General features: G+C 67.1%; 58 protein-coding genes and 1 tRNA gene (1 of these 59 only partly in view). 25 read left to right on the top strand and 34 right to left on the bottom strand.

Going from position 1 to position 53659, the window contains the following annotated elements; translation table 11 throughout:
* Positions 1-250: the 3' portion of a cyclophilin-like fold protein gene (locus CSW59_RS15375; RefSeq protein ID WP_099444863.1), read on the top strand. The gene continues 113 nt to the left of window position 1, outside the view; 250 of the gene's 363 nt are visible here — the last part of the coding sequence; its start codon lies off the left edge, out of view; it ends in the stop codon at positions 248-250.
* Positions 251-259: 9 nt separating this feature from the next.
* On the opposite strand, the gene CSW59_RS15380 is transcribed toward CSW59_RS15375, so the two are convergent.
* From CSW59_RS15380 to CSW59_RS15395, 4 genes are all read right to left on the bottom strand, one after another.
* Complete coding sequence (locus CSW59_RS15380; protein ID WP_099445268.1) at positions 260-1462, bottom strand: MFS transporter; 1203 nt, start codon at positions 1460-1462, stop codon at positions 260-262.
* 122 nt (positions 1463-1584) lie between these two features.
* Entirely contained in the window at positions 1585-2490 is a 906-nt protein-coding gene (locus CSW59_RS15385) for a LysR family transcriptional regulator (protein ID WP_099444864.1), read from the bottom strand.
* 84 nt (positions 2491-2574) lie between these two features.
* Entirely contained in the window at positions 2575-2901 is a 327-nt protein-coding gene (locus CSW59_RS15390; RefSeq protein WP_099444865.1) for a carboxymuconolactone decarboxylase family protein, read from the bottom strand.
* Positions 2902-2984: 83 nt separating this feature from the next.
* A complete protein-coding gene (locus CSW59_RS15395) occupies positions 2985-3410 on the bottom strand; it encodes a cupin domain-containing protein (protein ID WP_099444866.1) in 426 nt (141 codons plus the stop codon).
* Positions 3411-3769: 359 nt separating this feature from the next.
* Here CSW59_RS15395 and CSW59_RS15400 point away from each other — a divergent pair, with 359 nt between their 5' ends.
* Entirely contained in the window at positions 3770-4729 is a 960-nt protein-coding gene (locus tag CSW59_RS15400) for an alpha/beta hydrolase (RefSeq protein ID WP_236632240.1), read from the top strand.
* Positions 4730-5548: 819 nt separating this feature from the next.
* Here CSW59_RS15400 and CSW59_RS15410 read toward each other — a convergent pair.
* The 5 genes from CSW59_RS15410 to CSW59_RS15430 form a co-directional block, all read right to left on the bottom strand.
* A tRNA-Ser gene (locus CSW59_RS15410) sits at positions 5549-5638 on the bottom strand.
* Positions 5639-5742: 104 nt separating this feature from the next.
* Positions 5743-6162 (bottom strand): PaaI family thioesterase, encoded by a 420-nt coding sequence (locus CSW59_RS15415; RefSeq protein WP_099444869.1) that lies wholly within the window; start codon positions 6160-6162, stop codon positions 5743-5745.
* Between the two features lie 78 nt (positions 6163-6240).
* Positions 6241-7083: an MBL fold metallo-hydrolase gene (locus CSW59_RS15420; RefSeq protein WP_099444870.1), complete on the bottom strand. Its 843-nt coding sequence runs from the start codon at positions 7081-7083 to the stop codon at positions 6241-6243.
* A gap of 154 nt (positions 7084-7237) precedes the next feature.
* Positions 7238-7897 (bottom strand): hypothetical protein, encoded by a 660-nt coding sequence (locus CSW59_RS15425; RefSeq protein WP_099444871.1) that lies wholly within the window; start codon positions 7895-7897, stop codon positions 7238-7240.
* A gap of 99 nt (positions 7898-7996) precedes the next feature.
* Positions 7997-9019 carry an RluA family pseudouridine synthase gene (locus tag CSW59_RS15430; RefSeq protein WP_099444872.1) on the bottom strand — a complete coding sequence of 341 codons (1023 nt, stop codon included), beginning with the start codon at positions 9017-9019 and terminating at the stop codon, positions 7997-7999.
* Positions 9020-9111: 92 nt separating this feature from the next.
* Between CSW59_RS15430 and CSW59_RS15435 the strand changes: the two genes are divergently transcribed.
* The gene (locus CSW59_RS15435) at positions 9112-11601 is read left to right on the top strand and encodes a TonB-dependent receptor (RefSeq protein ID WP_099444873.1); all 2490 of its coding nucleotides are present in this window, start codon (positions 9112-9114) and stop codon (positions 11599-11601) included.
* Between the two features lie 205 nt (positions 11602-11806).
* The gene (locus CSW59_RS15440; RefSeq protein WP_099444874.1) at positions 11807-13510 is read left to right on the top strand and encodes an alkaline phosphatase; all 1704 of its coding nucleotides are present in this window, start codon (positions 11807-11809) and stop codon (positions 13508-13510) included.
* 79 nt (positions 13511-13589) lie between these two features.
* Here CSW59_RS15440 and CSW59_RS15445 read toward each other — a convergent pair whose 3' ends face one another.
* Positions 13590-14216 carry a LysE family translocator gene (locus CSW59_RS15445; RefSeq protein WP_099444875.1) on the bottom strand — a complete coding sequence of 209 codons (627 nt, stop codon included), beginning with the start codon at positions 14214-14216 and terminating at the stop codon, positions 13590-13592.
* Positions 14203-14622 (bottom strand): phosphoribosyl-AMP cyclohydrolase, encoded by a 420-nt coding sequence (hisI, locus tag CSW59_RS15450; protein ID WP_099444876.1) that lies wholly within the window; start codon positions 14620-14622, stop codon positions 14203-14205. The genes CSW59_RS15445 and hisI overlap by 14 nt, the downstream gene beginning before the upstream one ends.
* Positions 14623-14684: 62 nt before the next feature.
* Here hisI and CSW59_RS15455 point away from each other — a divergent pair, with 62 nt between their 5' ends.
* Complete coding sequence (locus CSW59_RS15455) at positions 14685-15569, top strand: DUF817 domain-containing protein (RefSeq protein ID WP_099444877.1); 885 nt, start codon at positions 14685-14687, stop codon at positions 15567-15569.
* A 136-nt stretch (positions 15570-15705) separates the two neighbouring features.
* Here CSW59_RS15455 and folE read toward each other — a convergent pair whose 3' ends face one another.
* Positions 15706-16335, bottom strand: a complete 630-nt coding sequence (gene folE / locus CSW59_RS15460; protein WP_099444878.1) for a GTP cyclohydrolase I FolE — start codon at positions 16333-16335, stop codon at positions 15706-15708.
* 199 nt (positions 16336-16534) lie between these two features.
* Here folE and cysS point away from each other — a divergent pair, with 199 nt between their 5' ends.
* The 7 genes from cysS to CSW59_RS15495 are packed head-to-tail and all read left to right on the top strand — an operon-like array spanning position 16535 to position 22838.
* Entirely contained in the window at positions 16535-17926 is a 1392-nt protein-coding gene (cysS, locus tag CSW59_RS15465) for a cysteine--tRNA ligase (RefSeq protein WP_099444879.1), read from the top strand.
* Positions 17927-17931: 5 nt separating this feature from the next.
* A complete protein-coding gene (locus tag CSW59_RS15470) occupies positions 17932-18693 on the top strand; it encodes a 3-oxoacyl-ACP reductase (protein ID WP_099444880.1) in 762 nt (253 codons plus the stop codon).
* 9 nt (positions 18694-18702) lie between these two features.
* Complete coding sequence (locus CSW59_RS15475; protein ID WP_099444881.1) at positions 18703-19164, top strand: SRPBCC domain-containing protein; 462 nt, start codon at positions 18703-18705, stop codon at positions 19162-19164.
* An 8-nt stretch (positions 19165-19172) separates the two neighbouring features.
* Positions 19173-19634 (top strand): iron-sulfur cluster assembly scaffold protein, encoded by a 462-nt coding sequence (locus CSW59_RS15480; protein WP_099444882.1) that lies wholly within the window; start codon positions 19173-19175, stop codon positions 19632-19634.
* 52 nt (positions 19635-19686) lie between these two features.
* Entirely contained in the window at positions 19687-19932 is a 246-nt protein-coding gene (gene yidD / locus CSW59_RS15485) for a membrane protein insertion efficiency factor YidD (protein WP_099444883.1), read from the top strand.
* Positions 19933-19935: 3 nt separating this feature from the next.
* The gene (gene thrS / locus CSW59_RS15490) at positions 19936-21912 is read left to right on the top strand and encodes a threonine--tRNA ligase (protein WP_099444884.1); all 1977 of its coding nucleotides are present in this window, start codon (positions 19936-19938) and stop codon (positions 21910-21912) included.
* On the top strand, positions 21912-22838 hold the full coding sequence (locus tag CSW59_RS15495) for a glycosyltransferase family 2 protein (RefSeq protein ID WP_099444885.1): 927 nt from the start codon (positions 21912-21914) through the stop codon (positions 22836-22838). Before thrS ends, CSW59_RS15495 begins: the two co-directional genes overlap by 1 nt.
* On the opposite strand, the gene CSW59_RS15500 is transcribed toward CSW59_RS15495, so the two are convergent.
* From CSW59_RS15500 to CSW59_RS15515, 4 genes are all read right to left on the bottom strand, one after another.
* The gene (locus CSW59_RS15500; RefSeq protein ID WP_099444886.1) at positions 22835-24049 is read right to left on the bottom strand and encodes an FAD-binding oxidoreductase; all 1215 of its coding nucleotides are present in this window, start codon (positions 24047-24049) and stop codon (positions 22835-22837) included. The genes CSW59_RS15495 and CSW59_RS15500 overlap by 4 nt on opposite strands.
* A 100-nt stretch (positions 24050-24149) precedes the next feature.
* A complete protein-coding gene (locus CSW59_RS15505; RefSeq protein WP_099445269.1) occupies positions 24150-24509 on the bottom strand; it encodes a hypothetical protein in 360 nt (119 codons plus the stop codon).
* Positions 24509-25408, bottom strand: a complete 900-nt coding sequence (locus CSW59_RS15510; protein WP_099444887.1) for a hydroxymethylglutaryl-CoA lyase — start codon at positions 25406-25408, stop codon at positions 24509-24511. Before CSW59_RS15510 ends, CSW59_RS15505 begins: the two co-directional genes overlap by 1 nt.
* Positions 25383-27146, bottom strand: a complete 1764-nt coding sequence (locus CSW59_RS15515) for a glycosyltransferase family 39 protein (protein ID WP_236632241.1) — start codon at positions 27144-27146, stop codon at positions 25383-25385. Before CSW59_RS15515 ends, CSW59_RS15510 begins: the two co-directional genes overlap by 26 nt.
* A gap of 55 nt (positions 27147-27201) precedes the next feature.
* Between CSW59_RS15515 and CSW59_RS15520 the strand changes: the two genes are divergently transcribed.
* Together CSW59_RS15520 and CSW59_RS15525 are read left to right on the top strand one after the other, a co-directional pair.
* A complete protein-coding gene (locus CSW59_RS15520) occupies positions 27202-27939 on the top strand; it encodes a glycosyltransferase family 2 protein (RefSeq protein ID WP_099445270.1) in 738 nt (245 codons plus the stop codon).
* A gap of 104 nt (positions 27940-28043) precedes the next feature.
* A complete protein-coding gene (locus CSW59_RS15525) occupies positions 28044-28463 on the top strand; it encodes a hypothetical protein (RefSeq protein WP_099444888.1) in 420 nt (139 codons plus the stop codon).
* Positions 28464-28467: 4 nt separating this feature from the next.
* Here the strand turns inward: CSW59_RS15525 and CSW59_RS15530 are convergent, their stop codons facing one another.
* Entirely contained in the window at positions 28468-28926 is a 459-nt protein-coding gene (locus tag CSW59_RS15530) for a tRNA (cytidine(34)-2'-O)-methyltransferase (protein ID WP_099444889.1), read from the bottom strand.
* Positions 28927-29126: 200 nt separating this feature from the next.
* Here CSW59_RS15530 and petA point away from each other — a divergent pair, with 200 nt between their 5' ends.
* From petA to CSW59_RS15545, 3 genes are read left to right on the top strand one after another with little or no spacing between them, the layout of a single operon-like run.
* A complete protein-coding gene (petA, locus tag CSW59_RS15535) occupies positions 29127-29678 on the top strand; it encodes a ubiquinol-cytochrome c reductase iron-sulfur subunit (protein ID WP_099444890.1) in 552 nt (183 codons plus the stop codon).
* 5 nt (positions 29679-29683) lie between these two features.
* Positions 29684-30970, top strand: coding sequence for a cytochrome b N-terminal domain-containing protein (locus CSW59_RS15540; protein ID WP_099444891.1), 1287 nt, complete (start codon positions 29684-29686; stop codon positions 30968-30970).
* A gap of 5 nt (positions 30971-30975) precedes the next feature.
* Positions 30976-31830 (top strand): cytochrome c1, encoded by an 855-nt coding sequence (locus CSW59_RS15545; RefSeq protein WP_099444892.1) that lies wholly within the window; start codon positions 30976-30978, stop codon positions 31828-31830.
* 66 nt (positions 31831-31896) lie between these two features.
* Here the strand turns inward: CSW59_RS15545 and CSW59_RS15550 are convergent, their stop codons facing one another.
* The 5 genes from CSW59_RS15550 to ychF form a co-directional block, all read right to left on the bottom strand.
* Positions 31897-32367: a GNAT family N-acetyltransferase gene (locus CSW59_RS15550; protein WP_099444893.1), complete on the bottom strand. Its 471-nt coding sequence runs from the start codon at positions 32365-32367 to the stop codon at positions 31897-31899.
* A 7-nt stretch (positions 32368-32374) separates the two neighbouring features.
* Entirely contained in the window at positions 32375-33142 is a 768-nt protein-coding gene (locus tag CSW59_RS15555; protein ID WP_099444894.1) for a hypothetical protein, read from the bottom strand.
* A 48-nt stretch (positions 33143-33190) separates the two neighbouring features.
* Positions 33191-33868 carry a dienelactone hydrolase family protein gene (locus CSW59_RS15560; RefSeq protein WP_099444895.1) on the bottom strand — a complete coding sequence of 226 codons (678 nt, stop codon included), beginning with the start codon at positions 33866-33868 and terminating at the stop codon, positions 33191-33193.
* Positions 33868-34548, bottom strand: coding sequence for a dienelactone hydrolase family protein (locus tag CSW59_RS15565; protein WP_099444896.1), 681 nt, complete (start codon positions 34546-34548; stop codon positions 33868-33870). The genes CSW59_RS15560 and CSW59_RS15565 overlap by 1 nt, the downstream gene beginning before the upstream one ends.
* 123 nt (positions 34549-34671) lie before the next feature.
* Positions 34672-35772, bottom strand: a complete 1101-nt coding sequence (ychF, locus tag CSW59_RS15570) for a redox-regulated ATPase YchF (RefSeq protein WP_099444897.1) — start codon at positions 35770-35772, stop codon at positions 34672-34674.
* A 119-nt stretch (positions 35773-35891) separates the two neighbouring features.
* On the opposite strand from ychF, the gene CSW59_RS15575 reads away from it, so the two are divergent.
* Positions 35892-36722 (top strand): pirin family protein, encoded by an 831-nt coding sequence (locus tag CSW59_RS15575; RefSeq protein ID WP_099445271.1) that lies wholly within the window; start codon positions 35892-35894, stop codon positions 36720-36722.
* 22 nt (positions 36723-36744) lie between these two features.
* Here CSW59_RS15575 and CSW59_RS15580 read toward each other — a convergent pair whose 3' ends face one another.
* The 9 genes from CSW59_RS15580 to lgt all read right to left on the bottom strand — a co-directional run bounded on the left by CSW59_RS15580 (position 36745) and on the right by lgt (position 45606).
* Positions 36745-37923, bottom strand: a complete 1179-nt coding sequence (locus CSW59_RS15580; protein WP_099444898.1) for an AAA family ATPase — start codon at positions 37921-37923, stop codon at positions 36745-36747.
* Positions 37924-38063: 140 nt separating this feature from the next.
* The gene (locus CSW59_RS15585; protein WP_099444899.1) at positions 38064-38816 is read right to left on the bottom strand and encodes a tetratricopeptide repeat protein; all 753 of its coding nucleotides are present in this window, start codon (positions 38814-38816) and stop codon (positions 38064-38066) included.
* Between the two features lie 31 nt (positions 38817-38847).
* On the bottom strand, positions 38848-39468 hold the full coding sequence (gene pth, locus CSW59_RS15590) for an aminoacyl-tRNA hydrolase (RefSeq protein WP_099444900.1): 621 nt from the start codon (positions 39466-39468) through the stop codon (positions 38848-38850).
* Positions 39469-39556: 88 nt separating this feature from the next.
* Positions 39557-40156 (bottom strand): 50S ribosomal protein L25/general stress protein Ctc, encoded by a 600-nt coding sequence (locus tag CSW59_RS15595; protein WP_099444901.1) that lies wholly within the window; start codon positions 40154-40156, stop codon positions 39557-39559.
* A 156-nt stretch (positions 40157-40312) separates the two neighbouring features.
* Positions 40313-41365, bottom strand: coding sequence for a hypothetical protein (locus CSW59_RS15600; protein WP_099444902.1), 1053 nt, complete (start codon positions 41363-41365; stop codon positions 40313-40315).
* Positions 41366-41696: 331 nt separating this feature from the next.
* Entirely contained in the window at positions 41697-42635 is a 939-nt protein-coding gene (locus CSW59_RS15605) for a ribose-phosphate pyrophosphokinase (protein ID WP_099444903.1), read from the bottom strand.
* Between the two features lie 127 nt (positions 42636-42762).
* Complete coding sequence (gene pgeF / locus CSW59_RS15610; protein ID WP_099444904.1) at positions 42763-43551, bottom strand: peptidoglycan editing factor PgeF; 789 nt, start codon at positions 43549-43551, stop codon at positions 42763-42765.
* The gene (locus tag CSW59_RS15615) at positions 43548-44711 is read right to left on the bottom strand and encodes a class I SAM-dependent methyltransferase (protein WP_099444905.1); all 1164 of its coding nucleotides are present in this window, start codon (positions 44709-44711) and stop codon (positions 43548-43550) included. Before CSW59_RS15615 ends, pgeF begins: the two co-directional genes overlap by 4 nt.
* 4 nt (positions 44712-44715) lie before the next feature.
* Positions 44716-45606 (bottom strand): prolipoprotein diacylglyceryl transferase, encoded by an 891-nt coding sequence (gene lgt, locus CSW59_RS15620; RefSeq protein WP_099444906.1) that lies wholly within the window; start codon positions 45604-45606, stop codon positions 44716-44718.
* A 116-nt stretch (positions 45607-45722) separates the two neighbouring features.
* Between lgt and CSW59_RS15625 the strand changes: the two genes are divergently transcribed.
* From CSW59_RS15625 to CSW59_RS15640, 4 genes are all read left to right on the top strand, one after another.
* The gene (locus CSW59_RS15625) at positions 45723-45992 is read left to right on the top strand and encodes an accessory factor UbiK family protein (protein WP_099444907.1); all 270 of its coding nucleotides are present in this window, start codon (positions 45723-45725) and stop codon (positions 45990-45992) included.
* Between the two features lie 132 nt (positions 45993-46124).
* Entirely contained in the window at positions 46125-46631 is a 507-nt protein-coding gene (locus tag CSW59_RS15630) for a YbjN domain-containing protein (RefSeq protein ID WP_099444908.1), read from the top strand.
* Between the two features lie 175 nt (positions 46632-46806).
* A complete protein-coding gene (proC, locus tag CSW59_RS15635; RefSeq protein ID WP_099444909.1) occupies positions 46807-47589 on the top strand; it encodes a pyrroline-5-carboxylate reductase in 783 nt (260 codons plus the stop codon).
* Positions 47590-47706: 117 nt separating this feature from the next.
* Positions 47707-48243 (top strand): TetR family transcriptional regulator, encoded by a 537-nt coding sequence (locus CSW59_RS15640; RefSeq protein ID WP_099444910.1) that lies wholly within the window; start codon positions 47707-47709, stop codon positions 48241-48243.
* A 136-nt stretch (positions 48244-48379) separates the two neighbouring features.
* Here the strand turns inward: CSW59_RS15640 and CSW59_RS15645 are convergent, their stop codons facing one another.
* From CSW59_RS15645 to CSW59_RS15655, 3 genes are all read right to left on the bottom strand, one after another.
* Positions 48380-49720 (bottom strand): ATP-binding protein, encoded by a 1341-nt coding sequence (locus CSW59_RS15645; protein WP_099444911.1) that lies wholly within the window; start codon positions 49718-49720, stop codon positions 48380-48382.
* Positions 49721-49853: 133 nt separating this feature from the next.
* A complete protein-coding gene (locus CSW59_RS15650; protein ID WP_099444912.1) occupies positions 49854-50561 on the bottom strand; it encodes a response regulator in 708 nt (235 codons plus the stop codon).
* 10 nt (positions 50562-50571) lie between these two features.
* Positions 50572-51078 carry a MarR family winged helix-turn-helix transcriptional regulator gene (locus CSW59_RS15655; protein ID WP_099444913.1) on the bottom strand — a complete coding sequence of 169 codons (507 nt, stop codon included), beginning with the start codon at positions 51076-51078 and terminating at the stop codon, positions 50572-50574.
* Between the two features lie 80 nt (positions 51079-51158).
* On the opposite strand from CSW59_RS15655, the gene CSW59_RS15660 reads away from it, so the two are divergent.
* The 3 genes from CSW59_RS15660 (at position 51159) to CSW59_RS15665 (ending at position 53489) form a co-directional block, all read left to right on the top strand.
* The gene (locus CSW59_RS15660; protein ID WP_099444914.1) at positions 51159-52049 is read left to right on the top strand and encodes a branched-chain amino acid aminotransferase; all 891 of its coding nucleotides are present in this window, start codon (positions 51159-51161) and stop codon (positions 52047-52049) included.
* A 163-nt stretch (positions 52050-52212) separates the two neighbouring features.
* The gene (locus tag CSW59_RS21910; RefSeq protein WP_106907040.1) at positions 52213-52296 is read left to right on the top strand and encodes a hypothetical protein; all 84 of its coding nucleotides are present in this window, start codon (positions 52213-52215) and stop codon (positions 52294-52296) included.
* Positions 52297-52397: 101 nt separating this feature from the next.
* Positions 52398-53489, top strand: coding sequence for a 3-deoxy-7-phosphoheptulonate synthase (locus CSW59_RS15665; protein ID WP_099444915.1), 1092 nt, complete (start codon positions 52398-52400; stop codon positions 53487-53489).
* Positions 53490-53659: the final 170 nt, after the last annotated feature.

Raw genomic sequence — 53659 nt, forward strand, 5'->3', positions numbered from 1 at the left:
GGATTATGCCGCCACCGAAAAGATCGCGGACCTTCCGTCCAAGCTGCCGGCCAGGGACGCCGCGACCGGGCACACGCCGAGCGTGGGCGACATCGCCTACTACGCGCCCTGGGGCAACCTCGCGATCTTCCACAAGCCTTTCCGCCATTCTCCCGGCCTGGTGAAGCTGGGCCGCTTGACGGAGGAGGGCGATGTGGCGCGCCTCGCGAAGCCGGGATCGGTTCGTGTGGAGATCGCCAAGGCGCCCTAGGAACGCTCCCTAGGGTCTCCGCCCAAGAGCGCGTCGAGCGCCAACCGTGGCAAGGACGCCCGCGCCGCAGAGGATCGCCCCCGCGGCGCCGAAGGCGACCGCATAGCCCCGCGAGTCAACCAGAAAGCCTCCGAGCGCCGCGCCCAGGGTGATGGCCAGCTGGATCACCGCCACCATCAGGCCGCCGCCCGCTTCGGCGTCGTCCGGCAGCGTCTTGCTCACCCAGGTCCACCAGGCCACGGGCGCGGCGGTGCTGATCAGGCCCCATACAGCCAGGAGGCCCGCAGCGGCGAGCGGCGAGGCGCCGAACGCGATCAGGGAGAAGGCCATCAGCGCCAGCAGGAACGAAGGGGCCGCCAACAGCACGTGCAGCCGCCGTCGCAAAAGAAGACCCATCACCCAGGTTCCCGCGACGCCGGCCAGGCCCATGGCCAGCAGGATTAGCGACAGGCTCGCGACATCGACTCGTGTCACGGTCTCGAGAAAGGGGCGCGTATAGGTGAAGAGCGCGAACTGCCCCGCGAAAAGCACGGTCACGGAGGCCATGCCGATGGGAACGCCGGGGCGACGCAGCACCCGAAAGACGCCGCCCGAGGTCTTGGGAGCTATCGGTGGCAGGCGTGGCAGGGTCAGAGCCTGCCCGGCGAGCGTCAGCAGGCCCAACGGCACGACGCAGAGGAACGCCCCGCGCCAGCCTATGTACTGGCCCAAGAAGCTCCCCAGGGGCGCGGCGATCGTGGTTGCCAGGGCGTTGCCGCCGTTCAGCAGGCCGAGCGCGCGCGGCACGTCATGCGAGGGAACCAGCCTCATCACGGTGGCGGCCGACATCGACCAGAAGCCGCCGATGACGACGCCGATCAGCGCTCGCCCGGCCATGAAAACCCCGGCGTTGGGGGCTAGAGCCACCATTAAGCCGGACACGATCATCACCCCGGTCAGGGCCAACAGCACGGCCTTGCGATCCAGGCGGCGTGTTGTCGTCGAGATGCAGAGGCTGGTGATCACCGCGAAAAAGCCCGAGACGGCGATGGCCTGACCAGCGCGGCCTTCGGATACCTGCAGATCTGTCGCGATCGGGGTCAGCAGGCTGACCGGCATGAACTCGGACGCGATCAGCGTACCGACACACAGGCTCAAGGCGCCAACGGCCGCCCAATTGGCGGTCGCGCGCTTCGGAGCGCTCGTATTCGCCGTCGTGATTGAACTGGTCATGACTTCCACCGCTCGGCTTCCGGGCCGTCGTCCGTGGCGTCACATAGCGTTTGAGGTCAGCGCGTATCAGCCAAGGCGCATGCGATGGCGCGTTGCGGAAAATTCAACGATCCGTGGGGCGGCTAGCCGAGGGGGCGGAGCTCTCGCACCAGATCGATGAAAAGGCGGAGCGCGGCCGGCACCTGTCGACGCGACGAGTAGTAGATATGGAATCCGGGGCCGACGGGCGCCCAATCCTGGAGCACCGCTTGCAGCGCGCCGTCGGCTAGGGCGTCGCGCACGGCCGGCTCGGCGACGTAGAAGAGGCCCGCGCCCTGCCGCACGGCCGCGAGGCCCACCTCGATCTGATCAACGATCAAGGCGCCGGGGGCGTTGATCTCAGCGCGTTCTTCGCCTCGCTCGAACTCCCAGCGGTAGATGCTGTCGTCACCGATCCGGATACGGACGCACTGGTGCGCCAAGAGATCCTCGGGGCTCTGCGGAACGCCATGCCGCTCGAAATAGTCTGAGGATCCCACCACGAGCCAGCGAACGTCCGGCGAGACGCGTTGCGCGACCATGTCCTCAGGAACCGTACCGCCGTACCGGATGCCGGCGTCGAAGCCGCTGTCGATGACGTCGATCATGCGGTTGCTGACCGAGATCTCGATCTCGACATCGGGATAGCGCTTGAGGAACTCGGCCATGACCGGGCCGACCAGATAGATGGCGGCCTCCGTGGGGATGTTGATACGGACCCGCCCCATCGGCGCATCGCGGAAGCGGTTGATCACATCCAGGCCTTGGGCGATCTCGTCGAACGGCGCCTGGATCGCCTGCTGCAGCGCTTCGCCGGCGGCGGTCAAGGTGACGCTTCGGCTTGTCCGATTGAGCAGCCGCACGCCCAGGCGCTCTTCCAGGCCGCGCAGCGCATGGCTCAGCGCCGACGCGCTGATCCCTAACTCCACGCCCGCCTTGCGGAAGCTGCGCCGCCGCGCGATCTCCAGGAAGGCCGAGAGGTCGGCGAGGTCCGATCGGCGAAACTGCATGTTCGCGGGTCTCCAGATCTTTCGCTCTTGTAGCTCATGATCCGCGCAGACGCAGCGCGACCAAGTCGCCCGCGTCACGAGCGCCTAGGCGCCGGCGTCCTCGAAAACCTTGCGGGCGATGGGCAACGCTGTGTTGGCGACCGGCCAGCCGCCGTAGAACGCCAGGTGCGTGATCGTCTCGATGATCTCGTCCTTGGTGACGCCATTGTCGAGCGCCCGCTTCAGGTGGAACGGAAGCTCGTTGTGGCGATACAGGGAGATCAGGCTGGCGATGGTCACCAGGCTGCGGTCGCGCGGCGAGAGATTGGGGCGTTTCCAGACATCGCCGAACAGAACCGCGTCGGTGTAGTCGGCGAGCGCTGGCGCGATATCGCCGAAAGCCTGGCGAGCGGGGGAGGGCGTTTGGGCCATGGCGAGGCCTCCTGAGTTGACCACCAGGGCGACGGCGGCGGTGTTGGCGAGAAATGACCGGCGATCTCCTGAAGGTGTCGAGATCACGTTGCGCGGCCGGCGAGATACTGCTCGTCCGTAACCGGCTCCATCCATTCGACCGACTTGCCATCCAACGCCTCGGTGACGGCGATGTGGCTCATGGGCAGGGTCGTGGTCGCACCGTGCCAGTGACGGCGTTTGCACGGACACCAGATGGTATCGCCGGCCCTGATCTCCTCAATCGGGCCCCCTTCGCACTGCGTCCAGCCGACACCCGAGGTGACGATCAAGGTCTGTCCCAGCGGATGGGCGTGCCAGTGCGTGCGCGCACCAGGCGCGAAGCTGACATGGGCTGTCGTCACACGCGATGGAGCGGGCGCCTGATGCAAGGCGTCTATGCGCACATCGCCTGTGAAGGCGCTGGCGGGCCCCTGCTGTGTGGGGATCGACCCATTGCGCTGGATCGTCGGTTCGGCATTGTCGGACATGCGCGCTCCTGCGGTGCGACCGTCTGATGGCGGCGAGCCTATTCTGCGGCCGCTCGAAGCCATCCGCGACACGCGCTGAATTCACTGGATGCGTGAATTCCACTCAACGAAGCCGAAGTGGCGCTATGGCAAGGCTGAGCCGCGCTCATCGCGCTGTTAAAGGACGGACCTCTTATGCCGTGGGACGGCGCCCTCCACCTTGGCTCGGTCGGGTCGCGTCATGCGACCAAGCCCAAGGAGCCGCAATGCTATCGCGCCAGTCCTTTGTCCGAAGCGCCGCCTTATCGGTCCTGGCCCTCATATCATTGCCCGCCCTGGCCCAGGCCGGGGGCGCCCGCCAAGCCAACAGGAAACCGCCCATGCCGACCAGCGACTGGGACAAGACCTTCCCCAAGAGCGCCGCCGTCGATCACCGCAAGGTGACGTTCAAGAACCGCTATGGCCTGACCCTCGTCGGCGATCTCTACACGCCCAAGGCCGCCCCGGCGGGCCGCTTGGCGGCGCTTGTGGTCAGCGGTCCCTTTGGAGCCGTCAAGGAGCAGTCGTCGGGCCTCTACGCCCAGACCATGGCCGAGCGCGGCTTCGTGACCCTGGCGTTCGATCCGTCGTTCACTGGGGAAAGTAGCGGCGAGCCGCGCGATGTCGCCTCGCCGGACATCAACACCGAGGACTTCAGCGCCGCCGTCGATTTCATCGGCCTGCTGCCGAACGTCGATCGCGAGCGGATCGGCATGATCGGCATCTGCGGCTGGGGCGGCATGGCGCTGAACGCCGTCGCGGTCGACAAGCGCGTGAAGGCCGTCGTCGCCAGCACCATGTACGACATGACCCGCGTGATGTCGAAGGGCTACAACGACAGCCTCACGCCCGCGCAGCGGACCCAGATGCTAGAGCAACTGAGCCGCCAGCGCTGGATCGATGCCGAGAAAGGCGAGCCGGCCTACCAGCCGCCCTATAACGCCGAGTTGCGCGGCGGCGAGCCTCAGTTCGTGGTCGACTATCACGACTACTACGCCACGCCGCGTGGCTATCATCCGCGGGCGGTCAACTCGAAGAACGCCTGGACGGTGACGACGCCGCTGTCGTTCATGAACATGCCGATCCTGACCTACATCGCCGAGATCTCACCGCGCCCGATCCTGTTTATCCACGGCGAGAAGGCGCACTCCCGCTACTTCGCCGAGACCGCCTACGCCGCTGCGGCCGAACCCAAGGAACTGATGATCATCCCCGGCGCCGTTCACACCGATCTCTATGATCGCGTGGACATCATCCCCTTCGACAAGATGGAGGGCTTCTTCAGGCAAGCGCTTGGCTGAGTTGGGGCTGGAATAGACGTCCACCAGCACGCTCGCACGGCCTCAATGGCGAACGCTGCTGGCTCCCGCATAGTGTTGCGCGCCAGGCCCATCTCTCGCGCGATCGTCTTCACGCCCTTGCCCCGCGCGAAGTGCTCGCGCCGGATCTTCGCCACCGTCTCCAATACCAACATCCCCGTCTCGATCCGCGACTACACAAGCCGCCGATCTGGCCATCAAAGCCTCAAGGACAGGGGGTCATTTTTGGACGCCGATATCCCCGAGAAGGGGGGCACTTTTGCAAGCCGAAACACACGTCGGTTTTCTGCAAGTGGGCCAATATCCGCACTTGGCGCGAAACGGTCTCCGCTTCCTTGAACAGACTAGCCAGCTTGGACGACGCCGAACGCGGTAGGCAGTTATCGCCTTGGTTGCAGAAAATTCCAACTTGGGCGCCGAATCTCTCGGCCGTCAGCTGGTCTAGCTTGGCTTGGGCCTCACCGGGCGACATCGTCCCGACGTTCGCGGTGCGTGGGTCTCGCGCCTGGGCATAGGCTTGGGCGATCTTGGCAAAACGAGCCGAGATTGGTTCTAAATCCGCTAGATGGCGGCAGGTCTTTCACGCCCAGCGAGATCATAAACTCGACGCGAGGCTTGCTGCTTTTGGCCCGGAAATACGGCCGCAGATCCGCCGGGATCACGCGACGGAAGTAGCAAGTGGAACCGACCTGCGAAAGCTTGCTTGGCACGGTGAAATCACCTGTTACGTTTGTAACGAGCGACCGTGAAAAGCCTTTTGTTTTCAGGGTCTTGTAGTCACTTCAGTGACTTAAGACGGGGTGGCGGAGAGGGTGGGATTCGAACCCACGGTGCCCTTCCAGGCACGCCGCATTTCGAGTGCGGTACATTCGACCACTCTGCCACCTCTCCACAGGTGTAATTTCGGGAGCTTTTAGGGGCGCCCGAGGTCGAGGGCGCGATAACTAGCGGCGTCGCCGTCGGGACGCAACCCCCTCTTTCCGGCTTTTTTCGCCTCAGGCTTTCGGTCGTAAAATCATCTGGGTGCAGCGGAAAAGGGCGATGGTCTTGCCCGTGGCTTCGTGGGTCACGACGGCGTCCCAGACCTGGGTGTTGCGGCCGCCATGGATCAGTTTGGCGTCGACCGCCACGCCGCCCTCCCGGGCCGTGCCGAGGAAGTTCGACTTCAGCTCGATGGTCGTGAAGCTGGTCCCGTCTTCGGGCAACGAGGTCATGCAGCCATAGCCACAGGCTGAGTCGGCCAGGGCGATGACGCTGGCCGCGTGCAGGAAGCCGTTGGGGGCCATGTGCCGCTTATCGACGTCGAAGCGGCCCTTCACGTGGCCATGCGACGCCTCCAGCCATTGCAGGCCTAGAAGGTCGGGCAGGCTGCCCGCCTGGGCGGCGGTCAGGGCGGCGCTGAAATCCTCGGCCATGGGCGAACTCCGCTAGGGTCGTGCAGACCCTATGCGTCCACGGCGAGGCGCAAGTCAATTGCGAAAGAAAACTAACTTCTAGAGCTTGGCGAGGTCGACCGGGGCGAAGCGGCCGCCCGATCCCAGGTCCGGCGGCAGGCGTCCGGCCCGCACGGCTACGCGGAGGGCTGGGCCCGCGACCGTCGACTCCGGCAGGAGGGCGTCGGCGGTGGTGCGCATGGCGATGAAGTTCAGCCGGTCGACTGTGTCGTTCAACTGGATGTTGGAGGTCTTCTGCTGGGTCACGGTCGACTCGCAGGGCAGGGCCGCGCAGGCGCCAGGCATGACGCGGGTCTGGGGCGGCAGGCTGAGGATCTTGCGGGCGTCATCGAAGGCCTTACCCGCATCGGCGCCGGGCACGTCGCAGCGGCCTGAGCCTTCCGAGGGCGCCAGTAAGACGTCGCCGGTGAAGATGGCGTCGGCGACGCGGTAGGCCACCGCGCCCGGCAGACGGCCTTCCAGCGCCAGGGCGGTGATCTTAAGGCCGCCCATCGGCAGAGACTCGCCGTGCTTGGCCAGCTTGTCGAAATCCCAGCCTTCGAGGTCGACGCCTTCCTCGCCCAGCGCGGGGGCCAGGCGCTTCAGGCTTTCGACGGCGCGCGCGCCGATGCAGATCGAGGCGCCGGTCTCGTACTTCACATGGCCGGCCGCCGACAGGTGGCCGGTATGCATGCCCGTCTCGAGAATCCAGGTCGGACCCAGGTCGCGCGCGCGGATGTCGGCGATGATCTTGTCCACGAAACCCGTCTCGACGGCCTCGGTTTCGGGATCGAAATCCAGGACGGGATCGACGATGGCGCAGAGGAATGTCGCGGGGTCGATGATAAGATAGGTCACCGTCCCGGTGGCGGGATGGCGATAAGCGATGATTTCCGGCTGCATTCCGTAAGCCCTAGCCCCGAGGCGGACACCTTGACCGCCAAGCCGTTAAACATCAGCGAACGGCAACCCTTGAAAAAGCGTATCCGAGACGGCGGAGACGCTTTCGAGAACGGACAAATACTGGCGCTTGGGGCAGGAGGACCCAAATTGGGTCTTAGCGCGACGTCGCGTCGCAGGGGTGGGCGCCGTCTCGCATGCCCTGGACCCAGAGGGGTTCGACATAGCGGCCGCCGGCGCGGAAGCCGGGCGCGCAGCCTTCGGGGGTGTCATCGGCCCTGCCCGAAAGCCCGGTCATCACCGACAGGGCGACTGACTGTTGCGAGCCGCCGCGCATACGGCCGTAGCCGTATCCGCCGTAACCGTAGCCGCCGCCATAGTAGGGGTCGGCGTAGAAGCCACCGTGCTTGCCGAAGTCGGTCTGCGAGACGGCGACGCCGACCGTGGTGTTCTCGCCCACCGGGAACAGGGCCGAGGCGTAGGCGCTGCGATAGCCGCCCGTGCCCACCGAAACGCCCATTGACCCGTGGACCTTGCGCTTGCCGTTCTCGTCGCGATCCGCCGGCAGCAGGCCGCGCTGGCCATCGTCATAGCGCGAGGTGCTGGTCTCGCTGAGAAACGCCGCGATCTGCTCCTGGGTCGTCAGCGGCCTTGATGTCGTGGGCGTGGCTGGAGTCGCCGACGCCATCGCTTTCAGCGCCTCTGGGCTGGGCTTGGCCTGGGCGGTGGCGATCACCTCGTCATCGCCGGTCGGCGCGGCGAAAGCCGGCGCGGCGACGGAGAGGCTGACAGCGATGACCGCGATAAAACGCCGCATGGCGAAGCTCCAGAATGACACGCTACGACACTAGAGCGCCAAGCCAGCGCAATTAGGGCGTTTTTGTTGCGTTGACGCAAGCTTAGGCCCGGGGGGGCCTCAAAGCGCCTCGAGGTCCTTCTGGAGCGCCGCCATGTCCGCTGGGAGCGGAGTTTCAAAACGCAGGGTCTCGCCCGTGATCGGATGGACGAACCCCAGGACCGCCGCATGCAGCGCCTGACGCCTCAAGTCCGCAGCCTGGATCGCCTCGCGGACCGCCGTCGCCGGTTGGCCCGCGCCGTAGACGGGATCACCCAGGCAAGGACTGCCCTTGCTGGCCATGTGGACGCGGATTTGGTGGGTGCGGCCGGTCTCAAGCCGGCAGGCGACGCGGGCGGCCAGGGGCTTGTCCTGCGGGCCGAACGCGGCCTCGACGCGGTAGTGGGTGATGGCCTCCCGCCCGCCGGAGCGCAGCACCGCCATCTTCTTGCGATCGCCGGGCGAGCGGCCCAGCTGCGTGGCGATTGTCCCCGAGGGCGGCGAAGGCGCGCCTCGGGTCAGGGCGATGTAGAGCCGGTCGATGTCGTGGGTGGCGAACAGGGCCGACAGCCCCTTGTGCGCGGCGTCGCTTTTGGCCGCGACCATGACGCCCGAAGTGTCCTTGTCCAAGCGATGGACGATGCCGGGCCGCGCCACGCCGCCGACGCCCGACAGGCTATCGCCGCAGTGATGCAGCAGGGCGTTGACCAGGGTGCCGGTCAGGCTGCCCGGCGCGGGGTGCGCGGCCATGCCGGCGGGCTTGTCGACCACGATCAGGTGCGCGTCCTCGTAGAGAACGCTCAGCGCGATGGCCTCCGGCTCGGGATCGGCGGGGATCGGCGGGGGCACGAGCAAGACGTAGGTCCCCGCCTTGGCCTTGCGGGACGCATCCGTGACCGGCTGGCCGTCCAGCGCCAGGCGGCCTTCGGCGATCAGCGCCTGCAGCCGCGCACGCGACAGGTCCGGGAACAGCGGCGCGAGCGCCTTGTCCAGTCGCTGGCCGGCGAGCTCCGGCGGCAGGACGGCCGTCAGCGCCTCGCCATCCTCCTCGGATGTCGCCTCGTCGAGGGCGTCGTCGTCCAGCCTGCCTTCCGCGTGGGTCACTGGGGTTTCATTGCTCCTTCACAGGTCTGTCGCACCGACGACACGCACCATGCCTACGGGCCAGATCGAGTTTTGCATCAGGGGGATAGTCGATGCGCGCATTCCGCACCACCACGCTGTTGACCGCTAGCCTCTTGGCCCTGGTCGCCGCCGCGCCGGCCTTCGCCGCCGACGCACCTACGGCGCCGGCCGCCGAGGATCAGGATACGCGCTTGGGCGAGGTCGTCATCACGGCCCAGAAGCGCGCCCAGGACCCGGTCGAGGTGCCCATGGCGATCACGGCCTATTCGGGCAAGTTCCTTGAGGCGATCGGCGTCAAGGCGTTCGACGAGCTGTCGGCCTTCACGCCCGGCTTCCTGGTCCAGAACCAGTCGAACAACAACTCCGGCTTCGTGATGCGCGGCATCACCTCCGACTCCGGTTCGGCCACCGACGAGACGCGGGTCTCGATCTACCAGGACGGCGTGCCGATCTCGCGCTCGCGCGGCTCGTACGTCGAGCTGTTCGACATGGAGCGGGTCGAGATCGCCAAGGGCCCGCAGTCGACCCTGTTCGGGCGCGGCGCGCTGATCGGGGCGGTGAACCTCGTCCAGAACAAGGCCAATCCAGGTAAGAACGACTGGCTGCTGAAGGCCGAGGGCGGCACAAACGGCTATTTCGTCGGCGAGGGCATGGTCAACTTCGCGTTCGGCGACGGCAGCGCCCTGCGCATCGCCGCCCGCGCGCGGCAGAACGACGGCTATGTCGACGACGCGGCCGGCGGCGACGCCTACAACTCGACCAACACCAAGGCCGTGCGCGCGGCCTATCACCTGGAGCCCGGTCCGCTGACTCTGGACCTGATCGGCAACTACCAGGAAGATTCCACCAGCGGCACCTCGTTCAAGAGCCACACCTTCAACCCGACCAACCCGGTGACCGGCGCGGTGCTGGGCGACACTGGCGTCTCGTCGGGCGCCACCTTGGCGCCGGGCGCGGGCTTCGAGGGCGGTACGCCGCTGGGCCTGGAACGCAAGGTTTACGGTGTCACGCTGCTGGCCGAGTACAAGATCAGCGACAGCCTGACCCTGTCGTCGATCACCGCCAGCCGCGCCTTCCATTCGGTCGAAGTGTTCGATCCGGACGGCTCGTCGCTGCCGATCCTGACCTTCGCCGAGGACGCGCAAGGCCGCCAGCAAAGCCAGGAACTGCGCCTGCGTTATGATGACGGCGGCCGCTTCACCGGTTTCGTCGGCGCCAACTACTTCCACGAGACGGGCTCCTGGCGCATTCCTGGCCAGTATGACGAGCGTCTGGTGCTGGCCCTGCTGGCCGGCAATACGCCGCTAGGCATCAGCCGCCCGAACCCGCAGCCGCTGGCCGTGCTGACCAACCCCGCCTATCTGGCGCAGGTTCTGCAGCTAGGCTTTGGCATACCGGCGTCGATCGCGCCGGGCATCGTCTCGAACCTAAAGCCCGTGCATCGCGAGGAATTCGCCAACTATAGCGAGAACACCGCCTACGACGTCTATGCCGACGGCACGTTCAAGCTGACCGACAAGCTCGAGATCACCGCCGGTCTTCGCTACACCAGCGAGGATCGCTGGGCCGCCTATCGCTCGAACGTCCAGAACGGCCGCTCGATCCTGGGCATCCTGCTGGCCGCGCCGACGGCGACCAATCTGTTCCTGGCCGCCCAGCCGAACGCGGTGAACAACCCGCTGCTGCCGACCGTGGGCCTGATCACCCAGCCCACCAGCAACAATGGCGACACCTATTCGAAGTCGATCGACGACAGCGGCCTGACCTGGCGGCTGGTCGGCCGTTACGAGCCGGCCGACAACCTCAGCCTTTACGCCTCCTATGCTCGCGGTCGTCGCCCCGATGTAATCTCGACCAGCGGGCCCTCGACGCCGCTGGGCGCGGCGCGCTTCAACGTGGTCGCCTCCGAGACGGTCGATAGCTACGAGGCCGGCGCCAAGGGCAAGGTCCTGGATGGTCGCCTGTACCTGTCGGGCGCGGTCTTCCGCTACGACTACGACAACTTCGCCACAAGCTTCCGGCAAGGCGCGCAGGTCGTGACTCTGAACGCCGGCAAGGCCAGGGCCTACGGCTTCGAGGGCGAAGCCCGACTGCAGGCCGGCGACTACTGGACCCTGTTTGGAACCTACGCCTACAACCACGCCCGCCTGAAGACGGGCCTGCGCGACGGCAACCGCTTCCGTCTGTCGCCTGACCAGACATTCTCGGTCGGGGCCGCGTTCAGCCGAGAGGCCCTGGGCGGCAAGCTGACCTTTACGCCCACCTACACCTGGCGCTCGAAGATGTTCTTCGACGACGACAACGACCGCAGCGACCTGCAGTCGTCAGGCCTGTTCCCCGACAGCAAGGTCGACGAATTCCAGAAGGCCTATGGCCTGCTGAACCTCCGCGTTGGCTTCGGCGCTGTCGACGACCGCTGGAAGGTCGAGGCCTTCGTCGAGAACCTCGGCGATGTCAGCTATTTGAAGGACGCGGGCAACACTGGCGACAGCTTCGGCATCCCGACCTTCATCGCCGGCAAGCCGCGCTTCATGGGCGTGGGCGTCACGTTCCGTCACTAGGTCCCAAACGGCCGATCTCCCCGGCGAATGCCGGGGCCCAGATGGGAAAACTCCGAGGTGGGCTCCAGGAGCGCGGCGCGTTTCCAGCCCACCTGGCTTCTAGGGATCTGGGTCCCGGCATTCGCCGGGAAGGTCGGATTTTAAGGCTGCTCGACAGCATCCTCTTTCCGTTGTCTCGTTCCGCTTATCTGGGGGAGAGCGCATCATGACCATCGACCGCCGCAAGGTGTTGGGCCTTCTTGGTCTCTCGGGCGCCGCCGCCGGCGAAGCCGCCGCCGCCACCGTCAAAGGCCTGCACGAGGGGCCTGTCCGCTTCGAGCACGGGGTCGCCTCGGGCGATCCGCTCCAGGACCGCGTGATCCTTTGGACGCGCGTCACCGCGCCGGGCGCCAAGCTGCCGGTGGGGGTGCGCTGGGACGTGGCCACCGATCCGGACTTCAAGGCCATCATCCGCCAGGGCCACGCCACCACCGACGCCGGCCGCGACCATACGGTCAAGATCGACGTCACGGGCCTGAAGCCGGGGAGCGAGTATCACTACCGTTTCCGCGCCAGCCGCGCGGGCGAGGCGGCGGGTGAGGCCGTGATGGGGCGCACCCGCACCCTGCCGGCCGGTCCCACCAAGGATGTCGTCCTGGCGGTGGCCTCGTGTAGCCTCTATCCGAACGGCTACTTCAACGCCTACGACGCCATCGCCAAGCTGCCGCGCGTCGACGCCGTGTTGCACCTGGGCGACTATATCTATGAGTACGGCGCCGCAGCCGGCGACTACGGCATGAACGCGCCGACGGCCAAGGCGCGCAGTCCGCTGCCGCCGCACGAGATTGTCACCCTCGCCGACTACCGCCAGCGCCACGCTCAGTACAAGTCCGACCCGATGCTGCAGGCGGCCCACGCCCGCGCACCCTGGATCGTGGTCTGGGACGATCACGAGACCGCCAACGACAGCTGGATCGGCGGGGCCGAGAACCACCAGGCCAGCGAAGGCGATTGGGCCACGCGCAAGGCCGCCGCGCTCAAGGCCTATTATGAGTGGATGCCGATCCGCGAGGCCGCGCCCGGGACCTTGCCGGAAGCCGCGTGGCGGGGCTTCCAGTTCGGCGACGTGGCGACGTTGCTGATGACCGAGACCCGGCTGACGGGACGCACCGAGGCTCTGGACTATGGGACCGACATGCCCGTCGTCGACGGTAAGCCCGATGTCGCGGGCTTCGTCGCCAAGTGGAAGGATCCTTCGCGCCGCATGATGGGCGCGGACCAGGAGCGGTGGCTGGCTGGCCAGGTCCAGACCTCGGTCAAGGCGGGCGTGGCCTGGCAGGTGCTGGGCAATCAGGTGGTCATGGCGCGGGTCAGTCCGCCGAACCTGAAGACCACCATGGGCGACGAGAAGTTCGCCGCGATGTTCGCCCAGCTGCCCGACTACGCCAAGGAGCCGGTGGCCCGGTCGGTGACGATGTCGGCGTATGACATTCCTTCGAACCTCGATGCGTGGGACGGCTATCCGGCTGATCGGCAGCGGGTCTATGACATCTTCAGCGCCGCCAAGGCTCGGCCGATCGTGCTGGCTGGCGACAGCCACATGTTCTGGGCCAACGAGTTGTGGAACGACGCGGGCGACAGGCGCGTGGCGGCCGAGTTCGGCGCGACCTCGATCACCTCGCCGGGCTATGGCGACATCCTGCCGGGCGCCCCGATTGGCGAGGCCTTCGTCCAGCGCAACAAGGAAGTCCGCTACAGCCACGCCAGCGCCAAGGGCTTCGTGCTGCTGACCTTGGAACACGGCAAGGTCACCGGCGAGCTGATGATGGTCTCGACGATCCTGGACCACAAGTACGAGACCAGCGTGCTCAAGCGTTTCGTGGTTACCCCGGCGACGGACGGCGGGGTGGAGGCGTTGAAGGAGGGGTAGGGGGCTAATTGCCCCCACCTTGACCGCAGACCTTCTTCCCCCTCCGGGGGAGGAGGGCCGAAGGCCCGGAGGGAGCAAGTCACCGCCGCTCCAGCGCCAACCTCAGTCCGAACGCCACGAACACGCCGCCGGTCACCCGGTCCAGCCACCGGACCACGACCGGCACGCGTAGCAGCCCCGCGATCGGCACGGTCGCGGCGATCAAGGCCGCGAACCACAGCAGGCCCTCGACCACGTGGATCGAGGTTAGCAGCAGGCCAAAGCGGGCCGGATCGACGTCCGCCGGCATGAACTGCGGCAGGAATGAAACGTAGAAGACCCCGACCTTGGGGTTGAGCAGATTGGTCAGCAGGCCCCGACGCAAGGCGGCCAGCGGCCCGGCGTCGACAGGCTTCATCTCGCCGGGCTCGAAGCGATCGCGGGGTTTCAGGATCATCTTGATCCCGGTCCAGGCCAGGTAAGCCGCGCCGATCCATTTCAGCGCGGTGTAGGCCATCTCCGAAGCCGTCAGCAGCGCGCCCACCCCGAACGAGGCCGCCGCGCCCCAGACCAGACACCCCAGGCCGATGCCGATCGCCGCTCCGGCCGCGCGGCGCGGGCCCTCGGCGGCGGCCGTGCGGATGACGAGCGCGGTGTCCAGGCCCGGCGTCAGGGTCAGAAGGCCCGCCGCCAGGGCGAAGGCGACGAGGGCTTCAGTCGTGGTCATGCAGGGGGACGTCCCGCTCGACCAGCTTGCCGTCCTCCAGCACGCGGTAGAAGCACGAGCGGAAGCCGACGTGGCAGGCGCCGCCGTCGCCGCGCGGACGCACCTTCAAGAGCACCGCGTCCTGGTCGCAGTCGACGCGCAGTTCGACGACGTCCTGCAGCTGGCCGCTGGTCTCGCCCTTCTTCCAGAGTTCGTTGCGCGAGCGGCTGAAATAGTGGGCGATGCTGGTCTCGACGGTGAGCTTCAAGGCTTCGTCGTTCATCCAGGCCAACATCAGGATTTCGCCGGTGTCGGCGTGCTGGGCCACCGCCACGACCAGGCCGTCGGCGTTGAAGCGCGGCGCGAGATCGGCGCCGCGTTCCAGGGCGTGCTTGTCGGGGGCGTGCGGAAACAGGGGCGTGCTCATGGGCCGACATATGGCGCAGGACTAGAGGGCGCGCTAGCGTCCCGGCGCTTGCGGGGAGCCGGATGAACCTGAAGGATCGCATCAAGAGTGGGGTGGCGGCCCTGGACGTCTGGGCCAGGCCCTGGGCGCGGCGTTCGCGCCGGCGCGGCTACGCCTACGAGTTCCTGCTGTTCGGGCTCAAGCAGGCCTGGGCGTGCCTGTTCGGCGGCCTGATGTTGGCGCTACTGGTCGGCACCAAGCTGTTCTGGCCCGAGCACGCGCCACTGGCCCGCTACGATTTCCTCGTGATCGCCTCGGTCGCCATCCAGGGCCTGCTGCTGGCGTTGAAGCTGGAGCGGTGGGATGAGGCGCTGGTTATCTTCATCTTTCACGTCGTCGGCACGGTCATGGAGCTGTTCAAGACCGCTCAGGGCTCATGGATCTATCCCGAGCCCAGCCTGCTGCGGATCGGCGGCGTACCACTGTTCACCGGCTTCATGTACGCCTGCGTCGGCAGCTACATCGCCCGGATCTGGCGGCTCTTCGACGTCACCTTCGTGCGCTATCCGCCCTTATGGACCACCCACGTCCTGGCCGTGCTGATCTACGTGAACTTCTTCACGCACCACTACGTGACCGACATCCGCCTGGGCCTGTTCGCCCTGTCGGCGCTGCTGTTCGGCAGGACCTGGTTCCTGTTCACGCCGGACGAGACGCCGCGCCGCATGCCCATGCTGATGGGCGCGCTCCTGGTGTCGCTGTTCATCTGGTTCGCCGAGAACCTTGGCACCTTCGCCGGCGCCTGGATCTATCCCAGCCAGGCGGCGGGCTGGCGCATGGTGCCGATCGAGAAGATGGGGGCCTGGTATCTGCTGATGTTGATCAGCTTCGTGCTGGTGACCCTGGTTCACCGGCCGGTGGAGGCCCGCGTCGCGGGTATCCGCGAGAGAGCTCGGGCGGCGGCTTAGCTAGATCCTGATCCTCCCCCGCGATGCGGGGGAGGTGTCGGCGGAGCCGACGGAGGGGGCAAGCTGGAGGTCGGCCGCGATGGCCCCCTCCGGCCCTCTGGGCCACCTCCCCTGTACTACGGGGGGGAGCTTTCACCTACTTCCGCGTCACCAGGTCCATGAAGCGCTGCTGCAGGACCTTGTCGGTCTTGAACACGCCGCGGAACTGGGTGGTGATGGTCGAGACGTCGTGGTGATGGACGCCGCGGGTCGACATGCATTGATGCTCGGCGTCGATCAGCACGGCGACGCCGGCGGCCGAGAGGTGGTCCTCGATGGCGTCGGCGATCTGCATGGTCATCGTCTCCTGGGTCTGGAGACGCTTGGCGAAAATCTCGACCAGGCGCGCCAGCTTGGACAGGCCCACGACCTTGCCGGTCGGCATGTAGGCGACCCAGGCCTTGCCCAGGAACGGCGCCATGTGGTGCTCGCAGTGGCTCTGCACGTCGATGCCGCGCAGCATGACCATGTCGTCATAGCCCTGCACGTCCTCGAAGGTGCGCGACAGCTCCTTGGCCGGATCGCCGCTGTAGCCGGCAAACCATTCTTCAAAGGCGTCGACCACGCGCTTGGGCGTGTCGAGCAGGCCCTCGCGCTCCGGATTGTCGCCGGCCCAGGCCAGCAGGGTCCGGACGGCGGCCATGGCTTCCTCGCGGGAAGGGCGCTCGGCGGGTTCAAGATCAAGATCGCTGCCGATCAGGGTTCGCTCGCGGGCAAGTGCGTCCATGTCAGGGGGGTCTTTCCACGGGCTGAGTTGCGCCAGGACGCCGGTCGTCCTGGAATGACGCGTGCCACCCGTTTCACAGCTACGGTCGATGCGTCGCGATGGACGTATCGTTGGGCGTGGCCCAATCCGTATCCGAAGGATATATGGAGCCGGCTCCGCCTCGGAGCAACCTCTCCTTACGTCATAGCACTGCGACCCAATGACCCTGAAGATCCACGACACCCTGGCGCGCGAGAAGCGCGACTTCGTCCCCGCCGATCCCAAGCGGGTGACGATGTATGTCTGCGGACCCACGGTCTACAACTACGCCCACATCGGCAATTTCCGGCCGGTGGTGGTGTTCGACGTGCTCTATCGCGTGCTGCGCCACCTCTATGGCGAGGACGCGGTGGTCTACGCCCGCAACGTCACGGACGTCGACGACAAGATCAACAAGAAGGCCGCCGACGAGGGCGTGCCGATCAGCGTGATCACCGAACGCTACCTGGCGGCCTATCACGAGGACGCCGACGCCCTGGGCGCGCTGCGCCCGGACCTCGAGCCCAAGGCCACCGAGCACATCGACGCCATCCTCGAGATGATCGGCCAACTGGTCGACAACGGCAGCGCCTACGCCGCCGAGGGCCATGTGCTGTTCGACACCCAGAGCTTCGCCGACTACGGCCAGCTGTCTGGCCGGCCGCTGGACGAGATGATCGCCGGCGCCCGCGTCGAGGTCGCGCCCTATAAGCGCCACCCGGCCGACTTCGTGCTTTGGAAGCCTTCGAAGGAAAACGAGCCCGAGTGGGAAAGCCCCTGGGGCGCGGGCCGTCCGGGCTGGCACATCGAGTGCTCGGCCATGATCGACAAGGCGCTGGGCAAGACGATCGACATCCACGCCGGCGGCATCGACCTGACCTTCCCGCACCACGAGAACGAGGTCGCCCAGAGCCGCTGCGCCCACAAGACCGCCGTGCTGGCCAACTACTGGATGCACAACGGCTTCCTCGACATGGGCGGGGAAAAAATGTCCAAGAGCCTGGGCAATGTGATCATCCCGCACGAACTCTTGAAGTCGGTTCCGGGCGAGGTGATCCGCTGGGCGCTGCTGTCGGCCCACTACCGCCAGCCGCTGGACTGGACGCCGGAGCTGCTGGAGCAGAGCAAGAAGTCGCTGGACCGCCTGTACGGCGCCCTGCGCCGCGCCAAGGACGTGCCGATGGACCAGGCCATGGAGGCTCCGGCCGAAGTGATCTCCGCCCTGATGGACGACCTCAACACGCCGCTGGCGACCTCGGCGTTCTTCGAGGTGTCGAGCCTGATCGAAAAGGCCGTGACGGCCGGCGACACCGTAGCCATCGCCGCCAACAAGGCCCGTCTGCTCGAAGCCGGCGCTCTGCTGGGCTTCCTGCAGGCCGATCCGGATATCTGGTTCGAAGGCGACGCCTCCGACGAGCTGAAGGCCAAGGTCGAGGACCTGCTTGCCCAGCGCGTCGCCGCACGCGCCGCCAAGGACTGGGCCGCCGCCGACGCCATCCGCGCCGAACTGGACGCCCTGGGCGTGGTGGTCATGGACGGTCCGTCGGGCGCGACCTGGCGGATGAAGGACTAAGCGCCATGACGTTCGAGAAGCAGGTCGTCCTGGTCTCCGGCGCAGGCCGGGGGCTAGGCGCGGCCATTGCCCGGGCCTTTGTCGAGAACGGCGCCCAGGTGGTGGTCAACTATCGCCGCAGCGAGGCCCAGGCCAAGGCGCTGGTCGCCGAGCTTGGCCAGCGCGCCGTCGCCATCCAGGCTGACGTCTCCGATCCGCTGCAGGCGCGACGCCTGGTCAATGACGCCGCAGAGGCGTTCGGCCATCACGTCACCACGGTGGTCAACAACGCCCTGGGCGATTTCAGCTTCAACGGCGACGCGCGCGAGAAAATCCAGACCATCGGCTGGGACGACTTCCTGGGGCAGATGGATGTCGCCCTGCGCGGGTCGCTGAACCTGATCCAGGCCGCCGCTCCGGCGATGGAAGCTGCGGGCTTTGGCCGGATCATCAATATCGGCACCAACCTCTTCCAGAACCCGGTGGTGCCCTATCATGACTATACTGCGGCCAAGGCGGCGCTGCTGTCGCTGACCCGCACCGCGGCGGGAGACCTTGGTCCCAGCGGGATCACCGTCAACATGGTCTCCGGCGGCCTGCTGCGCGTCACCGACGCCAGCGCCGCGACGCCCGACGCGATTTTCGACCTGATCGCCCAGAGCACGCCCCTGCGCCGTGTCACCACCCCGGCCGAGTTCGCCGACGCGGTCTTGTTCTTCGCCTCCCCCTGGAGCCGCGCCGTCACCGGTCAGAACCTGGTGGTGGATGGCGGCTTGGTCAGAGATTAGGAGGGCCCCATGCAGCGCGCCGTCGAACATCGCATCGGAGTCCAGGCTCCCGCCGAGATCGTCTGGGAGGTCGTCTCCGAATTCGAGAGCTGGACGCACTGGAACCCGCTTTACCGCCGCGCGGAGGGCGAGTTGAAGATCGGTACGGCTCTCGTTGTGGAGCAGCATCTGCCCGGCGAGGCGCCGCGCGTGATCCAGCCGATCGTTCAGGACTGGGTGCCTTACGAGCAGCTTCACTGGCGCTCGACACGGATCGGCGGCTTCGTCACGGCGATCCGCTATCTCGAGATCGAGAACATGGGCCCGTCCAGTTCGACCTTCTCCAATGGTGAGCTGTTCATGGGCCTACTGGTGCGCTGGGTCAGCCGCGAGGAGCGCCGCAAGCTGAAGTCCGCCTTCACCGCCATGGGCGAGGCCGTCCGCGACCGCGCCGAGGCCCTCTGGTCCGAGCGCGGCGGCTCTCCCATCTAAGGCGCGCGATGATCGACGACCTCTACAGCGCCAAGATCCTTAACCTCGTGGCCAATATGCCGCGCGCCGGACGCTTGCCCGCGCCCGACGCCAGCAGCGAGAAGGTCGCCAAGCTGTGCGGCAGCAAGATCACCGTCGACGTGGTGGTCGAGGGCGGCAAGGTCGTTGACTTCGCTCAGGACGTCACCGCCTGCGCGCTGGGCCAGGCGGCCGCCGCGATCCTGGGTCAGAACGTCATCGGCGCCGATCTTTCGGACATCGAGTTGGCGCGTGACTCGCTAGCGGCTATGCTGAAGGGGAACGGTTCGCCTCCCGCGGGCCGATTTGCGGAGCTCGCCGTGCTAGAGCCGGTCAAGGACTATCCCGCTCGTCACGCCTCGACACTTCTGGCGTTCGAGGCGACGGTCGAGGCTATCCGCCAGGCCACAGGCGCCGTCGAAAAGCGAACTAGCACCGCCGGCGCGGTTTGATCGCCCCGAATCGGGGGTTAGAACTCCATTAGACTAACAGTCGCGCGCTGGCATGAGCCTCTACGAACGCACCGTCGATTTGGGCCTTAGGGCTTATAAGTTGACGCTCTCGCCTCTCATCGGGCGTCAGTGCCGTTTTACGCCGAGCTGTTCGGAGTATACGGCCACCGCCCTCAAGGATCATGGCCCGTTCAAAGGGTCTTGGCTGGGCGTGCGACGGATTTGCCGATGCAATCCGTTAGGTGGATCAGGTTATGACCCGCCGCCGCCGCGCCAGCCACGTAAAGTGGATAAGTGAAGAATGATTGATCTGGTTTTCCCTGACGGCTCGTCGCGACAGTATCCGGACGGCTCGACGGGGCGCGACGTCGCCGCCGCCATCTCCAAGTCTTTGGAAAAGAAGGCCCTGCTGATCAAGCTGGACGGCCAGGTGCTGGACCTCGACCGTCCGCTGACGCCTGACCTGCTGGCTGGTGAGCGCAAGTTCGAGATCCTGACGCGCGAGGCGCCCGAGGCCCTCGACACGATCCGTCACGACACGGCCCACGTGCTGGCCGAGGCCGTCCAGGAGCTGTTCCCCGGCACCCAGGTGACGATCGGCCCGAACGTCGAGGACGGCTTCTATTACGACTTCGCCCGCGACGAGCCGTTCAGCCTGGACGATCTGGAAAAGATCGAAAAGCGCATGAAGGAGATCGTCGACCGCGACGAGAAGATCACGCGCGAGGTCTGGGATCGCAACGAAGCGATCGCCCACTTCGACGGGATCGGCGAGCAGTACAAGGCGCAGATCATTCGTGATCTGCCCGCGACGGACACCATCACGGTCTATCGCCAGGGGAACTGGAAGGACCTGTGCCGGGGGCCGCACCTGCCCTCGACCAAGCACGTCGGCAAGGCCTTCAAGCTGACCAAGCTGGCGGGCGCCTACTGGCGCGGCGACCAGAACAACGCCCAGCTGCAGCGCATCTACGGCACGGCCTGGGCGTCGGAAGCCGATCTCGAAGCCCATCTGAAGCGCGTCGAGGAAGCTGAGAAGCGCGATCACCGCAAGCTGGGCAAGACGATGGACCTCTTCCACATCCAGGAAGAGGGCAAGGGCATGGTGTTCTGGCACCCGAAGGGCTGGGCGCTTTATCGCGTGCTTGAGGACTACATGCGCCGTCGCCTCGACGCGGCCGGCTACAAGGAAGTGAAGACCCCGCAGATCCTGGATCGCAGCCTGTGGGAAAAGTCGGGCCACGCCGAGAAGTTCGGCCACGCCATGTTCATGTGCGAAAGCGCTGAGGGCGAGGTCCTGGCGGTCAAGCCGATGAACTGCCCCGGCCACATCCAGATCTTCAATGTCGGCCAGAAGTCCTATCGCGAGCTGCCGCTGCGCATGGCCGAGTTCGGCGCCTGCCACCGCTACGAGCCCTCGGGCGCCATGCATGGCATCATGCGGGTGCGCGCCTTCACCCAGGACGACGCCCACATCTTCTGCCGCGAAGAGCAGGTGACGGAGGAGAGCGCGCGATTCATCGAGCTGCTGCGCTCGGTCTATAACGACCTGGGCATGACGCTGGCGGACACCAAGTTCTCGACGCGTCCCGAGCTGCGCGCCGGTACGGACCAGGTCTGGGACAAGGCCGAAGCCGCCCTGGCCGCCGCCGCAGAGGCGGCGGGTGAGACCTTGACACTGCAGCCGGGCGAGGGCGCCTTCTATGGCCCGAAGCTAGAGTTCTCGCTGAAAGACGCCATCGGCCGCGTCTGGCAGTGCGGCACTTTGCAACTTGATTTCGTTTTGCCGGAACGATTAGACGCCGAGTACGTTTCGGAGGACGGTTCAAAGAAGCGTCCTGTTATGCTTCACCGTGCAATTCTGGGGTCTTTCGAACGTTTCATCGGCATTCTGTTGGAGAACTTTGCGGGCGCATTGCCCGTATGGCTTGCACCGACTCAGGTCGTTGTGGCCACCATCACCTCCGACGCCGATGACTATGCTCGCGAGGTCGTGGGGGCCTTGACGAAACTAGGTATGCGCGCGGAGCTGGACCTGCGAAATGAGAAGATCAACTATAAGATTCGCGAGCATAGCCTCGCCAAGGTGCCAGTGATCGCGGTGGTCGGACGTAAGGAAGCGGAGACGAGGCAGCTAGCCCTGCGCCGCCTGGGCGGCGAAGGACAGAGCGTGCTGTCGCTCGAAGACGCTCTCGCCGTTCTGACCGTTGACGCTACCCCGCCCGACGTGGCGCGCGCGCGCGCCGCCAAGGCCGTTCCGGAGGCGGTGACCGCCTGATGAACAGCATTCTCCCGTCCGTTTCGACCCTGACCGCCGGTGCTCGCCCGGCTAGACCGCACGTGTCGGTGGTCATGGTCGTTTACCGGACGGGAGATGCGCTGGACGAGAGCATCAAGCATGTTCTGGCCGAGCCTTTGGTCGATGAGTTCGTGATTGTCGACAACGGCTCGTGTCCGAACGAGCGGGATATGCTGCGCTCCTTGGCCCTGACCGAACCGCGCGTGATCCTCAAGCAGGGTCACGGCAATATCGGTTTTGCCCGCGGCGCCAACCTGGGCGCTCAGACGTCAGGGGGCGAGCACATTGTTTTCCTCAATCCCGACGCCAATCTGCAGCCGGGTTGCGTGGCCGCCCTGGTCACGGCCTTCAAGGGTCAGCCGACCCCGACCATCGTCGGGGCGCGTGTCCTCAATGTCGATGGCTCCGAGCAGCGCGGCGGTCGTCGCGGCGAGGTCACGCCGATCAGCACGGTGCTGAGCTTTGGCCAGCTGACGCGCCGCTACAGCAAGCTGGCGGCGTTCGAGATTCATCGCGAGAACGAGCCGCTGCCGCGCGCGCCCGTCCCGATGCCGACCATTTCTGGCGCCTGCTTCGCCATGCGCCGCCGGGATTTCGAAGCCCTGAGGGGCTTTGACGAGGGCTATTTCCTGCACGTGGAGGATATCGACCTGTGCTGGCGCGCGCGCCGCGCTGGCGGCCAGGTGCTGTTCCAGCCCCAGGCCCGGGTTGTACACCTTGGCCACACCAGCCTGGAGCACCCGGTCAAGGTGGAGTTCCACAAGGGCGTGGGCCTGACCCGCTACTTCATCAAGCGCGCCGACAGCCTGCAGCTGTTTGCGGCCGCCGTCCTGCTGGCCCCCGCGATCATGCTGATGAGCGTGTTCCGCCCGCTGCTGTGGAAGATGACCGGCCGGCCGATTTAGGGGCGATAGAGGTCCGCGTCCGGATCGCGTCCGCCCCGCACCTCGGTCGCGACGATCTGCGAAGCAATGACCGAATAGGTTATGCCGTTGCCGCCGAAGCCCATCACGGCCCAGGTATGGTCCATGGCCTCGACCGGCCCGATGTTGGGCAGGCCGGTGGCGCTGGACCCGAACGCTCCGGCCCAGCCGTAGTCCATCTCGAAGCCGACGCCCGGTATCAGCGCCTCTAACTTGGCGGCCAAGGTGGAGCACTTTCGTTTGAGCTTTTCGCGGTCCTGAAGGGCGTCGGCGGAGTCCTCGTCCTCGCCCCCGACGATGAGCCGTCCATCGCCGGTCATGCGCAGGTAGAGGTAGGGGTCCGAGGCCTCCCAGACCAGCATGTCGCGGAGCCATGCCGGACAAGGCTGGCGTGGCTTGGAGGCCATGGCCCAGGTCGAGAGGATGCGCGCGCCTGGCGTGGGAACGGCCTTGGGAAACTCGTAGCCGCAGCAGAACACGACTGATCGAGCCCGGACGGCGTGGCCGGCGTCGGTCAGCAGCGTCACCCCGTCCGGATCGCTGGCGGCCTGGGTCACCTCCACCGGTGACAGGATCCGCGCCCCGCGCGCGTGGGCCCGTCGCAAGAGGCCCGCCGCCAGCCGCGCGGGGTCGCTGCTCGCCGAGCCGGTGGAAACGATGGCCCCTGTCCGCTCGATCCCGAAACGGTCTCGAAGCTCGGCCGGACCAAGGTAGCGGCTGTCGAGGCCGATCGCCGCCCGCGCCTCGGCCTCGGCTTCCAAGGCGCGATGGCCGTGGTCGTCGCCGGCCAGATAGAGCGAGGACTTCGTCTTGAACTGGCACGAAATGCGCTCCCGCGCGACCAGCTGGGCCAGATCGTCGACCGCGCGTCTCGATCGAATGTAGGCTCGCCTGGCCTTGGCCGCCCCGATCTGCTTGGCCAGGGTGGTCAGCGGCAGGTCGATCTCCCATTGCAGCAGGGCGGTCGAGGCCATGGTCGATCCCGTCAGGGGCGGACGCCGATCGAGGACGGCGACGGAGTGATCCTGGGAGAGCTCATGGGCCATCAGCGCGCCGCTGATTCCCGCGCCGACGATCGCGATATCGACGCTCAGCGAGCGTGTCAGAGGCCGCACCGGCACGCCGAGACCGGGGCTGTCGGTCCAAAGCGGTCGGCCGGTTCTGAGGTCTCGGGTCTTCGTCGCGCCGGTCATGGGAACTCCGCCTTGGCGAAGCTTAGCTCCTCAAGCGCCCGATCGGTTCCGCGCGATGTGCGATGCGGGCGCTCGAAAGATGCTCGCCGCGCTTTTCCGCCTAGATCGGCGCGATCGTCTCGAACCGCAGTCCGTCCGGTCCCTCGATCGAGATCGGCGCCTGTAGGTTCCGCGCGGGGAGCATCGCCCGATAGCGTTCGTACATCGCCTTGACGTCGCGGCCGGGCTTGGCCGTCAGGCAGAGGTCGTATTCGCCCTCGCGTCCCCAGGGCTTGCGCTGCGAGCGCGCGATGTCACGGTCGGCCTTCACCGCGGCGGCCACCTTGTCCGCCAGAGGCCGGTCGATACCCATGCCGTAGCTGCCGAACTTGATCGTCACGTCGCAGCGCGCCGCAGGAGCGGGCGCGGCCGCGCAGGCGGCGAGGGCCAGGATCGGCAGCAGGGCGGCGAGGCGGAGCATCATGCGGGGAACCCTCCGGCGCGAGCCAGGGACGAGGCGGGCGCCTTGCCGAGGCGCTCGCTGATCTCGCGGCCGATAGCGATCAGGGCCGCCAGGTCATAGCCGGTCTCGAAGCCCGCCCGTTCCAGCATGTAGACGAGGTCTTCGGTCCCGATGTTGCCCGTGGCGTTGGGCGCGAACGGACAGCCGCCTAGGCCGCCGACCGAGGCGTCCAGCACATCCACCCCCGCCTCGACGCTGGCGAAGGCGTTGGCCAGGCCTGTGTTGCGGGTGTCGTGGAAATGCAGGCGCAGGCGCGCGTCCGGCGCGGCGGCGCGGACGGCCTCGATGCGCTTGCGTACGGTCCAGGGATCGGCCACGCCGATGGTGTCGGCGATGGCGATCTCCGGCACGCCCAGGGCGGCGGCCTCGCGGGCGATGGCGACGATCTGGTCCTGGCTGACCTCGCCGTCGAACGGACAGCCGAAAGCGACCGAGATGGTGGCGGTGATCGGCGGGCCGCCGTCGATCGCCTGCCGCTCGGCGATGGCGGCCAGGGTGTCTAGCTGCTGGGACACCGTGGCGCCCTGGTTGCGGACGCCAAAGCCGTCCGAGGCGCAGACCACGACATTGGCCTCGTCGCAACCCGTCGAGACGCAGCGCTCCCAGCCGCGCAGGTTCAGCACAAGACCGATGCGCGAACGGTTGGGATTGAGCGGCAGGGCAGCCATGATGTCCTCGGCGCCCGCCATCTGCGGCACGCGCGCGGGGTTGACGAACGAGACCACCTCGGTGCGCCGCGCGCCGGCGGCTTCCAGCTTGGCGATCAGGTCCAGCTTCTCGGCGACCGACAGCGAGAGCTTTTCGTTTTGCAGGCCGTCGCGCGGCCCGACCTCAACGATCTGGATGAAGCGGCTCATCGCTGCGGCTCCTTGGCGGGTTCGTTGGGGCGGGTTCGTTGAGGGCGGGTTCATTGGGCTCCATGGCATCCTCGGCGGGCGCCAGGGGCTCGCCCCGATAGATGGTGAGCCGCTCTTGATCGCCGTCGGAATAGTTCAAGCCCTCGACGGTGGTGACCGGACGCGGGGCCAGGCCCAGCTGGCCCATGGCGGCGCGGAACGGCTTTTCCTCGCGGTCCTCGACAATGGCGGGGCGGCCTTCGGCGATGGCGTTGGCCGCACCTTCGCCGTCGGTTAGCTGGGTGGTCGTGCCCAGCTGGAAGATCAGGCTGGGCTCGGCGTAGCCGGTCACGGCCACGGGGCCCGGCGCGCCGGAGCGGGGCGAGAGCCTGGCCTGGTCCAGCGCCTGGGCCAGGTCGCGCGACAGGAACAGCGGCTCCAGGCGCGGGATCAGGCCGGCGGTCAGGGCGATATGGGCGCTGATCCCAAGGGAGCCGGCCACGAAAAGCGCCCGCGCCGCATGGCGGCGAACCACCAGGACCGCGCCGGCGATCCCCGCCGCCAGGGCGAAGCCGGCCGCGACGATGGTCCAGCCCAGGTCGTTGGTGGTTCCGAATTCTTTCTGGCCATAGATGGCGACGGCGGCCAGCAGCGCGCCCATCAGCACCGACAGACCCCCGCCCAGCCACCGGACGAGCCGGCCCAGCGGCTCGCGCAACGCCGCAGCCATCAGCATCGCCAGGGCGCCATAGGCGGGCAGGGCGTAGTGGACCAGCTTGGTGGGCAAGAGCTCGAACATCAGCCAGGTGGGAACCAGCCAGCAGACGGCGAAGCGGACGCCGGGATCCTTGCGACGGGTCCAGGCCACGACGAGGCCGGCGGGCAGCAGGATGGTGGCCGGGAACGACAGCAGCGGCGAGAGCAGGGCGTGATAGCCGAATGGTCCGGCGTGACCCTCCTGGCCCCCGACCATCTTCGGCGCCAGGTCCGCGCCGACCGCCGCGCCCCAGAATGCGCCGTCAGTGGCTACGGTGATCATCATCGCCCACGGCAGCACGACGGCGGCGAACAGGATCAGGCCCCAGGTCCAGCCCAGGTCCTTCAGCCACCGCACCTTGCGGTCCCAGATGGTTAGGGCCGCCAGGGCCATGAATACGGTCAGCATGCCGACCGGACCCTTGATTAGGGCGGCCAAGGACAGGCCCAGCCAGAAGGCGAATTTGGTTAGCTTGCCGGCCGACTCGCCCCTCAGCTGGGCGGCGTAGATCCGCGCCAGGGCGGCCATCGCCAGCGTGGTCGTTCCGCAAAGCGCCGCGTCGGTCTTGGCGATGAAGGCTTCCGAGGACAGCAGGAAGGTCGCGCCCAGGATGGATCCCGCGATCAGGCCTGCGCGCGGGCCCAGCAGCGCTGCTGCGCCCCAGGCGCACGCCGCCGCCGCCAGCATCGCGCCCAGCAGCGAGGGGATGCGATAGGCCCAGATGCGACGTTCCTCGGCGTCGGAGAGGGTCTTGACGCTGACCGCCTGCAGCCAGTGGATGCCGACCGGCTTCTTGAAGCGTGGCTGGTCCTGGAACTTGATGACGACGTAGTCGCCGGTCTCCAACATCTGCGAGGTGGCCTGGGCGAAGCGCGACTCGTCACGGTCCAGCGGCGGCATGGCGAAGAGGCCCGGAAGGCCGGCGATCAAGGCCACCAGGGCGGCGAACAGGGGGCCGCGCCATCCTTGGCTCAGCGCATCCAGGCGAGATTCAAGCGTCATGGCGTGTCGTTTAGCACGATCTTTCCCGAAACGACTTTTGCTGTATGAGGGGGCGATGACCGCCAGCAGCGCTCCCACGCCCGATTTCTCCGTCGTCGTTCCAGTTTTCGACGAGGGAGAGGCCGCGCCGAAGCTGGCGCGCGAGATCGCCGCCGCCTTCGCCGGCGAGACCTACGAGATGATCTTCATCGACGACGCCAGCCGCGACGACACCAAGGCGCGGCTGATCGCGTTGAAGGCCGAAATTCCGCAGCTGCGGGTGCTGGGTCATCGCAAGAACTCGGGCCAGAGCCGGGCCGTGCGCAGCGGCGTGCTGGCGGCGCGGGCGCCGATCGTCATCACCCTGGACGGCGATGGCCAAAACGATCCCGCCGACGCGCCGCGCCTGGCCAAGGTCCTGGCGGCGGGCCCAGAGACGCTCGCCCTGGTCGGCGGCGAGCGGGTCAAGCGCCAGGACAGCAGCGCCAAGCGCTTCGCCTCCAAGTTCGGCAACGGCGTACGCAAGCGGCTTCTGAAGGACACCGCCAACGACACCGGCTGCGGCCTGAAGGCCTTCCGCCGCGAGGCGTTCCTGCGCCTGCCCTACTTCGATCACATCCACCGCTATATCCCGGCCCTGATGCTGCGCGAGGGCTATGAGGTCGCGTTCCAGCCTGTCAATCACCGTCACCGTGAGAGCGGGGAGTCGAAGTACACGAACCTTGGTCGTCTGAAGGCTTCGATCTCGGATCTGCTGGGCGTGATGTGGCTGCAGTCGCGGGCCCGCAATCCGCAGGGCGTCGACGAGGTCTAGAGACTGGCGTCTGAGTCGAAAGGTCGCGCCGGCTTCACCGCGCCTGCAAATCCCATTAGGCCTACCGCTGTGACGCCGGGGGGCGCTGTCGAAGGGGAAGCTCGATGTTCGCCGCGGTTCCGCTGCTGGCCCTGCCGGTCCTGGTCTACAACCTGATCATCCTGACCCTGCCGGGCGGTTTCAAGGCCGCTGACGCCAGTCTGCGTCTGGCCGAGCCGCTGTTCAGCCTCCACATGACCTCCGGCGCCGGCTGGGCCGTCAGCCTGGCCGACCTGCTGCTGGCCGCCTCGCTGGTGGTGCTGTTCGTCGAACTTCTGAAGTCGGCCAACAGTAAAGGGCTGGCCATCGTCAACCATTCGCTGTCGATGGTGCTGTTCATCGTCTGCCTGGTGGAGTTCCTGCTGGCGCCAGCCTTCGCCACCTCGGCCTTCTTCCTGCTGACCTTGATGGTGCTGCTGGACGTGCTGGCCGGCTTCATCGTCACCATCGCGGCCGCCCGGCGGGATGTCGATTTCGGCGGGTAGGCTGCTACTCTGGAAACCCGCCCGTCTGCCGAAGCGCCTCGCCCAAAGCCATGGCGGCGGTGGTCGCCAGGTTCATGGAGCGTGTCTCGGGGCGGATGGGGATGACGATGCGCCCCTGGACGGCGGCGTGGACCTCATCGGGCGCGCCGCGGCTCTCGTTGCCAAACAGCAAGGTGTCTCCCGGTTGGAACGAGAACCTGTGAAATGGTGTCGCACCCCGGGTGGTAAACAGCAGCAGACGACCGTCAACGCGTTCCGGCGCCTTAAGGAATGTCTCCCAGCTATCGTGGCGTTTGAGGTGGGCGAGGGGCCCATAATCCAGGGCCGCGCGCTTCAAACTCTTGTCATCCAAGGGAAAACTGCAAGGCTCGATCACGTCGAGGCCCGCGCCGAAGCACGCGGACAAGCGAATGGCCGCGCCGACGTTTTGGGGAATGCCTGGTTGAAAAAGTGCGATGCGCATAATAAGCGAACCAACCACAGGGTTAGCAGGGGCTTTGCTCGAATCGAAAGGACTTGCGGACTCCGTCCGCGCGTCCGATAGGACGAAGCGACCGCTGCCTTGTGGCGGAGATCCGCTTGCGGGTCGAGCAAGATATGGCGTCGATAAGGCGCTTCTCCAAGCCCGCCGTGATGCGGGGGGCGGAATAAAGGGGTGACTAGGTGGCCGACACCGCCGTGGGCGCAACGACCGAGCCGGAACACGGGAGCGATCCTTCCCGGCGCGACTTCATTCACATCGCCGCGATCGCGGCCGCCGCCGGCGGCGCCGCGACCCTGGTCTGGCCGTTCATCGACCAGATGAACCCGTCCGCCGACACGCGGGCCCTGGCCTCGACCGAGTTCGACCTGACCAAGGTCGCCGAGGGCCAGCAGGTGACGATCAAGTGGCGCGGCAAGCCGCTGTTCGTGCGCAACCGCACCCAGGCCGAGATCGCCAAGGCCGTGGCGGACGACAACGTCAACCTGCCCGATCCCCAGAAGGACGCCGACCGGGTGAAGCCTGGCAAGGCCAACTGGCTGATCGTCGGCGGCAACTGCACCCACCTGGGTTGCGTGCCGACCTTCGGCGGCGGCGAGTACGGCGGCTGGTTCTGCCCCTGCCACGGCTCGGTCTACGACACCTCGGGGCGTATCCGTAAGGGCCCCGCGCCCACGAACCTGGTGGTTCCGGAATACGCCTTCCTCACCGACACCAAGGTCAAGATCGGCTAAGCGAGATGAGCGGACATTCGACCTATCAACCCAAGACCGGTTTCGAGCGCTGGCTCGACGCCCGTCTGCCGATCATCCGCCTGGGCTACGACAGCTTCGTCGACTATCCCACCCCGCGGAACCTGAACTACTGGTGGACCTTCGGCGGCATCCTGTCGCTGTGCCTGGCCTCCCAGCTGATCACCGGCATTATCCTGGTGATGCACTACACGCCGAGCGCCGCCGGCGCCTTCGCGTCGGTCGAGCACATCATGCGCGACGTGAACTACGGCTGGCTGATCCGCTACATGCACTCCAACGGCGCGTCGATGTTCTTCATCGCCGTCTACATCCACATGCTGCGCGGCCTGTACTACGGCTCCTACAAGGCGCCCCGCGAAGTGCTGTGGCTCCTGGGCTGCGTGATCTACCTGCTGATGATGGCGACCGCCTTCATGGGCTACGTCCTGCCCTGGGGGCAGATGTCGTTCCACGGCGCCGTCGTGATCACCAACCTGTTCGGCGCCCTGCCGCTGGTCGGCGAGAGCATCACCACCTGGCTGTGGGGTGGCTTCGCGGTCGACAACCCGACCCTGAATCGCTTCTTCTCGCTGCACTACCTGCTGCCCTTCATGATCGCGGGCGTCGTGATCCTGCACGTCTGGGCGCTGCACGTGGTGGGCCAGAACAATCCGACCGGCGTCGAGCCGAAGTCGAAGGCCGACACCGTGCCCTTCACCCCGTACGCGACGGTGAAGGACGGTTTCGCGATGAGCGTCTTCCTGATCCTCTTCGCCTTCTTCGTCTTCTACATGCCCAACGCTCTTGGCCACGCCGACAACTACATCGAGGCCAACCCGCTGGTGACGCCGTCGCACATCGTTCCGGAATGGTACTTCCTGCCGTTCTACGCGATCCTGCGCGCCGTGCCGGACAAGCTGATGGGCGTGCTGGCCATGTTCGGCGCCATCGCCTGCTTGTTCGCCCTGCCGTGGCTGGACACCTCGAAGGTGCGCTCGATGCGCTACCGCCCGACCGCGAAGATTTACTTTGTGTTCTTCCTGGTGGCCTGCTGCATCCTGGGCGTCTGCGGCGCCAAGCTGCCCGACGATCCGGTGATCCCGCACCTGACCACCTTCCAGCTGATGGGTTCGGACCTCAATAGCTACGTGTGGCTCAGCCGCGTCGCCTCCCTGTACTACTTCGCTTTCTTCCTGGTCGTGATGCCGGTCCTGGGTTTGGTCGAGAAGACCCTGCCTGTGCCGGACTCGATCGCCTCGCCGGCCCTGTCGGCCGACGCCAACAAGGGTTGATCCCGATGCTCCGCAAACTCTCGGTTATCGCGGCGGCGGCGGGTCTCCTGGTCGCTGGCGCGGCCAGCCCGGCCTTCGCCGCTGGCGGCGCCATGCACGCCAAGGACGTCCAGTGGTCGTTCGAGGGCCCGTTCGGCAAGTTCGACCAGGCCCAGCTGCAGCGTGGCTTCAAGGTCTATCGCGAGGTCTGCTCGGCCTGCCACTCGCTGAAGCTGGTGGCGTTCCGCAACCTCGGCGACAAGGGCGGGCCCTTCTATAACGAGAAGTACCCGAACTCGAACGACAACCCGTGGGTCAAGGCGGTCGCCAAGGACTACGAGATCGCCGACATCGACGGCGAAACCGGCGACGCCATCAAGCGTCCGGCCACCAGCGCCGACCGCTTCCCCGCACCGTTCCCCAACGAAGCGGCCGCCCGCGCCGGCAACGGCGGCGCTCTGCCGCCGGACATGTCGCTGCTGGCCAAGGCTCGCGAAGCCGGTCCGGACTACATCTACTCGCTGCTGGTCGGCTATGTGGATCCGCCCAAGGGCCTGACGGTCCCCACCGGCGGTCACTACAACCCGTACTTCCCGGGCGATCTGACCTCGGCCTGGCACGGTGACCACAAGAACGTGCCGAAGGGCGGCTTCATCGCCATGGCCGCGCCGCTGAAGGCTGATCTGGTGACGTTCGACGACGGCACCAAGTCGACCCTCGACCAGCAGGCCAAGGACGTCTCGGCCTTCCTGATGTGGGCCGCCGAGCCCAAGCTGGAAGAGCGCAAGCAGACCGGCTTCGCCGTGCTGATCTACCTCGTCTTGCTGAGCGGCCTGCTGTACGCCAGCTACAAGACGGTGTGGCGCAACGAGTCGCACTAAGCGATCCTCGCCCCTGAATATGGAAAGGCCCGGTGGCGACACCGGGCCTTTTTCTTTTGGGCGCTCTTAAGTCTCCAGCCGCCAGCAGATCAGTGGCCCGTCCTCGGCGTCTTCCCGCGCGCCAACGACCATGAAGCCGTTGCGGGCCAGCGCCTTCTGGGACGCCAGGTTGTCGACCGCCGTCTCGGCTGTCAGGGCGCGGACACGATCATCCGTTCGCGCCCAGACGGCGAGATCGCCGACGGCGCGGGTGGCGACACCGGCGCCCTGGCGGCTTGGGGCGACGCCGTAGCCGATCCGCAAGGATCGCTCCGCCGCGTCGAGGGTCTGGGTGGGAGAGATCAAGCCGACGATCTCGTCGTTCTCGACAATCATCCAAGCCGACGGACGGAAGGTGAAACCGATCTGTTCGGCCAGCCGGGCCAGCATGGCGAGAACCTCCGGTGGGGTCAGGGGGCTGTCGCACAGGCGATAGGGAGCGGGAGCCTCGCCGCGCATCAGGGCGGCGAATGCGGCGGGGCCGGCTTCGATCAGCATGGGGCGGCTATGGGGCCACCGACAAGGTTCGCGCCTGGGCGTCCAGTCTGACGCGATACCGAGCCCAGAGACCTGTTCCCAGCGTCCCGTTGACGCCTTCGGGCAGGTCATCAGCCAGGCTGGCCGGCACGTTCTCGGCCAGGACGCCGCCGATCGACAGGGCCCGGAGCCTGGCGGGCGCCTTGTGGCGTGCGTTGGGGTCGAGCTTGCCCGTGACCCCCGCGTCGCGGATCGAGAGCCGGGTCATCGCCTTCGAGGCGGTGTCGATGGCGAAGGCGCCGTAGAAGGCGTGGGGACCGTCGCTGACGCTCGCCGCGAGGGTGGGCACGCCCTCGATCACCGAGACCGGGAACACGACCTGCCGCTTGGCGCGCCAGGGCCGGTCGATGCGCAGCCGGCAATGGGCGAAGTCGATTTCGATGCTGTGGCCGGCCAGGACGTCCATGCCGATCACCCCGGCGATCGGGGTGACGAAGCCGGCGCCCCGGGCGTCGAGGTTTGCGACCTTGACCGAAACAGTGGGCGTCTTCAGGCCGGCGACCTGTACCGAAGCGATGACCTCCGGCTCCAGAATGCCCTCCATCTGCGCCTTGGTGTTGTGCAACAGGGTGCGCGGGGCCGAGAGGTCGATCACGTAATCCCCGGCCATGACGCCGATCGCCGCCGGAGCGACGATCGCGCCGTTCTCGAACCAGCAGTCGGTCTCGCCGGCATGGGCCAGCGAGGCCAGCAGCAGCGGCGGCATCAGGGCCAGCAGGGCGAGGCGGGGGCGCATGGACCAGAGCCTAGCGCAGCCTTGACGCGCAAGCGATGGTCTTGCCGTTCAGGCCTCGCCCTTGCCGCCCGCCGAGCGCTGAAAGAGCTGAAGCGTCCTTAGCAGGGCCAGATGGGCGCTGTCGGGCTGGTGACCGCTGGGCGCGACGAAGGCGTGACCGGCTTCGTAGAGATAGATCGGCAGGTCGGGGTGCGCTTCGCGGATCGCCTCGACATCGGCCAGGGGGATCATCGGATCGGTCTTGCCAAAGTGCAGGATGGTCGGCGTCTTGGGGGTCTCGTCCTTGTAGGCCGCGATGTCGCCGCCATAGAAGGCCGCGACGGCGCTGAGGCCCTCACAACGACAGGCGGCCAGCCAGGCCGTGGTGCCGCCATAGCAGAAGCCCATGGCGAAGACGGGTCCGTCCAGAGCGTCGATCGTCGTCTGGACACGGGGCAGGGTCGAGACGCCCCAGCCGGTTGACCGCCCCAGCGCCATGCGCGCGTCCAGGATCGCCGGTTCGGTGTCGTGGGCGGGGAAGTCTGCGTCGGCGGCGTCCATCAGGCTGGGAACGATCACCTCATAGCCCTGCTCGGCCAGGCGTCCCGCGAGCTCGCGAAGGTGCGGGGTTACACCCCAGATGGCGTGCAGCATGACGATTCCGCCGCGCCGGGCCTCCTGGGCGGGCTCATGCCAGGCCGAGAACGGCGCGCCGTCGCGGGTGGCCAGGGCGATGCGCTGTCCCATCATAGTGCTCCGTGTTCCGCGAAGAACGCGACCGTCCGCTGACGAGCGAGCTCCGCGTCGGCGAGATCGGAGTCCGGGCGGCCATCGTTGTTGAAGCCGTGGCCGCTGGCCTCATAGACGTAGACAGGCGTCTCGGCGTGCGCGGTCCAGATGGCGGCCTTCACGTCCTGGGCCGGGATGTGCGGGTCCTTGGCGCCCAGATGGACGATCACCGGGCAGCCCAGCGGCAGGTCGGCCATGCCCGCGACGCCGCCGCCATAGTAGCTGGCCACGGCCGAAAGGCCCTTGACCCGCGCGGCCGCCAGCCAACCCATCGTGCCGCCATAGCAGTAGCCGGTCAGGAACACCGGCCCGCGCGCGGCCAGAAAATCCACGCAAGCCTGGATGTCGCCCATAGCGTTGTCGGGGCCGTTGGCCTTGGCGAAGGCGACGCCGGTCTGGAAGCCCTCGGGGTCGTGCTGGGCGACATAGCCCTTCTGCTGACGGTCGAACATCGACGGCGCGATCACCTCGAAACCGCGCGCGGCCCAGCGGGCGACGTCCTCGTGGACGTAGCGGTCCAGGCCGAAAATCTCCTGGACCACGACCACCCCGCCCCGGCGCGGCCCTTCAGGCTGGGCGTGCAGGGCGCTGAAAGCAAAGCCGTCGTGGGCGGCGGTCAGGGTGATAGTCTCGGCCACGGGCTTGCTCCTGGATGTTTGTCATCCCGGCCGCAGCGTAGCGGAGAGCCGGGACCACGGCACGCGTGGAGTTTCCGGCGGCCCCGGATCGGCCCGTGGGGCCGTCCGGGATGACACGCAAGATTAGACGTTGAAGCGGAAGTGCATCACGTCGCCGTCCTTGACGACGTAGTCCTTGCCTTCGGCCCGCATCTTGCCGGCTTCCTTGGCTCCGTTTTCGCCGCCCAGCTTGATGAAGTCGTCGAAGGCGATGGTCTCGGCGCGGATATAGCCCTTCTCGAAGTCGGTGTGGATGACGCCGGCCGCCTGCGGACCGGTGTCGCCGACGTGGATCGTCCAGGCGCGGGCTTCCTTGGGACCGACCGTGAAGTAGGTCTGCAGGTTCAGGAGCTTGTAGGCTTCGCGGATCAGGCGGTTCAGGCCCGGCTCTTCCAGGCCCAGGGTCTCGAGGAATTCGGCGCGTTCGGCCGCGTCCAGCATGGCGATCTCGCTCTCGATCTGGGCCGAGATGACGACGCTCTTAGCGTTGTCCTTGGCGGCGCGCTCGGCCACCAACGCGGAATACTTGTTGCCCTTGTCGGCGCTGGCTTCCTCGACGTTGCAGACATAGAGGGCCGGCAGCGACGTCAGCAGCTGCAGCATATGCCAGGCCTTCTCGTCTTCCTTGTCCACGGTCGCGGCGCGGGCCGGACGGCCCTCGCGCAGCTGGGCCAAGGCCAGGTTCACCAGGCGCAGGGTGTTGGCCGCGTCCTTGTCGCCGCCCGACTTGGCCTTTTTCTCGATGGCCGGCAGGCGCTTTTCCAGGCTTTCCAGGTCGGCCAGCATCAGCTCCATCTCGATGATCTCGAGATCGCTGAGCGGGTCGATGCGACCCTCGACGTGGGTGATGTCGTCATCTTCGAAGCAGCGGGCCACGAAGGCCACAGCGTCACAGTCGCGGATGTTGGCCAGGAACTGGTTGCCCAGGCCTTCGCCCTTCGACGCGCCGCGCACCAGGCCGGCGATGTCGACGAAGGTGATCCGAGCCGGGATGATCTCCTTGGAGCCCGCGATCTTGGCCAGGGCCTCCAGGCGCGGCTCGGGCACGGCGACGTCGCCGGTGTTGGGCTCGATCGTGCAGAACGGATAGTTGGCGGCCTGGGCCGACGCCGTCTGGGTCAGGGCGTTGAACAGGGTGGACTTGCCGACGTTGGGCAGGCCGACGATGGCGACTTTCAGGGCCATGGAACTCTCATGAATTTCGTTGGCGCGCGCTTAGCACGGATGGGGCGGAAAGGCGAACCGGGAGGGGCTTGCGCGAACCGCAACCGGATCAGATATCGAAGGCGCACAAGGAGCCCGTCATGCCCGTCCGCCCCGTCCTGAAGATCGTCAAAGGCCAGCCGACCTCGGATGGCGCGGGCGTGCGGCTGACGCGGATGCTGGGCACGCCGGAAGCCCAGATGTTCGATCCGTTCCTGATGCTGGACTGTTTCGACAACGCCGAGGCGTCCGACTACATGGGCGGCTTTCCCGACCACCCACATCGCGGCTTCGAGACCGTGACCTACATGCTGGAAGGCAGGATGCGTCACAAGGACAACACTGGCCGCGAGGGCGTGATCGGGCCGGGCGGGATCCAGTGGATGCGGGCGGGCAAGGGTATCGTCCACTCCGAGATGCCCGAGCAGGCCGACGGTCGGATGCGCGGCTTCCAGCTGTGGGTGAACTTGCCGGCCAGCTTGAAGATGAGCGCGCCCGGCTACCAGGAGTTCGAGGCCGACGCGATCCCGGTCGAAGCCCGCGACGACGGTGTGACCGTGAAAGTGATCTCGGGCGCCACCGATGCTGGAACCGCCGGCCCGATCGGCGGCGGCGCCGTCGATGCGCTCTATTTCGACGTCGTGCTGCCGGCCGGAACGGTCTTCGAGGAGCCTGTGGGCGACGACCGCAACGCCATGCTGGCGGTCTACGAGGGCCAGGTCCGCGTCGCCCATGACACGGTGGAGGCGCTGTCGGGCGTATTCCTGGGACGTGGCGACACGGTGCGGGTTGAGGCCGTCACGGAGGCTCGCGTCCTGCTGCTGGCCGGTCGTCCGATCGGCGAGCCGGTGTTCTGGCATGGCCCCTTCGTGATGAATTCCCGCGAGGAGATCGTGCAGGCGTTCGAGGACTTCCAACGCGGGCGGTTCTAGGCCTGCACCGGCTTTGGCAAGTTCAGTGATTTATCTCGGGCATTGTCCGCTTCATGAATTCGTCGAACAGCGGCACGGTAAATTCGAGAACGCCATGTTTGGGACTGTAGATCATTCCCTTTCGGATCAAACCATCACGCACGGGGCCATAGGAGTTTGTACTCTTGCCGAGAAGTTTTGCCACCTCACCGCTGCGATATGGGCCTGTGCCGAGTTCAGCCATGGCGCGCATGTACTTCTGTTCGGCATCAGTCACGCGATCTAGGCGCACCTGAAAGAAGCTCTCATCTAGACGACGAGTAGCCTCTGTTCGTGCGTTTCTTACGTCATCAGCCGTGATCTCAGGCCCCTCACTAATATCCCACAGAACCGAGCCCCATTCCTGCACAAAGTATGGATAACCCTTTGTGGTGTTGTAGATTTTCTTCAGTGCGTCGTTGGAAAAGGTGACGCCCAATTCACCAGCAGGCTCAGTTAGAGCTAGGGCTGCGTCTTCGAAGTTCAACGCGCCGATTTTGGGATAGAGGAAGAGGCGTTCGGCGTAGGATTTCGCGTCCCCCATCAGGCCGGGTAGCGAAGGAAGACCGGCGCCCATAACGATTAGTGGGAGTTGGCGCTGAACCGCTCGATGGCTAGCGACTATAAGTGCGCTCAAATCGCTCGCCCCGATGTACTGAATTTCGTCAATGAGCAGCGCAACGCCACGTCCCGAAGCCTTGGCTGCCTCGCCAACGCTCTCGAAAAGATCTGGCAGATCGAGTTCTAGGTTCCCACTGTCAGCAACTCCGAGTTCCGGATCGAATTTGAGCGCGAAATCAGTTCCGCCGAGATTGGCAGACAACTGGAAGCTTTTCAGGACTCTAAGAGCCCTCTCGACCAAATCCTTCGCGTGAGACTGTACGCTAAGTCTCAGAAGCGCCTTCCGGAGGCTTGGGATAATGAGTGGCGCTAGAGGCGAACCTTCTGGAGCCTCAATCAGATCGACAAGGAAATTCTGCTCCGTAGCTTGATCGCGTACGACGTTGAGGAGCACGGTTTTGCCGACACCTCGCAGGCCGGTCAGGAGTAGCCCGCGGGGCGCGGCACCTTTGGAGGTCCGGGTAAGCGCGACCTGACAGGAACTTAGGATGAGATCGCGGCCAGCCAATTCTGGGGGCCGGCTGCCAGCGCCCGGGGAGTAGGGATTTAGGTTGGGATCCATGAGCCTATAATGCCCTATAGATGCATATGAGTTCTTACATTCGCGCTCTGTGGGGAAAAGTCAAGCTCGCCCTATTATCCGGTATAAATCCGTATAATTGGATAGTTATTTTTATCAATTCGTTCAGCCAAGCGAGCCGACTAGCCGCCCACCGCCGACGCCGCGAAATCCCGCCAGCGCTTGGCCTCCCTGCGGAAGTGGGCGTGGGTCTTGGAAAGGCGCTTGTCGATCTCGGCCAGCTGGGCGCGCGCCTCGTCCTTGCGGCCCTGGCGCGCCAGGAAGACGGTGTAGCGGGCGGCGCCCTCGAAACCCGGATAGTGGTCGGCGGCCCAGCGCAGGGCGGTCTCGGCCTGCTCGTCGCGGGCCAGGGCCTGATAGACGCGGCCAAGCGCCAGCATGGTGTGGGGCGTGCGGCCGGCGTTGGGCGTCTCGCCCAGCTTCTCCAGCAGCGGCAAGGCCTCGGCCGGCCGGTTCAGCTCGATCAGGGCGTTGGCGCGGCCCAGCAGCAGTTGCGGGTCGTCGGCGTACATGCCCGTCAGGCTGTCGGCGTAGAGGCGCTCGGCCTCATCGTGCTTGCCGAGTTCCGTGGCGGCGATCGCCAGGCGAACGCGGTTGGCGACCGTGGGGGCGTCATCGACGGCCTTGGCGGCCTCGCGATACTCGCGCTGCGGGTCCAGCGCCTGACGGGCGGCGGCCCCCACCTTCTGGGCGGCGCGGCCCCCCAACAGCTCGGGTAGGATCACAGCGACGACATAGACCACCCCGCCGACCGGCTGGAACAGCAGGATGATCCATAGCCAGTACATCTCGCGGTGCGTCCGCACGACGTGGACGCACAGGGCGATCGAAAACAGCAGCGACAGGCCAAGCAGCGGCAAGGGAAGCGAGAACATCTTCGCGTCTTCTCTCGACCGACCGCCGCCGTCAATCGTCAGATTTGGCGGGCTTGCGCGGATCGGCCTTGGGGGCCGGCGCCAGGCGCATGACCTCGGCCTGGTAGCGCTCGTCGTCGCCCACGGCGGCGAAGGGCAGGGCGTCGGCGATGGCGTCCAGCATCGGGTCCAGCCACTGGTGCTCGACCTTGTGGAAGTCGCCCAGCACGTAGTGCATGACCGCGTCCTTGTGGCCTGGATGGCCCACGCCGATGCGGCCCCGGCGGAAGGCGTCGCCGACCTGGCTGGTCACCGAGCGGATGCCGTTGTTGCCCGCCGCGCCGCCGCCCGACTTCATCCGGAAGCGGCCCGGCGCCATGTCGATCTCGTCGTGGAAGACGATGACGTCGGCGGGCGTCAGCTTGAAGAACTTCATGGCCTCGCCCACGGCGCGACCGCTCTCGTTGTAGTAGGTCTTGGGCTTGAGCAGCAGCAGCTTCACCGGCCCGTCTGGCGTGCTCACCTGGCCCTCGCAGGCCAGGCCCTGGAAGCGCGCGCGCCACGGGGCGGTCCCCCACTTCCTAGCAAGGGCGTCGACGGCCATGAAGCCGACGTTGTGGCGGTTCTTCTCGTACTTGGGCTCGGGATTGCCCAGGCCGGCGAGGATCAGCATCGCTCAGGGTCTCTAGGGGACAAACAAAAACGGGCGGACCGTAAGGCCCGCCCGTCTCTATATCGGTTCGATCCGAAGACCGAGCGGATTAGGCTTCGGTCGTGGTGTCGCCGGCGTCCGACTGGGAAGCCGACGAGGCCTTGACGTTGGCGATCACGAAGTCGCGGTCCATGGCGGGCTTCACGCCGGCCGGCAGCTTCACTTCCGAGATGCGGATAACGTCGCCCAGGTCGTGGTTGGCCAGGTCGATGACCAGCTCTTCCGGGATCTGGTCGGCGGGGCAGGCCAGCTCGACGGTGTGACGGATGACTTCCAGCGTGCCGCCCTTCTTCAGGCCGACCGAGATGTCGTGGTTCTTGAAGTGCACCGGCACTTCGATCTTGATCAGCTGGTGCTCGTCAACGCGATACAGGTCGAAGTGGACCGGCTCGTCGGTGACGGGGTGGAACTGGACGGCCTTGGCGATGACCGATTGCTTGTCGTCGCCGTGCTGCAGCGTGACCAGGTGGCCGAGCAGCTTGCCGGTGTACAGCGACTTGCGGAATTCGTTGGCGCGCACGGCGATATTCACCGGGGCCTTGCCGCCGCCGTACAGGACGCCGGGGATCTTGCCTTCGCGGCGGACGGCGCGGGCGGCGCCGGTGCCCGAACCGTCGCGGACTTCAACGTTCAGAATGATCTCAGCCATGGGACTGTCTTTCTAGAGAGCCGGATGCTCTCTGCTATGACCCAGCGCCTATGGCCGTATCGCCACGCTCGCCGCGTCGTTTGAGGGTCGCGCTAAATACACAAAAGGGCCGGGCGACGCAACGCCCGGCCCTTTCGGATCGGATCAGGTGGAAAATCAGCTCTTCTTGCTGGCCGACTTGCGCACGACCTTTTTGGACTTGGTCTTGGTCGAAGCCTCGATCTTGGGCGGAGGCGGCGGTTCGGGCGGCAGGGCCGCGCCAGCGCCCCGCGCGATGCAGGCGCCAGTGTCGATCAGGATATGCTGGCCCAGGCAGAAGATGTCCTCGTAGTGCGGCTTGGAGACCGCCAGGCACTGATAGAGGTTCAGCTTGGCCATGTTCAGGCAGCTGGCCGTGGCCCAGTCGCTGCTCAGCGCGTCGATGGAGGCCAGGTTGTTGTCGCCCGCGGCGCCCAGGGCGGCGAGCGCGGCGACGGCAAGGCCACGGATCACAACAGGCTGATAGGGCGCGGGCGCGGGCCGCGGCGTCAGGCCCAGGGGCTGGGCGCCCAGCGAGGCTTGCTGCAGCACCGCCACGTCGGCGCTTTCGGCCAGGGCCGGCTTGGCCGACAGGGTCTTGGCGACCGCGAGGCGTCCGTCGCGGTCGGCGACGGCGCTCTTGGACCAGGACGAATGCTGGACGTCATAGGCCGCCTGCTTCACGGCCTTGCCGGCCACGTAAACCTTCAGGCCGTCGCCGCCGACGTGGTCGATGATCAGCCCAGCGGCGCTGTCCGCGCCCTTGAACATCGCCGCGTAGGAAGGGTTGGAGAAGATGTTGTTGATCATCTCCTGGCGCTGGGCGGGGTGGGCCGCGACCTCGCGCACCGAGGCGACGAAGGTGGGGTCCTGCAGGGCCAGGACGGCGGCGTAGGCCACCGCGCCGTTCATGAACGACTTGGGCTCGTAGGCCGCGCCAACCTTCAGCGAGGCCTGAATCTGGTCGCCGTTCTGGAAGGCGGGCGAGACGGCGGCGGCGCGCGCCATGTAGACGCGGAAGGCGCTGGCGCGCTCGATCACCTGGTTCGACAGGGTGATCGGCGGCGGCGGCGGCGGCGCTTGGACGACGGGCGGGGGCGGCGGAGGCGGGGAGCTACAGGCGGCGACGATCGCCGTCAGCGCCACGACGGTCGTCGCAAGAACGACGCGCGTAGGCGAAAAGGAACGCATTCGAGAAATTCCCCATCAAGTCTTGGCTGGCCAGCTTGGTCGGAGCCCATACCAGCCCCGGCGGGCGACATTGTGACAGTCGCTCCGTTAACCAAGCTTTTACAAGCGTGGCCGTGGGTTTAGCGGAATCCGGAGGATCCTCATTAACCGAATTCCCCGGCGAATGCCGGGGCCCAGATGGAACGCGATGGGCGAACTCCACTGGCGTACCGCTCTTCCAATCAGCTTCAGCGTTTTGGGATCTGGGTCCCGGCATTCGCCGGGAAGATCGGAAGTCTGGAAAACCCTAGAGCGTGACGCCGAAAGTGGGAACCGGTTTCGGCGCGAGGCTCTAGTCGAACAGCTTCGACACCGACTCTTCGTTGGCGATGCGGCGGATGGCTTCGCCGATCAGCGGGGCGCAAGAGACGTAGCGGATCTTGGGGCAGGCCTTGGCCGTGTCAGAGGCCTCGATCGAGTCGGTGACCACCAGCTCGGTCAGCACCGAATTGGCGACCCGGTCGGCGGCCGCGCCCGACAGCACGCCGTGGGTGATGTAGGCGCTGACCGACTTGGCCCCGTGGTTGATCAGGGCCTGGGCGGCGTTGCACAGCGTGCCGGCCGAGTCGGCGATGTCGTCGAACAGGATGCAGCGGCGGTCCTTGACGTCGCCGATGATGTTCATGACTTCCGATTGGCCCGGGCCCGAGCGGCGCTTGTCGACGATGGCCAGGTCGGCGTCGTCCAGGCGCTTGGCCAGGGCGCGCGCGCGCACCACGCCGCCGACGTCCGGCGAAACGACCATCAGATCATCGCCCATCTTGTAGTGCTTGCGGATGTCGTCGGCCAGCAGGCGCGAGGGCAGCAGGTTGTCGGTCGGGATGTCGAAGAAGCCTTGGATCTGGCCGGCGTGCAGGTCCATGGTCAGCACCCGGTCGGCGCCCGAGCGGGTGATCAGGTTGGCCACCAGCTTGGCCGAGATCGGCGTGCGACCGCCGGTCTTCCGATCCTGACGGGCGTAGCCGAAGTAGGGCAGCACGGCGGTGATCCGCTTGCCCGACGCGCGCTTCAGGGCGTCGATGCAGATCAAGAGCTCCATCAGGTTGTCGTTGGCCGGATAGCTGGTCGACTGAATGACGAAGACGTCCTCGCCCCGCACGTTCTCGTCGATGGTGACGAACACCTCGAGGTCAGCGAACCGGCGCACCTGGGCGCGGGTCAGGGGCATGTCGAGATATTCCGCGATCGCTTGGGACAGCGGGCGGTTCGAGTTGCCGGACAGCAGCTTCATGGAGATATCTCGGGGGTGGGGGCGGCCGATGCGGGGGCTTCTAGCAGGCGAAGCTCTGGAAACAAGTGTTAACGGCTAGACTTTTTCGATTCCGTGGACGGAGCATCCGCGCCGTGTCGTTCGCGCCTCAGGCTTCCAGCATGATCGCCGACAGCAGGCGGCCGTAGTCGCCCTCGTTGTTCAGGAAGGCGCGGCGGTTGGAGAAGAACCAATCTTCTTCCGCCCGCGTGTCGCGGCCGACCCATTCGCGGCGCTCGACGCCGGCGGTCGCCAGGCGGTCCAGCACGAAGGCGGGCAGGTCGAAGAAGCGCTTGTCCTCCGAGAGGCCGGGCTTGAAGAACCGGCCCGAGCCGGGGCAGTCGGCCTCGAACTTGTGCAGGAAATCCAGGCCCACCTCGTAGGACTTGGGTCCGATGCAAGGGCCGACGACGCCGGTGATGTTGGCGGGGTTGGCGCCTAGCTCGACCATGCGGTCGACGGCGGCCTGGACGACGCCGTCCAGGGCGCCGCGCCAGCCGGCGTGAGCGGCCGCGACGACGCGGGCGTCCGGATCGACCAGCAGCACCGGCGCGCAGTCGGCGGCCATCGCGCCGCAGATGACGCCTGGGGTCTTGCTGACCACCGCGTCGCCCTGGGGCCGCGCGTCCCCCCACGAACCGTCGGCCGTGATCGCGATGGTCGAGTGGATCTGGTAGCAGACGTTCAGGTCTTCGGGCCCGCCGCCGAACCAGCGTGCGATGCGGGCGCGGTTCTCCTCGACGTCGGCCGGCTCGTCCTGGCTGCCGCGTCCGACGTTCAGGCTGGCGTAGATCCCCTTCGAGACCCCGCCCTGGCGCGTGAAGAAGGCGTGCTTGACGCCAGGCAGGCTGGACAGCAGCGGCGACTGGACGGTGGGCAGGTCGTGAGCGTGGGTCATGTCGCGTCCTCGAAGAGGGGGGGCGAAAGGTCGGGCGCGCACAGGCACGCCACCTTGAATAGCGCCCCCATCTGCGCCTCGCCGAGCAGACGATCAAGCTGTCTTCCGATCTGGTCGGTCTTCTCGGGCTGACGGGCCGCAAGGGCCTCGGCGCGGTCGAGGATGCCGAGCGCCAGCAGGAACTGGCCTTGCGTCAGGATCGGCCCGGCCTTGGCCCCGGTCTCGCGCGCGGCGGCGACCACCGACGGGAAGTCGGCCCAGACGGTGAGGTCGGCCAGGCCTGCGGTCTTCAGCGGATCGACCTTCTGGTGGTTCTGGACGGCCTGCAGTGTGTCGCCGGCCTCGGGCTGCGCCCGGCCATAGTCGATCAGCAGCGCCGCGCCGCCGTCGGTCACGAGGCGGTGGGCGATGTCGGAGGCGAGGGCGGCCTGGGCGGGCGAGGTCTCGACGACCGCGCCGACCGGAAAATCCTCCCCCCGAGGGGGGAGGTGGTCCGCAGGACCGGAGGGGGAAGGGGCAAGGGCAGCAGAACTTCCCCCTCCGTCCGCTGCGCGGACACCTCCCCCTCTGGGGGGAGGATTGAGAGGCCGCAGCCCGAACGCCAGCTCCCCGTCCGCGCCCAGCCCGATCACCCGCTCGGCCCAACCGTCCTTGGTCCGCACGAACTGCCGCGCCGGCAGGCAGTCGAGAAGCTCGTTGGCGACCAGGAGCATCGGCGCGCCGGCCGGGACCTGACCCAGGCGCGAGGCCCAGCGCGGGCGGTCGCCCAGACGCTGCGCCTGCTTGGCCTTCAGGGGCTCGGAGACCTCGACCAGCCAGAGGTCGGCGGCTTCCAGGAAGTCCGGGGCCACCCGCGCGGCGCGCAGCAGATCGCTCATCAGCGTGCCGTCGCCGGGGCCCATCTCGACCAGGCGAAACGGCGCTGGGCGGCCCATGCGGGTCCAGGTCTCGATCGCCCACAGGCCGATCAGCTCGCCGAACATCTGGCTGACCAGGGGCGCGGTGATGAAGTCGCCCCCAGCTCCTCCAAGGCCGCCCAAGGCCGGGCGCGTGGCGTAGTAGCCGTCGCGCGGGTCGTGCAGGCAGCGGGTGAAGAACTCGGGCACGCCGATCGGCCCGTCGTGGGCGATCTGGGCCTTGAGGCGCTCCAGCAGGCTCATGACGTCAGGCGGCGCGCTCGGCCGAGGCGCGCAGCGAGCGCCACAGCATCCAGCCGCCGACCAGGATCATCGGCGCTGACAGCATCATGCCCATGGTCAGGCCCAGCGGGAAGTCGGGCATGCCGACATCGGGATTGCGCACGTTCTCCAGCGACAGGCGGAACAGACCGTAGGCCAGGAGGAACATCGCCACGATCGCGCCGCGCTTTTGAAGCCACTTCAGGCGATAGATCGCGAAGGCCAGGATCAGGAACAGCAGTAGGCCCTCGAGGCCCGCCTCGTAGAGCTGGCTGGGGTGGCGGGGCAGTTCGTCGGCCGGGCAAATCCCTTGCGGATGGCTGGCGCGGATCGTGTCGTTGCAGAAGACGATCCCCAGGGGGCTCTCAGTGACGCGGCCCCACAGCTCGCCATTGATGAAGTTGGCGATGCGGCCAAAGAAGATGCCGATCGGCGCGACGGGCGCGACCAGGTCGCCCAGCTTCAGCATGTCGATCTTCTGCTGGCGGGCGAACAGGGCGATCGCCACGCAGACGCCCAGGAAGCCGCCGTGGAAGGACATGCCGCCCTCCCAGATCTTGAGGACGTCCAGCGGGTTGGCCAGCAGCCAGGTCCGCTGGGCCTCGTTAGGCAGCATGTAGAAGAGGATGTAGCCAAGGCGGCCGCCCAGGATGATGCCCAGCGTGATCCACAAGACGAGGTCGTCGATCTGCAGCGGCGTGGCGGTTGGCGTCCGCCCGCCCCAAAGGCCTGGCGTCCTCACCAGACGAACCGCATAGCGCCAGCCCAGCAGGATGCCCGCCACATAGGCCAGGGCGTACCAGCGCAGCGCCAGCGGCCCCCATTGCAGGGCCCAGGGGCCGATATGAACGACCGGATCAATGTCGGGGAAGATCACGCGCTCGGGCTCCGCTCGGGACAGATCGTCGCAGTCCTATCCTCTTCGCTCTTCGCTTTCACCTCTTGTTTCCCATATAAGGAGGGCTCGCCCATACGCGGGCGCGTGGAAAGCCGATGCACAGCCAGAACCCGATCCTCGACGAATTCGCCAAGCTGACCCAGGCGGCCATGGGCATCGCCCAGACGGCCGGCGAGGAGGCCAAGACCGCGATGCGCGCCCAGGCGGACCGGCTGGCGGCTGAGTTCGACCTGATCCGCCGCGACGATTTCGAGGCCCTGAAGGCCGAGGTCGCGGCCCTGCGCGAAGAGATCGCCAGCCTCAAGGCTGCCCCTAAGGAAGCCAAGAAGGCGCCCGCCAAGAAGAGCGCGGCGACCGGCGAATAACAGGCTTAACAGCTCGCCCCCGGCGTGAAGCGAGTTGAGACGAACGCCGCGAAGCAGATTACTGTCCTTGGTACGTAAGCGAATCAAGGCGGGGGCGACCCCCGCCCGCGCTCGCGGGGACGCAGGATTCTCATGGACACCCAACCGGAAGAAGACGACGTCCTGATGGCTCTCGATCCCCTTGAGGTGGTCGAGCATGTGCTAGCGGCCGAAAACCTGACCTTTGATCGCACCGAAGACGGCGATCTGGCCTTTGCGCTGAAGGGCGACTGGAAGGACTACGAGCTGTGGTTTGCCTGGCGGCCCGAGGCCGACTGCCTGCAGCTGTGCCTGTCGCTGGACCTGCGCGCGTCCAAGACCAAACGCACCAACGCCTATGAACTGCTGGCCCTGATCAATCAGCGCGTCTGGCTGGGCCACTTCGAGGTCTGGACCGAGGACGGCGAGGTGGTGTTCCGCCACGCCCTGGCCCTGCCGGCTGGCGAGCGTCCGACCATGGCCCAGGCGGCCTCGATGATCGACGCGGCGGTGGAGGCGGCGGACCGCTTCTATCCGGCCTTCGACTTCCTGCTGCACGGCGCCAAGACCCCGGACCAGGCGATGGCCGCCTGCATGTTCGAGACGGTCGGCCAAGCTTAAGGCTTTAAATCCTTCTCCCCTTGCGGGAGAAGGTGTCGCGAAGCGACGGATGAGGGGTCGCGCGGCGACAGCCTCTTTGGTTCGCGCTCGCTGCGCCGAGAAACCCCTCATCCGACCTGCATCGCAGGCCACCTTCTCCCGCAAGGGGAGAAGGGGTGAGATCGAGGTGACGACCATGACCCCCATCCTCCTCCTCGGCGCTGGACGCATGGGCGGCGCGCTGGTCCAGGGCTGGCGCGAGGCCGGCGCCTTCACCGCCGTCGATCTGATCGTCCGTGATCCGAACATCGAGCCGTCCGCCGTCCGAGGGGCGATCGTCAATCCGCCGCTGGAGGCGCTCGGCGCGGCCAAGACCGTGCTGCTGGCGGTGAAGCCGCAGATCTGGCGCGAAGCCGTCAAGGACGTGGTCCCGCACCTGGCGGCGGACGCCGTGATCGTCTCGATCGCCGCCGGGGTGCGCGCCGCCGACATTTCCGAGGCCTTCGGCGGCCGGCGTGTGGCGCGGGTCATGCCGACCACGGCCGTCGCCATAGGCCGAGGCGCGGCCAGCCTCTACGCCGACAACGCCGAGGCCCTCGCCCGTGCCAAGACGCTGTTCGAGCCCGTCGCGACCGTCTCGGTGCTGCCTTCGGAAGAGCTGATGCACGCGGCCACGGCCGTTTCCGGCTCGGCCCCGGCCTATCTCTACGCGTTCGTCGAGGCGCTCGAAGCGGCCGGCGCGGCGCAGGGGCTGGATCCCGCCGAGAGCGCGCGCCTGGCCCGCGCCACCATCATCGGTGCGGCCGCCCTGATGGAGCAGAGCGGCGAGGAGCCGGCCGAGCTGCGCAAGCAGGTGACCTCTCCCGGCGGGACGACGGCCGCAGCGCTGGCGGTGCTGATGGGCGAGGGCGGTTTTGCGGATTTGCTGCCCAAGGCGCTCGCGGCGGCGGTGGCGCGGTCGAAGGAGCTGGGCGGCTAACCCTCGCCCCCCTCCGCGCCGCGCGCTTTCCTTCCGCCCGCCTTTGGGGGCGGACGACCGCGAAGCGGTCAGGTGGGGGCTTGCTGAGCCGGCCATCCTGCCCCCATCTCTTCGCCCATGACCGACGACATCCTCGACCGCGCCGCCGACGCCGCCCTGGCCCTGGCCGCCGACCAGCCCTGGCCGACCGTCTCGCTTCGCAACATCGCGGCGAAGGCGGAGGTCCCGTTCCCCGACCTTTACGCCAAGGCCAATAGTCGTCTCGCCGTGTTGGCCCGGGTTTCCGAGCGCTTCGACCGCGCGGCCTTGGCGATCGACTATCCGCAGGGCTCCAACGCCCAGGACCGCCTGTTCGACGCCGTCATGGCCCGGCTGGAGGCGATGCAGCCGCATCGCACGGCGCTGCTGAACATCGCCAAGGCCGATGGCGCGCTGGTCGCCGTGGCGCGTTTCCCGTTCATCGCCCGCGCCTTGCTGGAGGCCGCAGGCGTCCCCGCCACCCCGCCGCGCCTGCTGGCCATGGCCGTCGTCTGGGGGCGCGTGGTCCAGGTCTGGCGCGAGGACGACGCCGCTCTGAACCGGACCATGGCCGAGCTCGACAAGCGCCTGAAGCAGATGAGCGCGCGGCTGGGGATGATCGGGGCGGGGTTTTAGGGGGGGTCGCCTTACTCGCCCCCTCCGCGCCTGCGGCGCTCCTCCCCCGGAGGGGGAAGAAGGACAACCTTCCGCCCGCCTTTGGGGGCGGACGACCGCGAAGCGGTCAGGTGGGGGCCTGCGGCGTCGGCCGATCCTAGCCCGGCAGCCGGATCAGCGCCCTCAATCCCCCCATCGCCGAACGCGACAGCATCAGATCCCCGCCCAATCCGCGCGCCATGTCGCGGGCGATCGCCAGTCCTAACCCCACGCCCTTCTCGTTCTGGTTCCGGCTCTCGTCGAGGCGCGAGAAGGGTTTGAACGCTTCCTCGTAGCGGTCCTCGGGAATGCCCGGGCCATCGTCGTCCACCGCGATCTCGACCCCGCCGGTCTGGCGGGCGCTGGCGGCGACCTTGACGTGGTCGGCGTGGGCGACGCCGTTGTCGACCAGATTGGCCAGGGCCCGGCGGAAGGCTAGCGGCCTCACCCGCGCCTCCAGTCCCGGCGTGATCTCGGTCTCGATCCTCGCCCCGCCCCGTTCGGCGTCGGCGACCACGCCCTCGATCAGCTCGGAGAGATCGACCACCCGCGCATCCTCGCCGCCCTCGCCACGGGCGAACGCCAGATACTCGTCGATCATGTGCTCCATTTCCGCCAGGTCGCCCTTCATCGCCTCCAGCCGCTCGCTGGGCTCGGACATGGCCATCTCAAGCTTCAGGCGGGTCAGCGGCGTGCGCAGATCGTGGCTGACGCTGGCCAGGAGCGCCGTGCGCTGCTCGATGTGGCGGACGATGCGGGCCTTCATGGCCAGGAAGGCGCGGGCGGCCTTGCGCACCTCGCGCGCGCCGTGCGGCTTGAAATCGTGCTCTTCGCCCCGGCCGAAGGCGTCGGCGGCGTCGGCCAGGCGCTCGATGGCCCGCACCTGGTTGCGGATGAACAGGATGGCGATCGCCGTCAGCAGCATGGTCGCCACCACCATCCACAGAATGAAGATGTGGCCTTGCGTGGCGTAGGCCCGGTCGCGCAGGGCGTAGATCTGCAGGACCCCGTCCTTCACCTGCACCCGGATGTCGATATAGGCGGTGTAGCGGGTCGTATCGAACCAGAACGGGTTGTCGAGGCGGTCGTCCAAGGCCTGCTGCAGCGAGCGGTCCAGGGCCGCGAACAGCGACGGCCGACGGCTGGTCGGCAGCTTGCGACCCTTCTGGAAGGCGATCGAAAGCGACATCGAGTCCTCGGCCCGCTTGGCCAGCTTCTCGACGGCCGCGGGGCTGGGGTCGTCCTCGTAGGACTGCACGGCCCAGGCGATGTCGCCGGCCAGGCCGTCGGACAGCTTGCTGGTCACCGACTGCCAGTGGGCGTCGAAGAACGCCCAGGTTACGGCGATCTGCATCACCGCCACCGGCAGGATGATGATCAGCAGGCTGCGTCCGAACAGCGAGGTCGGCAGCAGGCGTTTGATTAGGGGCGGGAGGTGTAGGCGGGTGGAGAGGGGCATAAGCGACTACAGGCCCCCTCCGCGCTTCGCGCTCCTCCCCCGGAGGGGGAAGAAGACCGCGCGATCCTTCTTCCCCCTCCGGGGGAGGAGGATGCGCAGCATCCGGAGGGGGCGAGTGGGGGCGCTCAAGCCATCAATCCGGCGCCAGCCGGTACCCGATCCCGCGCACCGTCTGCAGATAGCGCGGGTTCTTCGGATCCGGCTCGATCTTGCGGCGCAGGCGGGTGACCTGGACGTCCACGGCGCGGCCGGTGGCGTCGGCGGTGTCGCGGGCCAGTTCCAGGCGGTCTACGGGCTCGTGGGCCGAGCGGGCCAGGCGGCGCATCAAGGTAACCTCCGCCTCGGTCAGGCGGATCACCTCGCCATCGCAGATCAGCTCGCCGCGCTCGGGCTCGAAGGTGCAGCGCCCCAGGTTCAGGGTCGCCGTGCGGGTCCCCACGGGCCGGGCGGTCGAGCGGCGCAGGATCGCCTCGATGCGCAGCAACAGCTCCTGCGGCTCGAACGGCTTGCCCAGATAGTCGTCGACGCCGTTGGACAGACCCTCGATGCGATCGGCCGTCTGGTCGCGAGCGGTCAGCATCAGGATCGGTGTGCGGCCGGCCTCGCCGCCCCGCGCGCGCAGGCGCTTGGTGAAAGCCATGCCGTCCTCGCCCGGCATCATCACGTCCAGCACCATCAGGTCGAAGTCCAGCGCCTGGAACAGCTTGTCGGCGCCCGCCGCGTTCGGGGCGGCGGTGACGCGGAAGCCGGCGCGGCCCAGGAACTCCTTGATCAGCTTGCGCAGGCGGTCGTCGTCGTCGACGACCAGCAGGTGGCGCTCGCGGCGCTCGTCCGGAGTCATACCGCTGTCCTCACACGTTCTGGCGTCGGGGCGCGCCGACACCCTGACGAGGTCCGGCCAGCGCCGCCAGGATCCGCCGCGCGCCGGCCACGCCGTCGAGGCCGCCCGTGCGATAAGCCCGCGCCAGCAACGCCCGCAGACGCTCGGCGGTGCGCTGCTCGAAGGCCAAGCCTTGCGGTGTCAGGGTGGCCGGGCGGCGGCGGCCATCCAGCTCGCCCGAGCCCCGCTCGACCAGGCCCGCCTTCTGCAGGTCCGACAAGGTGCGGCTGGCGGCTTGCTTGGACAGGCTGGTCAGCTTGGAGAGGTCCTGCACGCCAATGCCCGGGCGCCGGCGCAGCAGGAAGGCCGCGCGCCAGTGTGAACGTCCCAGGCCCAAGCTCTCGCTTTCCAGCGCGGCGTCCACGGCCGCCCACAGCGAGGCCTCGGCCAGCAGGATCAATTCCAGCCCGCCGTCCAGCTCCTCCTCGCGGAGGATCAGACGGGGGTCGTCCGAACCGGGCTGCAGCGGGGCTATCATCGCGCGGAGTCCATTTTATTTGACGCGCCCACCCTCGGGGCGTCTAAGGGCCGGGTTTTTCATAAGGAGGTCTTGGGCCGATGTCTCTGGTTCCCTTCGACGATCGTGATGGTTGGATCTGGCTGGACGGCCAGTTCGTGCCTTGGCGCGAAGCGAAGGTGCACGTCCTGACCCACGGCCTGCACTACGCCTCGTCCGTATTCGAGGGCGAGCGGATGTACGGCGGCGAGATTTTCAAGCTGACCGAGCATACCGAGCGCCTCTTCAAGTCGGCCGAGATCCTCGACTTCAAGATCCCCTACACGGTGGCCGAGATCGACGAGGCCTGCAAGGCGACGGCCGCGAAGAATGGCCTGAAGGACTGCTATGTCCGTCCGATCGCCTGGCGCGGCAGCGAGATGATCGGCGTTTCGGCGCAACAGACCAAGATTCACGTCGCCATCGCCGTCTGGGAATGGCCCAGCTATTTCGACCCGGCGACCAAGGCCAAGGGCATCCGCCTGACCTGGGCCAAGTACCAGCGTCCGGACCCGAAGACCGCCCCGGTCGCGGCCAAGGCCGCCGGCCTCTACATGATCTGCACCATCTCCAAGCATGCCGCCGAGAAGGACGGCTATGCCGACGCGATGATGCTGGACTATCGCGGCTATGTGGCCGAGGCGACCGGCGCCAACGTCTTCTTCGTCAAGGACGGCGTGCTGCACACGCCCAAGCCCGACTGCTTCCTGGACGGCATCACCCGCCGCACGGTCATTCAGATCGCCAAGGACAAGGGCGTCGAGGTCGTCGAGCGCCACATCCAGAAGGAAGAGCTGTCGACCTTCACCGAGTGCTTCATCGTCGGCACCGCCGCCGAGGTGACCCCGGTCTCGGAGATCGGCGAGTTCAAGTTCACGCCGGCCAAGCTGTCGCTCGATTTGATGGACACCTACGCCGCCCTGGTGCGCGGCCAGGCGATGGCCGAGGCTTAGTCGGAAACCTTCTCCCCTTGCGGGAGAAGGTGTCGGCGACGCCGACGGATGAGGGGTTTCTCGGCGCTCGCCGTGCGACCCCTCACCCGGCCCTCCGGGCCCCCCTCTCCCGCAAGGGGAGAGGGGTCGACTCCCGCCAAACTTCCCTCTAAGCTCTACGACGATGACCCTCGCCGCCAGCCACACGCTGTTTTGGTATTTTAGCTATCCGACGCCTCTGGCGCCGGGAGGGTTTCGTTCGGCCTGAGATCAGGGCCACTTAAGAACACCTTCACCAGCCGCCAGGGGATCCCCGGGCGGCTTTTTTGATGGCCGCCGGACCTTCCCAGACATCTTCCGGAGCCATCCATGCCGACTTCCGCCGCCCACATCGTTACGCTGCCCGTCCCGACCGACGACCTGCGGATCGAGAAACTCCAGACCCTCAGCCCGCCCGCCCAGGTGATCGGCGAGGCGCCCGCCACCTCGTCGGTGGCCGAGGTCGTCGGCGCGGGCCGTCGCGCGGTGCATGAGATCCTGCAAGGACGTGACGATCGCCTGGTGGTGGTGATCGGGCCGTGCTCGATCCACGACCCCAAGGCCGCCCTAGAGTACGCCCAGCGCCTGGCTGTCGAGCGCGAGCGTCACGCCGGCGAGCTGGAAGTGATCATGCGGGTCTATTTCGAAAAGCCCCGCACCACGGTCGGCTGGAAGGGCCTGATCAACGACCCGGACCTGGACGGCGGTTTCCGCATCAATGAGGGGCTGCGCCTGGCGCGCCGGGTGCTGCTGGACGTCAGCGCCCAGGGCCTGCCGGCGGCCTGCGAGTTCCTGGATGTCACCACCCCGCAGTACATCGCCGACCTGGTGGCCTGGGGCGCGATCGGCGCGCGCACGACCGAAAGCCAGATCCACCGCGAGATGGCGTCTGGCCTGTCGTGCCCTGTCGGCTTCAAGAATGGCACCAATGGCGACGTGAAGGTCGCGGTCGACGCGGTGACCGCCGCCAGCCAGCCGCACCATTTCCTGGCGGTGACCAAGGAGGGCCGCGCCGCCATCGCCACCACCACCGGCAACGGCGACTGCCACCTGGTGCTGCGCGGCGGCAAGACGCCGAACTACGACGCCGCCAGTGTCGCGGCCGCCGCCGAGGTCCTCAAGAAAGCCGGCCTGGCCGAGCGGATCATGGTCGACGTCAGCCACGCCAACAGCGGCAAGAACCACGAGAACCAGCCGGCGGTGGTCGCCGACGTCTGCGCCCAAGTGGCCAGCGGCGCCGCGCCGATCATGGGCGTGATGATCGAAAGCCACCTCGTCGCCGGCCGCCAGGACATCGTCACCGGCCAGCCGCTGACCTACGGGCAGTCCGTCACCGACGCCTGCGTCGATTGGGAGACCTCGGTACGCATGCTCGACGACCTGGCGGCGGCGGTGAAGGCCGGCCGCGCGGCGCGGGGATAGGGCAAACCAAGTTTGAAGGCTGGCTCGCCTTGTTGGGTCATTTCACACTAGCTTGGCAGATCGAGAGCACCTTAGAGGCCAGATCAATCTCGCCAGCCTTCAAAGCTAGGTCTCGTGCTTCCTCGCACTGCTTTTCCACAATCAGCGCGCCAATGCGCTCCCTTAAAGCA

The organism is Caulobacter sp. BP25, assembly GCF_002737755.1.
Lineage (GTDB): Bacteria > Pseudomonadota > Alphaproteobacteria > Caulobacterales > Caulobacteraceae > Caulobacter.

Excerpts from the sequence above, each read along its gene's own strand:
- CSW59_RS15640 (WP_099444910.1), top strand. The coding sequence starts at position 47,707 with ATGACCGACGACATCCTCGACCGCGCCGCCGACGCCGCCCTGGCCCTG.
- CSW59_RS15420 (WP_099444870.1), bottom strand. The coding sequence starts at position 7,083 with ATGCAGCCGGAAATCATCGCTTATCGCCATCCCGCCACCGGGACGGTG.
- CSW59_RS15525 (WP_099444888.1), top strand. The coding sequence starts at position 28,044 with ATGTTCGCCGCGGTTCCGCTGCTGGCCCTGCCGGTCCTGGTCTACAAC.
- CSW59_RS15495 (WP_099444885.1), top strand. The coding sequence starts at position 21,912 with ATGAACAGCATTCTCCCGTCCGTTTCGACCCTGACCGCCGGTGCTCGC.
- CSW59_RS15475 (WP_099444881.1), top strand. The coding sequence starts at position 18,703 with ATGCAGCGCGCCGTCGAACATCGCATCGGAGTCCAGGCTCCCGCCGAG.
- CSW59_RS15425 (WP_099444871.1), bottom strand. The coding sequence starts at position 7,897 with ATGCGGCGTTTTATCGCGGTCATCGCTGTCAGCCTCTCCGTCGCCGCG.
- CSW59_RS15595 (WP_099444901.1), bottom strand. The coding sequence starts at position 40,156 with ATGGCTGAGATCATTCTGAACGTTGAAGTCCGCGACGGTTCGGGCACC.
- pgeF (WP_099444904.1), bottom strand. The coding sequence starts at position 43,551 with ATGACCCACGCTCACGACCTGCCCACCGTCCAGTCGCCGCTGCTGTCC.
- CSW59_RS15580 (WP_099444898.1), bottom strand. The coding sequence starts at position 37,923 with ATGGATCCCAACCTAAATCCCTACTCCCCGGGCGCTGGCAGCCGGCCC.
- cysS (WP_099444879.1), top strand. The coding sequence starts at position 16,535 with ATGACCCTGAAGATCCACGACACCCTGGCGCGCGAGAAGCGCGACTTC.
- CSW59_RS15445 (WP_099444875.1), bottom strand. The coding sequence starts at position 14,216 with ATGACCACGACTGAAGCCCTCGTCGCCTTCGCCCTGGCGGCGGGCCTT.
- CSW59_RS15615 (WP_099444905.1), bottom strand. The coding sequence starts at position 44,711 with ATGAGCCTGCTGGAGCGCCTCAAGGCCCAGATCGCCCACGACGGGCCG.
- hisI (WP_099444876.1), bottom strand. The coding sequence starts at position 14,622 with ATGAGCACGCCCCTGTTTCCGCACGCCCCCGACAAGCACGCCCTGGAA.
- CSW59_RS15515 (WP_236632241.1), bottom strand. The coding sequence starts at position 27,146 with ATGACGCTTGAATCTCGCCTGGATGCGCTGAGCCAAGGATGGCGCGGC.
- CSW59_RS15575 (WP_099445271.1), top strand. The coding sequence starts at position 35,892 with ATGCCCGTCCGCCCCGTCCTGAAGATCGTCAAAGGCCAGCCGACCTCG.
- CSW59_RS15505 (WP_099445269.1), bottom strand. The coding sequence starts at position 24,509 with ATGCTCCGCCTCGCCGCCCTGCTGCCGATCCTGGCCCTCGCCGCCTGC.
- CSW59_RS15550 (WP_099444893.1), bottom strand. The coding sequence starts at position 32,367 with ATGCTGATCGAAGCCGGCCCCGCCGCATTCGCCGCCCTGATGCGCGGC.
- CSW59_RS15540 (WP_099444891.1), top strand. The coding sequence starts at position 29,684 with ATGAGCGGACATTCGACCTATCAACCCAAGACCGGTTTCGAGCGCTGG.
- CSW59_RS15645 (WP_099444911.1), bottom strand. The coding sequence starts at position 49,720 with ATGCCCCTCTCCACCCGCCTACACCTCCCGCCCCTAATCAAACGCCTG.
- CSW59_RS15470 (WP_099444880.1), top strand. The coding sequence starts at position 17,932 with ATGACGTTCGAGAAGCAGGTCGTCCTGGTCTCCGGCGCAGGCCGGGGG.
- CSW59_RS15385 (WP_099444864.1), bottom strand. The coding sequence starts at position 2,490 with ATGCAGTTTCGCCGATCGGACCTCGCCGACCTCTCGGCCTTCCTGGAG.
- CSW59_RS15480 (WP_099444882.1), top strand. The coding sequence starts at position 19,173 with ATGATCGACGACCTCTACAGCGCCAAGATCCTTAACCTCGTGGCCAAT.
- CSW59_RS15655 (WP_099444913.1), bottom strand. The coding sequence starts at position 51,078 with ATGATAGCCCCGCTGCAGCCCGGTTCGGACGACCCCCGTCTGATCCTC.
- CSW59_RS15395 (WP_099444866.1), bottom strand. The coding sequence starts at position 3,410 with ATGTCCGACAATGCCGAACCGACGATCCAGCGCAATGGGTCGATCCCC.
- CSW59_RS15530 (WP_099444889.1), bottom strand. The coding sequence starts at position 28,926 with ATGCGCATCGCACTTTTTCAACCAGGCATTCCCCAAAACGTCGGCGCG.
- CSW59_RS15660 (WP_099444914.1), top strand. The coding sequence starts at position 51,159 with ATGTCTCTGGTTCCCTTCGACGATCGTGATGGTTGGATCTGGCTGGAC.
- CSW59_RS15390 (WP_099444865.1), bottom strand. The coding sequence starts at position 2,901 with ATGGCCCAAACGCCCTCCCCCGCTCGCCAGGCTTTCGGCGATATCGCG.
- CSW59_RS15605 (WP_099444903.1), bottom strand. The coding sequence starts at position 42,635 with ATGAAGCTGCTGTCCGGCAACTCGAACCGCCCGCTGTCCCAAGCGATC.
- CSW59_RS15380 (WP_099445268.1), bottom strand. The coding sequence starts at position 1,462 with ATGACCAGTTCAATCACGACGGCGAATACGAGCGCTCCGAAGCGCGCG.
- CSW59_RS15520 (WP_099445270.1), top strand. The coding sequence starts at position 27,202 with ATGACCGCCAGCAGCGCTCCCACGCCCGATTTCTCCGTCGTCGTTCCA.
- CSW59_RS15585 (WP_099444899.1), bottom strand. The coding sequence starts at position 38,816 with ATGTTCTCGCTTCCCTTGCCGCTGCTTGGCCTGTCGCTGCTGTTTTCG.
- CSW59_RS15625 (WP_099444907.1), top strand. The coding sequence starts at position 45,723 with ATGCACAGCCAGAACCCGATCCTCGACGAATTCGCCAAGCTGACCCAG.
- CSW59_RS15630 (WP_099444908.1), top strand. The coding sequence starts at position 46,125 with ATGGACACCCAACCGGAAGAAGACGACGTCCTGATGGCTCTCGATCCC.
- CSW59_RS15415 (WP_099444869.1), bottom strand. The coding sequence starts at position 6,162 with ATGGCCGAGGATTTCAGCGCCGCCCTGACCGCCGCCCAGGCGGGCAGC.
- yidD (WP_099444883.1), top strand. The coding sequence starts at position 19,687 with ATGAGCCTCTACGAACGCACCGTCGATTTGGGCCTTAGGGCTTATAAG.
- folE (WP_099444878.1), bottom strand. The coding sequence starts at position 16,335 with ATGGACGCACTTGCCCGCGAGCGAACCCTGATCGGCAGCGATCTTGAT.
- CSW59_RS21910 (WP_106907040.1), top strand. The coding sequence starts at position 52,213 with ATGACCCTCGCCGCCAGCCACACGCTGTTTTGGTATTTTAGCTATCCG.
- pth (WP_099444900.1), bottom strand. The coding sequence starts at position 39,468 with ATGCTGATCCTCGCCGGCCTGGGCAATCCCGAGCCCAAGTACGAGAAG.
- ychF (WP_099444897.1), bottom strand. The coding sequence starts at position 35,772 with ATGGCCCTGAAAGTCGCCATCGTCGGCCTGCCCAACGTCGGCAAGTCC.
- CSW59_RS15400 (WP_236632240.1), top strand. The coding sequence starts at position 3,770 with ATGCCGACCAGCGACTGGGACAAGACCTTCCCCAAGAGCGCCGCCGTC.
- CSW59_RS15510 (WP_099444887.1), bottom strand. The coding sequence starts at position 25,408 with ATGAGCCGCTTCATCCAGATCGTTGAGGTCGGGCCGCGCGACGGCCTG.
- CSW59_RS15650 (WP_099444912.1), bottom strand. The coding sequence starts at position 50,561 with ATGACTCCGGACGAGCGCCGCGAGCGCCACCTGCTGGTCGTCGACGAC.
- CSW59_RS15600 (WP_099444902.1), bottom strand. The coding sequence starts at position 41,365 with ATGCGTTCCTTTTCGCCTACGCGCGTCGTTCTTGCGACGACCGTCGTG.
- CSW59_RS15500 (WP_099444886.1), bottom strand. The coding sequence starts at position 24,049 with ATGACCGGCGCGACGAAGACCCGAGACCTCAGAACCGGCCGACCGCTT.
- thrS (WP_099444884.1), top strand. The coding sequence starts at position 19,936 with ATGATTGATCTGGTTTTCCCTGACGGCTCGTCGCGACAGTATCCGGAC.
- proC (WP_099444909.1), top strand. The coding sequence starts at position 46,807 with ATGACCCCCATCCTCCTCCTCGGCGCTGGACGCATGGGCGGCGCGCTG.
- CSW59_RS15440 (WP_099444874.1), top strand. The coding sequence starts at position 11,807 with ATGACCATCGACCGCCGCAAGGTGTTGGGCCTTCTTGGTCTCTCGGGC.
- CSW59_RS15555 (WP_099444894.1), bottom strand. The coding sequence starts at position 33,142 with ATGCGCCCCCGCCTCGCCCTGCTGGCCCTGATGCCGCCGCTGCTGCTG.
- CSW59_RS15560 (WP_099444895.1), bottom strand. The coding sequence starts at position 33,868 with ATGGGACAGCGCATCGCCCTGGCCACCCGCGACGGCGCGCCGTTCTCG.
- CSW59_RS15455 (WP_099444877.1), top strand. The coding sequence starts at position 14,685 with ATGAACCTGAAGGATCGCATCAAGAGTGGGGTGGCGGCCCTGGACGTC.
- CSW59_RS15545 (WP_099444892.1), top strand. The coding sequence starts at position 30,976 with ATGCTCCGCAAACTCTCGGTTATCGCGGCGGCGGCGGGTCTCCTGGTC.
- CSW59_RS15665 (WP_099444915.1), top strand. The coding sequence starts at position 52,398 with ATGCCGACTTCCGCCGCCCACATCGTTACGCTGCCCGTCCCGACCGAC.
- CSW59_RS15435 (WP_099444873.1), top strand. The coding sequence starts at position 9,112 with ATGCGCGCATTCCGCACCACCACGCTGTTGACCGCTAGCCTCTTGGCC.